Here is a 55247-nt window from a genome sequence, read left to right as displayed (position 1 = left end):
GTTCGGCGGCGCCCAGCCGGCGATCTACCACGGCGACCACAGCAACCCGGCGGCGCCGCGCATCCACACGCTGCAGGAGGAAATCAGCCGCGTGATCCGTGCGCGCGTGGTCAATCCCAAGTGGATCGACGGCGTCAAGCGGCACGGCTACAAAGGGGCGTTCGAGATGGCCGCCACGGTGGACTACCTGTTCGGCTTCGACGCCACCACCCGCGTGGTGGCCGATCACCAGTACGCGCTGGTGACCGATGCCTATGTGAACGACGCCGGCACCCGCGCCTTCCTGCGCCAGCACAATCCGCGCGCGCTGCACGCCATCTGCGAGCGCCTGCTCGAAGCGGCGCAGCGCGGCCTGTGGCAGGAGCCGGGTGAGCGTCGCGCCCAACTGGAACAACACCTGCTCGATAGCGAGCAGGCGCTTGAAGGAATCGAAGGAATCAAAGGAATCGAAGGAATCCCCTCATGAATGCAACCGCCCGGCTCGCCCGCATGCCATTTCCCTTCAGCGCCCTGGTCGGCCAGCAGCGCCTGCAGCAAGCGCTGCTGCTCGCCGCGGTGGATCCCGGCATCGGTGGCGTGCTGGTCAGCGGCCCGCGCGGCACGGCCAAGTCGACCGCGGCGCGAGCCCTTGCGGAATTGCTGCCCGAAGGCCAGTTTGTCACGCTGCCGCTGGGCGCCAGCGAGGAACAACTGATCGGCACGCTCGACCTCGGCCACGTACTGAAGCAGAGCGAGGTCCGCTTTGCCCCCGGCCTGCTGGCGCGCGCGCACCAGGGCGTGCTCTATGTGGACGAAGTCAACCTGCTGCCGGATCACCTCGTCGACCAGTTGCTGGACGTGGCCGCCAGCGGCGTCAACGTGGTGGAGCGCGACGGCGTGTCGCACCAGCACGAGGCGCGCTTCGTGCTGGTGGGCACCATGAACCCGGAAGAGGGCGAGTTGCGCCCGCAGCTGCTGGACCGTTTCGGTCTGTCGCTGGCGCTGGAGAACTGCACGGACGCCGCGCAGCGCCAGGCGATCGTCAAGGCCCGGCTCGCGTTCGACAACGATCCGGTGGCCCTGCGCACGCGCTTTGCCACCGAGCAGGAAACGCTCACGCGGCAGGTGCGGCTGGCGCGCGCCGCGCTGTCCGCGCTTTCGTTCAGCGATGCCGTGCACGAGCGTGTCAGCCACCTGTGCCTGGCCGCCGCCGTCGACGGTGTGCGGGCAGACCTGGTGATGCTGCGCGCGGCGCGCGCGCTGGCTGCCTTGCAGTGCGACGCGGCGGTGGTGCCCGCGCATGTGGACACCGTGGCGGAGCTGGTCCTGCACCACCGGCGCCAGGCGCCGCCCAACGCTGGCGGGCAGGCCGGTGGGCAGGCCGATAGCGCTGGCCATGCGAATGGCAGCGGCGATGGCGATGGCCGCAATGCGGGCGACGCAGCCGCCAACAACCCATGGGGCGCGCTCCCGCCCCCGCCGGCAAGTGCTGCGGCCGGTATCGCCCCGGTCAAGGGCGTGAGGCCGCTGCCCGCAAAAAAAGCCTGAGCCACCGGCAGGCCGCCGCCGAACCCGGGCAAGGCGGCAACCGGTGGCAAGCCTCTCGTTTCGCCCCACGTCTGCCCGCGCCGCACGGCCGCCCGGGCAGCTCGCGCATCCACTGGACACGGACGCTGGCTGCCAAGGGCAGCCAGCCGTTTGCGCCGAGCCACCTGCGCTGGCGCGCACAGCAGGCGCACGCCGGCGTGCTGCACTGCTTCGTGCTCGATTGCTCGGCCTCGATGCTGCATGGCCGCCAGCTCGCGCTGGCCAAGGGCGTGCTGCTGCGCCTGCTGCAACGCGCCTACCAGGCGCGCGCCGAGGTGGCGCTGGTGTGCTTCGCCGCCGGCAGCGCCGAAGTCCGCCTGCGGCCGGCACGCGCTCGCCCATGGAGCGAAGCCTGGATCCGCCCGATCGCCGGCGGCGGCGGCACGCCGCTCGCGCTCGGCATGGAGCGCGCCGCCCAGTTGCTGGCCCACGCCGCGCGACGGCGCCCGGCGCAACAGCGCTGGCTGTGGCTGCTCAGCGACGGCCGCAGCACCGAGCAGCCGCCGCGCCCGCATTGGGCTGATGCGGTGATGGTGGTGGATTTCGAGCGCCAGGCGGTGGCGCTGGGGCGCTGCCGGCAGTTGGCGCTGGGGTGGGAGGGTGAGTATCTGGTGGCGGATGCGTTGATGGGGTGATGTTGCGCAGAGTCGCCATGACCTCGGCTACGGACGATCAGCGCATCGTCCCCCTCGAATCTGAATTATCTCAATGGAAGTCTCGACGACCGGAGCCATCCTTGGTGCACTAAATCGCCGACCAGACCTGCATGGCTTGCTGACAAACTTTGAGCCATCTGTCAACATAGAAACATGGAACCGATTAACTTCCTCGTCCACTTTCACCAGCGTCGCGGTCGCAGCCCCATGCACCGTGGTTCGTTACGCTTACAGTGTTGATTCGGCCCCCTCCAGTCCCGACTGATGCTGATAGTGACCAAGGCGCCAACGGCGCCTTTTTTGTTTTCTAACTCTCAAGGAACCCGATATGACTATGGATTTGAGCGCTGTGACGGTCCGTGCAACCGCAGAAGAAGACTGGGAAGTCCTTAAGACTATTCGTCTCGCCTCCTTGCAGGACAGTCCAACCGCGTTCGGCCTGAGTCTCGGTTGGTCAGCCCATGATTAATCAATGACTGATCCGCACCGATATGCGGACACCTGAGGTCGTGAATTCCGTGAAGCCGATTGCGCCGGCCAGACATGCACGACGGATGGGCAGGCACAGAACTCCTGCCCCGAATGGCGGACCGACGTACGCCAATTATCTAGCATCATGAAAGATGATGCCCAAGGTATGCCGCTGACCCCGATGCAGCCTGCTAACACCATGACGCAGACTCAGGCGATGGAATCCTCGCGCCGAGCGCACGGGTCTGTGATTCACGGCAAAGATTGCTGCATCACCTTGACGCAGGGGCACGACCTGAGCACGTCCCGGCTTTGTCGGGTGCGTTTCGGTTAGCAGCAACTCGCCACCGTCAAAGTCGCGCCCCGGCTCGTTGAGCAAGAAGACCGCCTGGAACGGAAATACGTGGTCGCCATACAGATCTTGGTGGAGGCAACAATAATCGTTGGCGCCATAGCGTAGCAGGAGCGGGGTTGGACGGGTCTGTCCTGCCCGGCGGCAGATTTCGCTGAATTCCGCATGTGTGGCCGGAAACCTCTCCGCAATGCGCATGACCGCATGCCAGCGATTCGCAATTGGCGAGAGACGTGGATAGAGGTCGCGCCGCAGTTCACTGATGAGATCAGGCAGTGGGTCTCGAAAGTATTTGTATTCGCCTCGCCCAAATGCGTATCGCTCCATCACGATCCGGCTTCGGAATCGCTGGTCCTCAGGAAAGTATCCAGTGACTGACTCGCACTGCTCGCATGTCAAGAGCGCCGGAATCACGGCGTATCCATCGCGCGTCAACGCTTCCTCGAATGCGAGCCAGTCAACCATCGCAAGCTTGTCGGCCAGGGACTGCGGTTTCAAGGGTTCTCTTCCCGAGGCCTTCTCCAAGACCGCGTTGAATAGCGTTTCAGCGGTCATGACTGCACTCGATTTCGTGATGTAGGGCGGCTTCCAGTGGCTTGCGTCCTCTTCCAGGCAGCGTATCGAACAGGCATGCAAACCGCACACGGCCGGAAGCAGGCGGCGATAGCGATCGACTCGTCGAGAAAGAAGACCCGCTGTTTGATATAGCCCCCGCGGGCGATGGACTGCAGGGCCGCCCGGCAATCAAATCTGCCGTAGATCCGCCCGCCTCGATGGCCACCAAGTGTGCCTGGCACCGAGCTTTCATAGGGCTTGCCGTCCCGTCCGATCAGCGTCCAGGTTCTCGATTCGGTCATAGTCCGATCCACCATTTAGGCTCACACAAAATGATGGAACGTGAGTTCCACGCCAATACGTTCACCCTGCCGGATGCGACTGATCGCGTGCTTGAGGTTGACCCGATAGTCGCCACGCGTGCCTTTGAACGGGCGCTGAGCTGTCGTGATAATGGCCACATCGCCAAGTTTGAGCGGAACGACCAGTGGCCGTGATTGCATGCGTGGGCGCTGCTCCGTCATGACAAACTCCCCGCCGAGGAAGTCGTCGCCCGGTGTCGTAAGCAAGGCAACGACTTGCATCGGGAATACGTGCTCTGCATCACTGCGTTGGTGCAACGCGACGTAGTCTCCAGCACTCAACCGGCTCAAGTAAGACTGGCCGCGCTTCTGTCCCGCCGCGCTGCATTGCTGGAGGAAAGCGGACAATTCCTCTGGGTAGCGGTAACTTATGTCCAGTCGCTCGTTCCATGAGTTGGCAATTGCCGCGAGCTTGGGATAAAACGCTTCGTGCAGCGACTGCCACGGGTCTGGTAAGTTCTGATCGAAGTAGAACAGATCACCTTGCCCGAGCTCGGTGGTCACCAATGGCATTCGGCGCGTCTTTCCGTCGAAATCGGTCCGCCGCGCCAGCTCGCGCGCCCGATCGGCTGCAAGCAGTCCCGGAATCACGGCGTAGCCGTCTGCATCCAGGTGGCCGTATATGGCAAACCAATCCAGTTGATTGAGCGCATCGGAGAATTGCGTCATGGCAGCATCCTTTCAGGTTTGAGCTTCGCGTTGGAGCAATTCGCGCTTGCGATCCACGCCCCAGCGGTAGCCGGCGATATCGCCATCGCGCCGCACCACGCGGTGGCATGGAATGGCCACGGCAATGTGGTTCGCTGCACAGGCCTGCGCTACGGCACGCACGGCCTTGGGAGCGCCGATGCGCTCGGCGATCTCCGCGTAGCTCACGGTCGTGCCCGGCGGAATCTCGCGCAGAACCCGCCAGACGCGCTCCTGGAAGGCCGTGCCCTGTACGTCCAACGGTAAGTGCAGCCCGATAGCCGGTGCCTCGATGAACCCCACTACCTGGGCGATCAATTGCTCGAACTCAGCATCGCCGCCGATAAGCCGAGCCTTGCGGAACTGGTCCTGCAGGTCACGCACCAGCGCATCCGGGTCATCGCCCAACAGAATGGCGCAAATGCCGCGCTGGCTCTGTGCGACCAGAATGGCACCTAGCGAGCACTGTCCCACCGCGAATCGAATGACCGCCCCGGTGCCGCCTGCCAGGTAGTCTCGCGCCCGCATGCCCAGCAGATGGTCGGAGGCTTCGTAGAACCGGCTATTGGAGTTGAAGCCGGCGCCATAAATCGCGTTGGTGACCGAAGCGTTGGGTGTGCTCAACTCCTCCCTCAACTTGCGGGCACGATAGGCCGAGCTGTAGGCTTTGGGGGTGAGGCCCGTTTCGGCCCTGAACAGACGGTGGAAGTGGAACGGGCTCATGCCGATTTCGGCTGCCAGGTCGTCGAGCTGGGGCGGTGTCTCTGACGCCTCGATCAGGCGACAGGCACACTCCACCAGCGCGGCGCGCTCGGCTGCCGCGCTGGTCTGGTCGCCACGTGCGCGGCGGCTGCGGCGGTAGCCCGCCGCTTCGGCAGCTTTTGCCGAGTCGAAGAACTCCACATTTTCGCGCTTGGGTAACCGTGCCGTAGAGCTAGGCTGACAGTACACACCCGTGGTGCGCACGGCATAGACGAAGTGCCCATCGGCCGCGACATCCCGCGCCTGCACAGCCTCCCAACGGGTATCCTCGGTTTCGTAGACATGGGTCGTATTCATGGCGACAGTCCTGGAATCGTCAATCACAGAGACAGGATAGGCAGGAATTCATTCGCAAGAACTCCGATTCTTGCGAATGAATTTCATCATTTAGGCGGCAGTCGCCACAAGTACCAGGCCGCGACAGTCCGCCAGGGACTCCAGGCCCCGCCGATCTCGCGCAACTGCCGAGGTGTCGGCGCCTCCTCCAAGCCCTTCAGGCGCCGGTAACCCTCGCGCACGCCGAAGTCGTCCACCGGCAGGATGTCTGAGCGCTCCAATGAGTAGATCAGGAACATTTCGACGGTCCAGCGCCCCACGCCACGCAGGCAGACCAAGCGCTCGATCAGCGCGGCGTCAGGAAGGCGCCGAGCTTCATCGAGACTGGGCACAAATCCGTCCACGGCGGCCTGCGCAATGCCACGTATGGTGGCCAGCTTGGCGGCCGAGAAGCCGCACGCGCGCTGTGACTCAGGATCGGTCGACAGGAGTTGTGCCGGCGATGGGAAGGAGGCTCCCGGATAGAGCGCCAGCAGTCGCGCAAGAATCGCATCGCCGGCCTTGGCGTGCAACTGTTGGTAGGCGATGGCGCGCACCAAGGCTTCGTAGGGCTCGCGCGCAGGTTTGGCCTCATGTCGGCATGGGCCAACGATGGCGATATGGCGCGCCCAGTCTGCATCTAGACCGGACAAGTACTGAGAGGCCCGTTCGTACGCGCGCGGAGACAAGTCAGCTGCAATGGTATCGGCCAAGATCAGATCCCCGGCAGCATGGCAGTCTGTGGTTCGGCACGCTCTGGCGCGATCGCCCTCTCGTGTTCCAATAGCCAGCGCTTACGGGGCACCCCCCAGGCGTAACCCTTGAGGTCGCCATTGCTGGCGATGACCCGATGACACGGTACGATGACGGCGATCGGATTGGCGCCATTGGCTGCACCGATGTCGATGGCCGCGCGCGGATCGTCGAAGCCCAGTTCCTTGGCCAGCTTGCCGTAGGTCGTGGTCGTGCCGGCCGGAATGCGGCGCAGCGCGGCCCAGACCCGGCGCTGAAGCTGAGAGCCAGCGGTCTCAGTCCGCAGGGCATCCAGCGCGCCCAATTCACCCGAAAAATAGCGAGCCAAGGCTTCGGCGATCTCGGATGGGGCCGGAACTTCAACCAGCTCGACACTGCCATAGTGCTCGCGCAAGCTGCGATGCTGGCGCGCCTTGTGGTCGGCAAAATCGAGCCCGCGCACAATCTGCCGCGCATCGGTGACGAGCAGTAGGTCGCCCAGCGGCGACTCCAGATAGCTCAAGAACAATTGCATGATGCACTCCTTGTTGAATGAATCGGCGGGCACACTTGGTGTGGTCAGTCTGCTCATCTCAGGCGGGTAACGCCCCATTCTCCAAACAGGTAGGCCTCGCCGCTTTCCATGCGCAGCTCGATGGCACCGGCATCGCCGACCCGCCATTGCGCCGCGCCCATGTCCACCAACGACTGGCAATAGGCCTCAATCTGGCGGCGCGCTTCGGCCCGTTTGTTCGTCGGTTCCATGGATATCGAGTGCATGGGAGCGTCTTGGCAACTGCGGCTACTTTAGGTGTATCGTCTCGGGAAAAAACTCCGACTCTTGCTCTTGAATTCCGATGCTCATCCCGCTTTGCGGAAGGTGAAGTTGATGCGTTGACTTCCGAGCAGCGGATGCGGCTCTTCTTTTAACGGCATCACCCCGTGATAGCGCGGGCGATCGGCCTCTCCCCATACCATCACATCACCGTGGTGCAGAAAAACTTTGAGCGTGGGATCGGAGCGCTCATGTCCACCAAACAGGAAGGTGGCCCTCATGCCTAAAGAGACCGAGACAATAGGTGCTTCGTAGTCCCGCTCGTTCTTGTCCTGGTGCAACGAGAGCCTCGCGCCAGGCAAGTAGCGATTCACCAGACAGGAATCTGGCTCAAAATCGGCGAATCCCGCTGCTGCCGCTGCTTCGTTGGCGAGTCGCGCGAACGCGTCGGGCATGGCAGGCCACCGCTCGCCGGTGTCCGGATCAATTGAGGTGTACCGGTAGCCACGCCGGTCTGTCGTCCATCCCAGTGCCCCGCAGTTCGTCAGCGCAACCGACATGGTGAAACCTCCAGGCGTCACCATGTGTCGAAACGGCGACATGGCCGCGATGTCAGAAATGGCGGGCATCAGTTCGCTCACATACGGCAGTGCGAATCCGCGCAGCACCAAGGCGCCTGAACCCAGGCGCAAGCGTTCGCCACTTGTCTCGAAGCGTTCACACGGCTCCATGTTCACCTCGAGTCGTGGAAGATAAGCCCCACCGTATGCCGCTTGCCGCTGCGGATGCGGCTGACGCCATGCCGCATCGCCACGTTTTTGATGCCACGCAACCCCGTCGCTGGCCGCTTGTTGACGGTGAATACCACTGCATCGCCCTGGCGCAGTGCGACGACATCGGCGCGTTGCCCTTTGGTCGAACACTCCGTCATGACGAACTCGCCACCGGCGAAGTCCCTGCCAGGTTCCGACAAGAGAATTGCCACCTGCAACGGGAAAACGTGCTCGCCGTAGAGATCCTGATGCAGGCAGTTGTAGTCACCTTCGCCATACTGGAGGATTAGCGGCGTCGGCCGCGTCTGCCCGGCCTGGTGACATCGGTCGAGGAATACATCCAGCTCATCCGGGTATCGCGTGTCGATTCCCAACTGCCGGTTCCAGCGATTTGCGATCGGCACGAGTTGGGGATACAGCGCATGCCGCAGCCAATTGAGCAGCGGTGGCAACGGGTATGTGAAGTACTTGTATTCACCCCGCCCGAATCCGTGGCGAGCCATGACGATCCGAGCGCGAAAGCCTTCCTCCTTCGAGTACAGCGCCGCGAGCTCATCGCATTGCTCCGCAGCCAGCAGGCCAGGCAAGACGACATTTCCATGGGCATCAAGCGAACGCTCCATGTCGATCCAGTCGTAGGTCAAGCGTTCCATGGGGCTATAGCGCCCCGCATTGGCCCTCATTGCGCGCGCTCCTCGGCCAACATGGCAAGCTTGCGCTCGACACCCCAGCGATAGCCGGACACAGAGCCATCGCTGCGCACCACACGATGGCAGGGAATGACGATGGCCAACACGTTTGCGGCGCAGGCACCCGCCACGGCGCGAACGGCTGCCGGCCTGCCGAGATCCTGAGCTACTTCCAGCTGGCTTCGTCCAACGAGAACCATACCCTGCAATGTCTGGCCGACGGCGAATCGAATAGGGCCCTCTACCCGGGTTCCCGGGGCACGGAAGTTGTACTTGAACGTGGGAAAAGAACGAATTCTCATGGCAAATCGCTCGCATCGGCTTCAGGGTGTCGTAAGTGTAGAAATTCACGCCCGCTGAGAAACTCCGATCTTTGCGGTTGAATTCTTTGGCGGCGCGACTCACCAGCCGGGGTATCTGGCGATGAGTTGGAGCCAGAGCGTGAGACATCCTGCGTCTTGCATGTAGTGCAGGGCCTCGGACGCCTTCCAGGTACTAGGGACTCGCCGCAGCCAGATCGAATCGGGCCCAGACCGGTAGAGCCAAATGACGGTCGCGGCCATCATCTGCTGTTCAGGGGCCATCGCACGAAAGTCGGTACGCCAGCGCGCCATCTCTTCTGGATGGTGCCCGCCGGTACGTTCGTTGTAAGCCGCAGGGCAAACACTTCGATGATGGTCCCCACCGTGCGTTCTGGCGAACAGCTTGAACAATCGAAGCTGCCGAATTGCCTGCAGCAACGATTCGCAATAGCTCTCAGGACTTCGATGGAATGGCACTTTTGACCCTGACAACGCTTCCAGTTGCGCTGCCTCGCTCTCGTCGAGGTCGAGAAGATCGAGGACGAGGTCTTCCAGCCGCATGTCATCGAGTCTCGATGCAATGAGGTTCTGTGGCAGCAAGGCGACTCTTACTGCGGCTACCCAAGTAGCCAGCGACTGTGCAATGGGCTCTGCACACGAGATTTTATTCATCATGGAGGGCATCGCAAACGCGATGCAAGAAGTGAGGGCTGGGCCATAGGCAGATTACGTGTCCGCGATAGGGCGGCCGTCAGATGGCAAAGATAGCGTCCATCACAAGCTCACATCGGCGCACTCGTACAGCGAGGTCGTCGATGTTTTGCAGGGTCTGGCGAAGCGCACTGCTCGATGTGCGCCTTCCATATGGAAAGTAGAAAACTTCGACACCGAGACCCGCCAAGCTTCGTTCGAGCCGATAGCCTTTTTCGGTTCCGCGCCAATCATCCCCCTTGAACAGGACATTGAACCGCAGGTCCTTCCAGATCTCGACCTTGTCATTGGTGAACGCAGGATTGGCCGCATCGACATAGCGCACATTGCGGACAATCTCCAATCGCTCAGCGAGCGGAATGACAGGCTTCACCCCCTTGTGCTGAATCAGAACCTCGTCGGCCACGACGCCGGCGATGAGAACGTCGCAATGCTCCTTGGCTTGTCGCAGAAGATTGAGGTGCCCGATGTGAAAGAGATCATAGGCACCGGGTGCGTAACCGATTCGAATCATGGCAGTGATGTCCTCTCAAGACTGATCGATCTCACTGTCCAGGAATCTGCGACCTCATCCTATCCGGTGCGCTCGGTTTCTGCTCAGGCATTCTGGAATCACGCAACGTGGATATGAGGTGCGCAATGAATAGGCGTCGCGCGACGCGCATACTCCACGTCGCGCCACTTCTCCTGATTCCTGGAAATCAGCCGTCGCCATTAATGGCGGCCTCCTTGATCAGCCCGAGCTGGGTCAGCGCAGCCACACCGTCGTCCAGGCCGAGTTCTTCCACGATCCTGCCGCCGATCACCTTCAGCACGGTAGTACCGGTGAAATGCATCTTGCGGCCAGTTGCGGCAGGCAGACCGCCACTCAGGAAGTCATCAAATGCCGGGCCCGTGTGGGTGCCGCCACCTTCCCACTGGCCGACGACATAGTCGCCTTCGGCAATCAGCTCTGCCGTGCCCCAGAAGTTGAGATCCGGGAACGCGGCACGAAAGTCGGTCATGAAGGCCTTGATATCCTCGCGACCACGACGAGGTTCGTGCAGCGAATACTTGAGCAGCATGTTCGGGGCGGCAATCTCATCGATCACCGCCAGATTGACGTTCTTGCCCCAGAATTCCGTGAACCAACGACCGACGACGGCCTTGTTCTGCTCTTCTTTGCTCATTGGAAAGGTCCTCACAGTTAGTTTCGGGAAGGTTCATCGAAACCATTCGATGCCCTGAGCAAGAGAATAGGCATCCCCACGTTGTTAAGAACTCCGATTCTTGCTGCGCAAACCAATCCGAAGATCGACGTACCGTCTAGGCCAGTGACGGTACCTCATCGTCTGTGCGAGCGGTGCGCACTAGAGTGGCTAGCCGCTCCAGTGTCGTGTCGTGGATTCCATTGGCGCGCAAGCCTTCGCACGTGCGGAACAGATAGGCGTATTGGATTCAATCGCAAGAAACGGAGAGCGCGGCCAAGACCGGCCGCCTACTCTTCATTGCGAGCCAGTCGCGACATGTCTCGGTTCCACGGGCCCGGTATCCGCCCGGTATGTCTTCAAGCAAGGAGTCCGTCATGCCCATCAATGAAGTGCAGCCAGACGCCTATGCAGACCTTGGCGACATTTGGCTTCGGGATCAGTCGGCGAGACTCAGGCAGAAGCATCTACAGTTTGGACGGCACTATCGGATGGATGTCGAGGCGCTGCTGGCTCGAAACGCTCAAGCGACTCGAATGGACAGAGCCGCCGCAATGGCAGCCCCGAGTCATGGCCTGCCCATCGATCGCATTCGGCGGGCGACGATCGAAGCCATTGAACATTGTTCGCGGTTGAACGATCCTTTGGCGCGCATGGCGCTGCTGCCGGCGGCCACCAAATCGAGTTCGCATCCGATGCCGGCATCGGAGCCGCGCGGCGAATTGGGGTTCGCAACACCTGGTGAGTTTTCGCTCATCAACAGGCTCGGTGCTACGCCGCGCGACGAATGGATGGCGGTGCTCACGGATCTTACGGAAGTTGTCGTCGCCGATTTGCATGGCATGCCGAGCTCACTGGGCATCGCGAAAGCCGCGTCCATCGTGCAGAATCGCGCGTATCTTGAGGCGCGCGCCCGCCAGCTCCTGATTTCTCTAACCAAGGATGAGGGAGATTGGCACCTCGGGGTGATTAATTTCGGTGTCGAGGCCCAACGCCACGACTGCGAGTTTCTGATGTGTTTTGCCTTTCAGGCTGCGAACCCCGATCTCTCCGTCACGAGTCCATTTGCCGAGGTTGGATTCGCGCTGCACAAGCAATCACATGCAGATCCGATCTTCATGCTGACCATCAGAACCGCCCTCGGATATGATGCAGCGTCGGTATCGACCCTCCAGGGTTGATCCATCACATCACATCACATCACATCACATCTTCGCCATGCAACGCATGGTACAGGCCGGCGTCGTGCCGGTGACCTGGCAACAGGTACTGCTCGAATGGCAACGCGACTGGGCCCGCCGCGAGACGCACGACGCCGTAATGCAAGTCGTCAGAGAGCACTCTGGCACATATGGCATGGGTATCGACTACACCTTCACCATGGTGCACAAAGCCCCGCAGCGCATTGCCACACCGCACGAGTTGCTCGCGCCGATCCCGGCCCGGATCAGTGTTTGAGCCAGCCCCTCGTCCGCATATCCAACCTCATGACCACGCGCCACTCACTCCAGCCCGCGCCGCACGACCCGGCACGGGCGCCAACTTCTTTATTCAGGCGCGGGCACAGTGGTGGCGGCAACCGCACCTGATCTCTTGGGGCCGCCAGCACGGCGCAGGCGGCCAGCCCGAATCCGCCCAAACGCGTTCTGGGATTATGGAAATGACCGCCTTATCCTCCGATTCCGCGCTTTTGAGCTTGTAGTCGATGACGGTCGCATATCAGCGCTAAGCGGTTATCCGTCCCACCATACCTTCACCCCATCCTCACCTCGATCTCGTCATAACGCCGGACCCGGTACACCACCATCGAGATCAGCCAGCTCAGCACGAACACGCCGATGATCACATAGCCGAGCATGCCGAAATGCTCGTTCAGCTCCCCGATCACATCCCACAGGCCGCCTTCCAGCCCGAGCTTGTCGGCGATCAGCCCGAGTGCTTCGATGCCGCCGATGACCACTGCGACCACCACCGAGACCAGCGTGATGGTCATGTTGTAGTAGAGCTTGCGGATCGGCTTGGTGAAGGCCCAGCCGTAAGCGCCTAGCATCAGGATGCCGTCGGTGGTGTCCACCAGCGACATGCCGGCGGTGAACAGGGCGGGGAACACCATGATGGTCCAGAACGGCACGCCTTTTGCCGCCTCCGCCGCCGATAGCCCGAACAGCGCCACCTCGGTGGCGGTATCGAAGCCGAGACCGAACAGCAGCCCTATCGGGAACATGTGCCAGCTGCGGCTGGCCAGCCGGAACAGCGGGCGGAACAGCCGCGAGAGCACGCCGCGGTTGTTCAGCAGCAGGTCCAGGTCCTGCTCCTTGAGCGCTTCGCCGCGCTTGACCGCGCGGAAGGCACGCCACACGGAGATCAGGATCAGCAGGTTGAAGAAGGCCAGCAGGAACAGGAACAGCGCGGAGACGCTGGTGCCGATCATGCCGCCCACGGCTTTCATGTCGGCAAAGCGCGTTTGCAGCGCGGCGGCGGCAACCGCGATGCCGATCGACATCAGCGTGACCACGGTGGAGTGGCCGAGCGAGAAGAAGAAGCCGACCGTCACCGGGCGCTTGCCTTCCTGCATCAGCTTGCGCGTGACGTTGTCGATGGCGGCGATATGGTCGGCGTCAACGGCGTGGCGCAGGCCGAGCGTGTAGGCCAGCACGGCGGACGCCAGCAGCATGGGGTGGTCGCGCAACGCTGCCAGTGCCCACAGCCAGGCCCCCACGTTGGCGGCGATCAGGAAGACGTAGAGCGCAATGACCTTGCGGCGCACGTCGGCGTCCTGGTCGTTGAAGATGCTGGCTAGAAAGCGGAACATGAGCGGTCCGTGAAAGATGGGGAATTCTGAATGGATGGACGCCAGGCCGGGACTCAAGCCCGCCGGCGGCGCCCGCGAAACAACCTGCGCCAGCCAATCACCACGCCACTGACCGAGACTACCAGCCCGGCAACCGAAAGTAACCAGACCGTTGCATCCCAGGCCGGGCGATGGCGCACCAGCCAGCCAAAGTCCCAGCTGTGCGCGGCATGGAACAGCCATCGGTAGGCACGGCGGCTGCGGTCGCTGCGGCCCAGCAGGTTGCCGGTGTCCGGGTCGATGTACATCCACGTGGCGCAGTCGTCGTCAAAGCGCACGCGCAGCACCGGCAGCTTGCGCGGCTGGTGGTGGCTGTACCAGTACGCGTCGTCCTCGTGCAGCAGGTCGTGGCTGGCCACGGTGGCGTCCAGCATCAGCCGCGCGGCTGCCTGGGCCAGTGTCCGGGCAGAGAGCGCCAGCGGCGCGCCGGTGTTGGCGTGATAGGCGTGCGTGGTGGCCGCGGTCGCCACCAGCATGACCGGCACGCCGGCCTGCCAGGCCAGCTTGATCTCCCTTGGAGGCAGCGCGGTGTCGGACAGCAGGCTCGCCAGCGCCGCACCATCGCCGGCGGGAAAGCGCGGCAGGGTTTCTCCGGCGTAGCGTTCCAGCGCTGGCTGCGCAAACGCGCGCCCGGGAAACCACTGATTGGGATTGACCGATAGCCAGCCGCTGGCCAGCCACGCCACGAGGAACAGCGATGCGGCCAGCCCGGCGATATGGTGCCAGGCCATCCAGCCGTGATAGGGCGACGTGCCGCCGGCGCTGCCGTGCGCAAACCGGCGGCGCACGCGCAGCCGCAGCCAGCCGATCCAGATGCCGCTGACGGCCACGGCAATGCACGCGCCGGAGGTCCACAGCACTACCTGCCGCCATAGCGGCGGGTCGGCCCGCACCGGCGTGAAGTACAGCCAGTGCGGTACCGAGCCGAGCCAGTTCCAGAACCGTTCGGCGCGGTTCGTGTCGCGCATCACCTCGCCGGTCCGGGCAGACACATACAGCTCGGAGCCGGCCGCATCGTCCAGCACAATGCGATGCAGCGGCCGCCAGGGATTGAGCCCGTTGGGCACGGTCCACTGGTCGCGCTCCGCGGTTTCCACCCAGCGCGCGCCCGCCGCGCCGGAGAAACGTTGGGCGATGGCTTGCGCGGCAACGGCATCCACCTGCTCGATGGGCGCCGCGTCGCGGGCGGAGACGGTGTAAGGCTTGCCGTTCCAGTCGATCATCCGGTAGACCGGGTGCGCGCCCATCATCTCCAGGCGCAGGCTGCGCGGAAAGCGGGTGAGGCCCGCGCTGGCCATCGCGGCATCCGGCGTGATCCTTACCCCGGGCAGGTCCAGCGGCGGGAGCCCCGCGTGGCGCTCGGTGTCGGTCAGCGCGGGAAAGGCCACGTACATCATGACCAGTCCCGAGAGAAACCACATGGCGATCAGCAGGCAGCCCGCGATACCGGCCCAGCGGTGCACCAGGTAGAGCCAGCGGCGCGTGAAGCGCCAGCAGGCTTCACGCCAGGGCAGGGGTGTGCTTGCCATGGCCGGCCTAGAAGTAGAAGTTGGCCGTCAGCTCGGCCGCGCGCGGCCGGCCCAGCAGCCACTGGCTGCCGCTGTTGCCAGAGGATTCGGCGTAGTCGCGGTTGAACAGGTTGTACACGCGCAGCGTCAGCGCCGTCTTGCGCGATACGCGCCATTGCAGCGAGGCATCCACCACCGCGTACGACGGCATGGTGGTGGTATTGGCGTTGTTGGTGTAGCGCTTGCCCACGTAGCGCAGGCCGCTGCCTGCCTGCCACCGCGGTGCGAAGGCCCACGTCAGCCACAGGTTTGCCGCCTGCTGCGCAACGCTGGTGGGCACATTGCCATTGCGCGAGACCAGCGCGCCGTTCACGCTTTCCGCGAAGTTGTCGTAGCGGGCGCGCAGCACGGTGCCGTTGGCATCCAAGCGCAACCCGCGCATGAGTTCCACGCTGACCGAGGCCTCCAGCCCGCGCGAGGATTGCTCGCCCACCTGCACCGACAACGCCGGGTTGCTGGCGTCGCGTGTCAACAGGTTCTTCTTGACGATCTGGTAGGCGGCAAAGGTCCACTCGCCGCGCTGGTTCCAGAACGATTGCTTGACCCCGGCTTCGATCTGCCGCCCGGTGGCCAGCTTGAAATCTTTCTGTGCGTCCGAGGTGGAGATCAGTGCGCCAAGGGGATCGGTGGCGGTGGCGTACTGCGCATACACCGACAAGGCTGGCGTGAATGCGTAGACCGTGCCCGCACGCCACGTGATGTTGTTGAAGCTGCGGGTCCAGTCGTCGCCCGTGACCAGGTTGCCGCGTTCCAGCTGGGCATGGTCCAGCCGCACGCCGCCAATTACCGACCATTGCCGGGTCAGCTTGAGGCGGTCCTCGCCAAACAGCGCGGCTTGCGTGGTGTGGGTGCGAAAGCGCGGCGACGTGACAATGCCCGGCGGGCTGAAGAACTGGCCCGGGTCGAACTGGTAGGCATTGACCGTGGACGCGCCGCCATAGGGCGAGTTGTTGCTGTGAGTGAAGTTGATGCGGTTGACGTCGAACCCCACCATGGCGGTATTGGCCATGCCGAACAGCTGGCCATCGATCTTCAGGTCGGCGCGGTCGCCCACCTGTTCCTGGTCATGCAGGATCTCCAGATAGTCGGTGCGGCGCACCTGGCCCGTCGCGGGCAGGAAGGTATAGGACTCGGCGTCGCGCCAGTGGCGCTGGCTGGTGAGGTAATAGAACTGGTTGCGCACCATGACGCGCTCGTTGGGCTGCCACTGCGCCGCGAGCCGGGTCCAGCGGTCGCGGTAGGTGATGTCGGCATCGCCAACGTTGTAGTTCTTCTTGCGTAGCGAGGTGTCCAGGCTGCCGCCCGCCAGCGGCGTGCCCAGGTACTGCATCGGGTGCTGGTCGGCGTCGTCATAGGACAGCGTCAGGTTGAACTCAGGCGATACGTCTAGCCGCGCCGCGGCCGACACCGCCAGGCTGCGCGAGTCGCCCCGGTCCACCCAGCCGCCGGAGCGGCCGTAGCTGGCGTTGAAGCGGTAGGAGAGGGTCTCGTTGACCGCGCCGCCGCTGTCGAACGCCGCGCGCGCTGTTTTTTGCGTGCCGCCGGTGAGCTGCAGCTCGTTGGCGATCGGCGCGCGCATCGGCTTCTTGGGAATCACGTTGACCACGCCGCCGATCGCGCCCTCGCCAACCATGACCGAGGCCGCGCCGCGCAGCACTTCGATGCGGTCCACGGACCAGGTATCGAAGGGGAAGGTGACGGTGCCGGAGGCCACGTAGAGGCGCGTGCCATCGTACAGCTGCATCACCGAGCCTTGTCCTGCAAAGCCGCGTGCCGCGAGCGCCGTGCCGCCGTTGCCGGGCGCGCCATTGGCGGTGATGCCGGTGGCGCGGGTCACGGCCTCGCGCACCGACAAATCGCCGCGTTCGCGAATGGTGTCGCCGGACAGGACTTCCACGCTAGCGGGCGTTTCCAGCGGGGTCAGGGCAAGGCGGCTGCCGGTGCTGGTGGGCTCGGACAGCGCCAGCCCGGCCGGCTGCGAGGCGCTCCTGACTACCACTGGCGGTAGCACCGTGCTGTCGCCGCGCGACGGCTGCGATTGCGCCCGCTCTGAAGGTTGCGCATCGTCCGCCGCCCAGGCGGCATCGGCGCCCAGGCCGGCGAAGGCCCCCAGCGATAGCGCGAGCGCGCAATGATGCGCGAGCTGGCGCGGCGGCTTGGGCGCATGACGACGTTGGCGTGGCGTGACGGCCGCCGGCGAGGCGGTACAGGCAATGCGAGGGCGCGCGGACATGGACTTTCCATCATTGGCCGCGGGGGCGACCCCGCCCGGCGGCAATAAACGAACCAGCCGCGGACGAGCGCGCAGTGACGGCCGGGCGCGTGGCCAGCCGTCTCACGCCTGGCCGCCCGTCCGCAGCCCCGGTGATCGGTAGAAGGCCGGTATCCGGGCTTGCAGGGGGACGCCTGCCGCTGGGGCGCGTCCGGGGTGCCGCCTTCCCGCGCGATGATGCGCAGTGGCTGCCGCGGCCTGTTGGCGCGGCGTGACACCTTTGTACCTGCTGACCGTTGCGGGGGCAGCACAGGATTAGCCGCGGCATGGCCGGCGGCGCACCTGTTTCCCGTTTAACCCCCGCCGCGCGCTGCGCGCCGGAGGCACCTTCGAACCCTTGGCAGTCCACTAGCCAGGTAATTGCAAGTCAATTGCAATTACCGAGTGGAATGCGAGGCGCATTGTAGCCGTATTTGCGCCGCTTTCGGGGGCGGATGGCAGGTGTTTTTTTGGCACCGTGCGGGTGCGCGAGCGTTTCGGCCTGGCACAACCTGTCGCCATTTTGGTGCTTCATGCGACATTTTCTGCGCTTCGTGGCCTTTCGTGCGGTCCTGTCGCGCCTTTCGCTAAAGAAGGCGAGCCCGGCTCCGATATTCGGAGGTGCCGCATGCCTCCTGCATGACCGGCCATTGCCCCGAGAAGCGAATGCCATGAATCGTCTGACCCTGCGAAAAAAGCTGTGGATTCCCCTTGTGCTGGCCTGGCTCGGCCTGCTGTTGCTGACCGTGATGCACGCCTTCCAGACCCGCCAGCTGCAAATGGCCGATCGCCGCGGCGAGCTGGCTAACATTGTCGACATGTCGCTCTCGCTGGTGCGCGACTATGCCGAGCAGGCGCGCCAGGGCAAGATGTCCGAGGCCGATGCCAAGGCCCAGGCCACGGCCCGCGTTGCCGCGCAGCGTTATGGCAAGGATGGCTACATCACCATCGTCGGCGCGGATTCCGTGCTGTTGATGCATCCCATCAACGCCAAGCTCAACGGCAAGAACATGAGCGACTTCAAGGACGCCAAGGGCAACGCCTTGTATGCCGATATCGCGGCCCGCGGCGCGTCGGCCGAAGGCGCTGGCCACCTGGACTACTGGTGGCCCAAGCCGGGCAGCGACCAGCCGAGCCCCAAGATCGGCTACGTGGCGCGCTTCAAGCCGTGGGGCTGGGACCTGGTCGCCGGCACGTATATGGATGACGTGCAAGCGCAGTTCCGCGCCTCGCTGTATCAATCGCTGGGGCTGCTGGTGCTGCTGGGCATCGTGATTTCCGCGGTGGCCACGCTGCTGATCCGCAGCATCCAGAGCTCGGTGGGCGGCGAGCCCGCTACCGCTGCGGCCCTTGCCTTGCGCATGGCCAGCGGCGACCTCACGGCGCGCGTCGAAACCCACCCGGACGACCGCTCCAGCCTGATGTACGCCATCGGCCATATGCGCGACCAGCTCGCCGGCACGGTGGCGGGCATCCAGCAATCGGCCGATTCCATCACCTCGGCGGCCCAGGAGATCGCCTCGGGCAATAGCGATCTGTCGAGCCGCACCGAGCAGCAGGCGGCCTCGCTGCAGCAGACCGCCGCCAGCATGGAGCAGATCACCGCGACGGTGCGCCAGAACGCCGACAACGCCAAGGAGGCCAGCCAGTATGTGGCTGACGCCTCGCAGATCGCGAAGCAAGGCGGCAGCGTGGTCAGCCAGGTGGTGGACAAGATGCGCGGCATCACCGCCAGCTCGCGCAAGATCAACGACATCATCGGCGTGATCGACGGCATCGCTTTCCAGACCAATATCCTGGCGCTCAACGCCGCGGTGGAAGCCGCGCGCGCCGGCGAGCAAGGACGCGGGTTTGCGGTGGTGGCTGGGGAGGTGCGCAACCTGGCGCAGCGCAGCGCGGGCGCGGCCAAGGAAATCAAGACGCTGATCGTCGAGTCGGTGGGCCAGGTCGACAGCGGCTCGGCACTGGTGGAGCAGGCCGGGCAGACCATGGCCGAGATCGTCAACGCGGTCGGCCGCGTGACGTCGATCATGGATGGCATCGCCTCGGCCACCGCGGAGCAGCGCACCGGCATCGAGGAGGTCAATCGCGCGGTCGCGCAGATGGACCAGATGACGCAGCAGAACGCGGCGCTGGTGGAGCAGGCGAGCGCGGCCGCCACGTCGCTGGAAGACCAGGCCGGCGCGCTGCACCATGCCGTGTCGGCCTTCCGCCTGTCGCCCGCCTGAGCACTGAGCGCTGACCGGGCGCTCAGCGTGCCTGGCCCTACAGCAGCGATTTGCCCTGCGCGAGGATCTTGTCGCAGACCTGCTTGGTGACTTGGTCCTTGAGGCCGCCGCCGCTCAGGTCGAACTGCTTGCCATCGCTGCTGCTCAGGATGCCCTTGGCGCCGCTGGTGTAGCCGGCGTCGGATGTGGGAGAGTCGCCGCCGACCTTGCCCAGCAGCTTGTCTTTGACCGAGGCGGCGCCGCTGGCGCCGCCAAGGTAGTTGTTCTTCACGCAGTACTCCAGGATCCCGGCGACATTGCCGGTGCTGCCCGAACTCAGCGATTGCAGCGAGGGCATTCCACTCATCCCGCCCAGGCTGCTGCCCAGGCCGCTCAGGCCACCGGACGAACTCTCGGTGCCGCCCTGCGTGGCGCCTTTGAGCAGGTCCCCGAGCTGCGCATGCGCGGCTGCCACCGGTAGCAGCGCGGCGATCAGGATTTTCACGGCGGTGGTGCGATAGAGGCTGGCGTTCATGCGGCATCCTTCTGGCGGCGTGGAAACAGTCTTCACTATAGTGCTTGCCGCATCGGCCATCGCCTTTCGCTGCAGTGACGCTTTCTTCTCTCCGCTCTAGCCGATTTGCATGACGCGCGCATTAAGCGAGGCTTCGCGCATGCGATTGATCGTTCTGTAAGTCAGAATGTCGTGTCAGTGATACGGATTTTCCCAATTGAGTGTATCGATTTACCCAAATGCTGGATTTGTCGTCTTTGCGTCACCTCTGTGTCACGAACGCCAATCACTATCTGCGCCCACAAGAGCCTTGCCAGCGCGCCCGGACGAAAGACGCGCGGACCAGCCGGGTCAATACAAAACAGAGTCATCAGGGAAATCGAATCCAATGCGCCACACCAGATCCATCCTCGGCCTAGCGGCCTCCTTGTGCATCGCCGGCGGCTTCTACGGTTGCAACGGCAACGGCGAGCAATCCGCCAACACCGCGCCGGCCGCACCGAGCACGCCCGTCACGCCCGTTACGCCCGTTACGCCGCCGCCGGTTGCCGAAGTCACCGGCAAGTGGACCACCGGCGACCTGCACGTCCACACCATCGAATCGAACGACGCGCAGAGCCCGCTCACCACGGTGCTCGACCAGGCCTTCACTGCTAACAACCTCGACTGGATGGCCTTGTCGAACCACCTGCGCGTGTCGGATCGCGATAATACGGGCACGGCAATCGCAGGCGGCTCGATCCCATTCTCGAAGGGCCTGGCTAACTACGAAGTCCCGGCCGTCAAGCAACTGCAGGCCGATGGCCGCTACCCCGGCAAGTTGATCTTCTCGACCTTCGAGTGGGACATGCCCACCCACGATCACGTCAACGTGGGCATCTTCAGCGGTTCGCCCGCACTCGCAACGGCGGTCAAGGGCGCCAACGAATTCGAGTATTTCTTCACCAGCCGCCCCGACACCATGTTCGATCCGGCGGACGTGGCGGCCTGGAACGCCAAGGCGCCGCGCACCGCCGCCTCCAGCCACGCCGATGCGGTGCAGGCGTTCACCTGGCTCAAGACCAACTTCCCCGATACCAGCTACGCGCTGATCAACCATCCGTCGCGCAATCCAGGCAAGTACACGGCCGCCGACTACCGCGAATTCAATGACCTCGCGCCGAACATCGCGTTCGCGGTGGAAGGCATGGTCGGCAATCAGATGGAGCCCGACCGCGGCGGCTATAACAGCAGCTATGTTGATGCGAACCTCAAGTCGCGCACCTACGGCGGCGTGGACTACGTGGTCGCGCAGGTCGGCGGGATCTGGGACGCGCTGCTGGGCGACGGCCGCCGCTTCTGGAACATCGCGAATTCGGACCACCATTTCAAGACCGCCGGCGGGCTTTTCAGCAGCGGCTACTTCCCCGGCGAGTACGCCCGCAATTACGTCTGGCTGGAGGGGACCGGCATCAAGTCAGTGGTGGATGGATTACGCGCCGGCAAGGCGTTCTCGGTGTTCGGCGATCTCATCAACGCGCTGGACTTCAACGTGGCCGCGAGCGGCACCAAACGCGAGATGGGCGGTGAGCTCAAGGCCCGTGCCGGCGACAGCGTGACGGTGACCATCCGCTTCAAGAGCCCGGAGCGCAACAACTTCGAGTACCCGCTGGACAGCGGCGCCAACGTCAACGTCAAGCCCACGGTGGACCACATCGACCTGATCGCCGGCGACGTCACGCCGCGCGCCTTGCCCGGCACGCCTGGCTACAGCAAGGACACCAATGACTCCACCAAGGTCATCGCCACCTTCACCAAGGCCGACTGGAAGCTGGACAAGGACGGCTACAACACGGTGACCTACACCTTCAACGCGGCCAAGAGCCAGTACTTCCGGCTGCGCGGCACCAATCTTGGCATGAACGTGCCGGGCGAGACCGCCAACGGCAACCCGCTGCCCGACCTGAAGACGGACCTGACGGAGAACACGCCGCGCTTCAACGCCATCAACGCGCGCAACTACAACGACCTGTGGTTCTATTCGAACCCCGTGTTCGTGACTGTCGCTTCCGGCACCTGAGGTAGCTGAGGCAGGGGGCGCGCCCGCTGGCGGGGCAACGCGCCCCGATCTGAAAATTCTCATGCGCGGTATTCGGATCTTTACGCATGGCCCAGCCACGCGGCGCCGCGCCTTGACGATCCGGGGGAAACGGTTTCCACTAGCAGTTCGGCCGGGCGCGCGGCGCGCGCCCGGGAACTCACCTGGAGAGAAGGAAACGGATCGCCATGGCCATTACCACCAGCGTCAGAAAAAAGAAGAAGTACCGCAAGGCAGTGCTGAACCTGCGCGCCGCCATCAAGCGCGGCAACGAGGAAGCCATCAGGATCCGCCGCGAGCAGTTGAAGGCGCTGCCCGTGCCGCGCCAGCGCTACGCGCGTGCGGCCACCACCTGAGCGCCGCGCCGCGTTTTACCCGGAAGCTGCCTAGAACGAACCGAAGGCGCCGCCGAGCGCGATGACCGCCGCCAGCGCCGCGATCGGGCCGATGATGCCAACCACCACGATATCGCGATAGCTTTCGCGATGCGTGGTGCCGCAAACCGCCAGCAGCGTCACCACCGCGCCGTTGTGCGGCAGGCTGTCCAGTGTGCCAGCGCCAATCACGGCGACCCTGTGCATCAGGGCCGGGTCGATGCCTGTCACCTCAGATAGCTGCAGGTAAGTGCCGCCCAGCGCCTGCAGGGCGATGGTCAGCCCGCCCGAAGCCGAGCCAGTCAGCGCGGCGAGCACATTGGTGGCCACCGCCAGCGATACCAGTGGACCGCCCGCGATCGATAACACCCATTCGCGCACCAGTTCAAAGGCCGGCAGGGCGGCCACGACCGAGCCAAAGCCCACCAGGCTGGCCACGCTGATTGCCGGCAGCACGGCGGCATTGGCGCCCGCGTCCATGCTCTCGCGCAGCTTGCCCAGGCGCTTGCGGTGCAATGCCAGCAGGCAGAGGATGGCCGCTGCCAGCGCCACCAGCACCGCCCATACGCCCCCCAGCGCCGCCAGGCTGGTGCCGCCCCAGCGCTCGTTCGCCAGGTAGCTCGCGTCCCAGCGGGGCAACACCAGCAAGCTCATCGCCAGGTTCACGGCCACCACCATCACCAAGGGCAGGAACGCGCTCCACACTGCCGGCCATTCGGCGCTGCGCGCGCCGTGGCGCGCTTCGGCGGGATCGAACGCATTGGCCACCGTGGCGCGCTCGCGTACCAGTTCATCGCCAGCGGCACGGTCGGCGGATTCCAGCGCCTCGTCGCCAAAGCCTTCGCCCGCGCGGCGCGCGCCGCGCTCCATGCGCGCGAGCCACCACAGGCCGAAGGCCAGCATGATGGCGGACGCCAGCACGCCCAGGCCCGGCGCGGCAAACGGCGTGGTGCCGAAGAACGGCATCGGGATCGCGTTCTGGATGGCCGGCGTGCCGGGCAGGGCGGACATGGTGAAGGTGGAGGTGCCCAGCGCAATCGCAGCCGGCATCAGCCGGCGCGGGATCTGCGCGGCGGCGAACAGCGCTTGCGCCATCGGCGCTAGCACGAAGAAGGCCACGAACAGGCTGACGCCGCCGTAGGTGACCAACGCGCCGGCCAGCACCACCGCCAGGATGGCGCGCCGTGGCCCGAGCGTGAGCGTCATCCATGCGGCGATGGCATTGACGCAGCCGCTGTCATCCATCAGTTTGCCGAGCAGCGCGCCAAGCAGGAACAACGGGAAGAATTGGGCAAGGAAGCCCGCGGCGCTACCCATGAAGGTCTGGGTCCAGTGCGCCAGCAGGGGCTCGCCGGCCGTGGCCGCGGCCAGCAGCGACGCCGCCGGCGCCACCAGCAGGATGCTCCAGCCCCGGTAGGCCAGCCAGATCAGCAGGCCAAGGGCCAGCAGGATGCCAAGAAGGCCCATGGTGTCAGTGCTCCCGCAGCAGTTTTCAAACCTATACAGCATAGGTGACGCGGCGGTGCGAGCGGTGCAGCGATGAGTGTTATTGCGCTTGCCGCTCCAGCACCTCCCAGAGTTCCAGCAGGGTAGGGTTGCTGGCATGGGCGGCGCGATACGCACAGATATCGAATGCCGAGCACCACGCGGCGTCTCCTGCCGGCACCAGCGTGCCCGCCGCGAGCGCATCGGCCGCGGTGGTGCGCGGCAGCCAGGCCACGCCGTGGCCTTCGCCGGCCATCTTCATCAACAGGATTGCCATGTCGGCCTCATAGCAACGCGCCAGCGCACGGCGTGGCGGCGCGTCTTCGAGGATCACCTCGACGATGCGCCCAAGCGTGGTGCTGGCCGTATAGGCCAGGTAGGGAATCGGTTTGGCGCCACTGCTGCCTAGCGGGAACAGCGGGGCGCCGCGCGCATTGGGCGCGCACAGCGGCATCAGCACGTCGTGCCCGACCGTGAGGCTGCGGAACTTGTCCGGATCCAGCGAGACCGGCACCCGCGCATGGTTGTAGCCCAGCATCAGGTCGCAGTTGCCTTCCGACAGCGCCACCACGGCTTCGAGCACGTTGGCGGCCACGACCCGGGCATTGAACTGGCCGTAGCGCTTCTGGCATGCCTTGAGCCAGCCCGGCAGGAAGGTCAGCGACAAGGTATGCCCGGCGGCGATCTGGATGGCCTTGCCCGGCATGCGGCTTTCCTGGCGCAGCGTGGCACGTGCCTCCATCAGCAGCGTGAGTGCCTCGCGCCCGCTGGTGCAGAAGGTTTTGCCGGCCGGGGTCAGGTCCATGGGGAAGGTGTTGCGGTCGACCAGCACCGCGCCGGCCCAGTCCTCCAGCGAGCGGATGCGCCGTGACAGTGCCGACTGCGTGATATGCCGCAACTCGGCGGCGCGCGAGAAGCTGCGCGTCTTCTCCAGGACCAGCAGGTCGTCGATCCATTTCAGCTGCATGGGATGTGCCTTCGGAAGCGTCGGAACGGTGAGGGAAAGCCTGCCGCCGGCTTGGCCTGCCAAGGGCGCCAGGCCGTGGCCGCAATGCGTATTCCATTTTCGCATAGCTCTATGGCCGATCCGCATTCCGGTGGCCGCCGGGCGGGCCTAAAATCTGCGCTTCCCGTCAGTCAATCTCGCCCCAAGGCGAAGCCAGATCCAGCATGACAGGGGCGCGCAAACAAGCCGGCAGCCAAAGCGGCTGCGCCCCGGACCGTTCCGACTCTACCTCGGCAGTTAACGTCTTCGACGCTATCCGGAGCTACCCTGATCATGTTTATCCAGTCGCTTTACCGTACCCGCACGTTGCAGGGGCCAGCCCGTCTCTTCCGTGGGGGCAAGCGGGCACAAACTGGCCTGCTGCTGGCGCTGGCCGCGGGCGCCGCTGCCACCGCCACGCCAGCCGCCGCAGCGGACTACCCGGACCACGCGGTCCAGCTGGTGCTGTCCTTCCCGCCGTCCGGCGCCACCGATGTGCTGGCGCGCGCGGTGGGCCAGCGCCTGTCCACCGTGCTCAAGCAGCCAGTGGTGGTGGACAACCGCCCCGGCGCTGGCGGGGCTATCGGCATGAGCTTCGCGGCCAAGGCCGCGCCCGATGGCTATACGCTCTACCTGGCCGCTGTCAGCAATGCCGCCATCGCGGCTGCGACGTATAGCAACCAGCCCGCCAGCCTCGCCCGCGATTTCGTGCCCATTGCCGGCATCGGCACCGTGCCGCATATCCTGGTGGTGCCGGCCTCGTTGCCGGCGCATTCGGTGCCTGAGCTGGTCAGCCTGCTCAAGGCGTCTCCCGGCAAGTACAACTTTGCCTCGCAGGGCTCCGGCACGTTGTCGCACCTGGAGTCGGAGCTGTTCAAGCTGCGTACCGGCGTGGACGTGGTGCACGTGCCGTACAAGGGCAGCGCCTTCGCGCTGCCGGACCTGATGGCAGGCCGGGCGAGCATGATGTTCGACAGCATTCCCTCGGCCCTGCCGCACGTGAAATCCGGCAAGCTGCGGTTGCTGGCGGTGGCGTCCGAGCATCGTCTGAGCTCCTTGCCCGATGCCCAGACGGTGACCGAGGCCGGCATCCGAGACTTCCGTGCCGACAACCTGTTCGGCCTGGTTGCGCCCAAGGGCACGCCGCCCCAGGTGCTCAAGCAACTTTCCGCCGCGATGAAAGAAGTGCTGGCCGCGCCGGAGCTGGCTGCGGCCATGGAAGCACAGGGCGTGCAGATCAAGTACACCGCGCCCGAGCCGTTTGGCCGCATGATCGGCGACGAGATGCGCGCGTGGGAGAAGGTGGCGCGCGCGGCCAACGTCAAGATCGAGTAGCCGCCGCGCAAGAACAAAGCACAAACGCATCTGGCCGGCGCTGCCGTGCAAGCCGCTGGCCAGAACCCCCAACCCTCGGAGCCTCGCAAAGCCATGACCAATTTCTGGAATTTCCCCTATCCTTCGCAACGCGTGCCCGTGCTGGCCGACAACGTGGTGGCCACCTCGCAGCCGCTGGCGGCCGCGGCAGGCCTACGCATGCTGGCCCGCGGCGGCAACGCCGTGGACGCGGCGCTGGCCACGGCGATCGCGCTGACCGTGGTCGAGCCGTGCATGAACGGGATCGGCGGCGATGCCTTTGCGCTGATCTGGGATGGCAAGGAGCTGCATGGCTTGAACGCCAGTGGACGGGCGCCGGCGGCGTGGACGCCCGAGTATTTCTCGCGCTACGGCAGCATGCCGGTCAACGGCTGGGACACCGTGACCGTGCCTGGCGCCGTTTCCGGCTGGCGCGCCACCTGGGAAAAGTTCGGCAGCCTGCCGTTTGCCGAGCTCTTCGAGCCCGCGCTGGAATACGCGCGCAACGGGTTCCTGGTCTCACACACCGTGCACCGCCAGTGGCAGGCGCAGGTGCCCGTGCTGATCGACAAGCCGGGCTTTGCCGACGCCTTCGCGCCGAACGGGCGCGCGCCGCTGCCGGGCGAGCGCTTCATCTGCGCGGGCCAGGCGCAGACGCTGGCGCGCATCGCCCAGACCAAGGGCGACGATTTCTATCACGGTGAGCTGGCCGGCCGTATCGCCGCGCATGCGCGCGCCACTGGCGGGCTGATCACCGAGGCCGACCTGGCCGCCCATCGCGCTGACTGGGTCCAGCCGATCAGCATGTCCTATCGCGACCTGGAGTTGTTCGAGATCGGCCCGAACGGGCAGGGCATCGGCGCGCTGATGGCGCTGGGCATGCTGGAGCATTTCGATGTCGCGGCAATGGGCGTGGACTCCGCCGCCGCTATCCATGTGCAGGTGGAAGCCATGAAGCTGGCGTTTGCCGATCTGCACGCGTATGTGGGCGACCCTACGGCAATGACCGAGGTGCAGGCCGCCCACCTGCTCGATCGCGCCTACCTGGCCAGCCGCGCCAAGGCCATCGACCCGGAGCGCGCGGCGGCAGCCGGCCCGGGCAAGCCCCACAGCGGCGGCACCGTGTACCTGACCACGGCGGACAAGAGCGGCATGATGGTGTCGTACATCCAGTCCAACTTCAAAGGCTTCGGCTCCGGCGTGGTCGTGCCCGGCACCGGCATTGCGCTGCATAACCGTGGCTGGGGCTTCAATCTCAAGCCGGGCCACCCCAACCAGGTGAGCCCTGGCAAGCGGCCGTTCCACACCATCATCCCTGGCTTCCTGATGCGCAAGGGCGCGCCGCTGGCCAGCTTCGGCGTGATGGGCGGCTCGATGCAGGCGCAAGGCCACCTGCAAATGGCCAGCCGGCTCGCGGATTTCGGACAGAACCCGCAAGCCGCGTGCGATGCGCCTCGCTGGCGCGTGCTGGACGACAACGCCACCATCGCGGTGGAGTGGAATTGCCCGGCCGCCACCGTGGAAGGCTTGCGCGCGCGCGGCCACAAGGTGGACGTGGCGCCGCAGGGCAACCTCGAATTCGGCGGCGCGCAGATCGCGATGCGCCTGGAGGATGGCTACGCGGCGGCTTCGGACCACCGCAAGGACGGCTATCCGCTGGGGTTCTGAGCACGTTTCCTGCCTGCCGGCTGGCGGCACCGGAGTGGCTCGCGCGCCAGCCACGGCGCAAAAAATGCTCCGGTGCGTGGTCCAGGGCACATTAAACGGCCGTGCCACGGGCCTACACTGGCGCCATCCCTTCGAGGAAGGCCGCCATGAACAAGCTAAGGTCCAGCCGTCTGCTCGATCGCATCTCGCCGTCTGTGCTGGCCGACCTGCGCCGCATGCGTGCCGCCGCCGAGGCCGAGCGTGCGCTGGCCGCGCAGGCTGCAGCAAGTGGCGCGGGTGCCATGGAATGCGATAACAACCCGCTAAACGATGCTAATTACATCGAAATAGCGCGCTACGATCCAAGGCGCGGCAGGTTCGTGATGGAGCGCCGCCGCGCCAGCCAGCGCGTTAAATAGGCGCTCGCCAGCCAATCTGAACGCGGTGCCGCGCGCGCCAGGCCAGCGCCAGCCCCGGTGGCGCTGGCGGTGGCCTGCACGGCACACCCTCCTCCAACCCCCTTCTTCGGCTGGTGCCTGAGCCCATGGCCGGAGTTGGTATAATCGCCCACTACCCCAAACATGCCGCCTGGCGCTGCGTGCCGGGCTGTGGCGACAAGCCAGGCCCAGGCAGCAAAGCAGCACGGCGGTCCAACGCGTGACGAGGAGTTACGTGGCCGGAACAGAAATCGCAGTGCAAACCGTCCCGCAAGCGGGCCATGCCGTATCGTCCGGCAGCTCATTCCATACCGCCCTCAAGATCCTGCCCGCCGCGCAACGCGAGGCGATGTTCGAGATCTATGGCTTTTGCCGTGCGGTGGACGATATTGCCGATGGCGATGGCCCGCGCGCCACGCGCCTTGCCGGGCTTGACGCCTGGCGCGCCGATCTTGCCGCGTGCTATGCCGGCACGCCGCCGGCGGCATTGCGCGGGCTGGCTGCCCAGATTCAGCGCTTCGGCTTGCAGCAGGAGGATTTCCTCGCCGTCATCGATGGCATGGCCATGGACGTGCACGCGGATATCCGCGCCCCCGACAACGCTACGCTGGATCTCTATTGCGACCGCGTGGCCAGTGCGGTGGGGCGCCTTGCCGTGCGTGTGTTCGGTATGGAGCGCGATGCCGGCGTAGCGCTGGCGCATCACCTTGGCCGCGCGTTGCAATTGACCAATATCCTGCGCGATATCGACGAAGACGCGGAGCTGGGCCGTGTGTACCTGCCGGCCGAAGCGCTGCTGGGCGCGGGCGTGCCGATCGGCGCGCCGCATGCCATCGTCGGGCATCCCGCCGTTGGCCGCGCGTGCCTGGACGTCGCGCAGCAGGCGCAGGCGTACTACGACCAGGCATTCGCCATCATGAACGCGGCGCCGCGCCGCACGGTCCGTTCGCCGCGCATCATGGGCGAGGTCTACCACGTGATCCTGCAGGGTTTGCTGGCACGCGGCTGGGCTGCTCCGCGTGCGCGGGTGCGCGTGCCGCGGCCGCGATTGTTATGGATTTTGCTGCGGCATGGCCTCGTCTGAGGTGGTCCCGCCGATTGACTGCCGCACAAGGCCGCTGACGGCCGCGTGCGGCATTGCCGTAATTGCGTTGTTGAAAAGAGGACATCGAAACCGATGAGCCAAGTTGCACTATCCCCCAATTCGAATGAGCCCGCGCAAGATGAGCTGGAGGGCACGCTTGACCGCGCGCTTGACGCCTTGCTGGCGAGCCAGCGGCCGGATGGCCACTGGGTGTTCGAGCTGGAGGCCGACGCCACGATTCCGGCGGAATATGTACTGCTGGTGCACTACCTGGGCGAGACCCCGGATACCGTGCTGGAAGCCCGTATCGCGCGTTACCTGCGCCGCATCCAGAACGCCGATGGCGGCTGGCCGCTGTTCCATCAGGGCCGCTCGGACATCAGCGCCAGCGTGAAGGCGTATTTCGCGCTCAAGATGATTGGCGACGACACCGAGTCGGAGCCTATGCGCCGTGCCCGCGCCGCCATCCACGGGATGGGCGGCGCCGAGGCCAGCAATGTCTTCACCCGCACGCTGCTCGCGCTGTACGGCGTGATGCCGTGGCAGGCGGTGCCGATGATGCCGGTGGAGATCATGTTGCTGCCGCTGTGGTTCCCGTTCCACCTGTCCAAGGTCGCGTACTGGGCCCGCACGGTGATCGTGCCGCTGCTGGTGCTCAACAGCCTGCGTCCCCAGGCCAGGAATCCGCGTGGCGTGGGCATCGACGAATTGTTTATCCGTCCATGCCAGGCAGCCCGGCTGGCCCCGCGCGCGCCGCACCAGAAGCGCGTGTGGTTCGGCTTGTTCCGTGTGCTCGACGCCGGCTTGCGCGTGGCGGAGCCATTGTTCCCCCGCAGCCTGCGCGCGCGCGCCATCGCCCGCGCCGAGAAGTTCGTGCGCGAACGCCTGAACGGCGAGGATGGCCTGGGTGCGATCTTTCCGGCCATGGCGAATGCCGTGATGATGTTCGACGTGCTCGGCGTGCCGCGCACCGATCCCGATGTGGTGGTGGCCCGCGCCTCCATCGAGAAGCTGCTGGTGGTGCATGGCGACGAGGCCTATTGCCAGCCGTGCCTGTCGCCGGTGTGGGACACCTCGCTGGCCAGCCACGCCTTGCTGGAAGTGGGCGGCCCGCGCGCCGAGGCGGCCGTTGAGCGCGGCTTGCAATGGCTGCGCCCGCTGCAGGTGCTGGACGTGCGCGGCGACTGGATCGTGCGGCGCCCCGACGTGCGTCCCGGCGGCTGGGCTTTCCAGTACGCCAACCCGCATTACCCGGACGTGGACGACACCGCCGTGGTGGCGATGGCCATGGACCGCGCGGCGCGCACCGGCGCAGCCGCGCCGGCTGTGGCACCGGCCAGCCATCGTTCACGCTACGAAGAGGCTGTCAGCCGCGCGCGCGAGTGGGTGGCGGGCATGCAGAGCGGCAACGGCGGCTGGGGCGCGTTCGAGCCCGAGAACACGCATGAGTACCTGAACAATATCCCGTTCGCGGATCATGGTGCCTTGCTCGATCCGCCCACCGCCGACGTGTCGGCGCGCTGTCTGTCGATGCTCGCCCAACTGGGCGAGACCGCGGCCAGCAGCGAAGCCTTCCGGCGTGCCCAGCGTTACCTGCTCGACGAGCAGATGGCCGACGGCAGCTGGTATGGCCGCTGGGGCACGAACTATGTCTACGGCACGTGGAGCGCGCTGTGTGCGCTCAATGCGGCCGGCATGGCGCCCGAAGCGCCGGAAATGCGCCGCGCCGCCGACTGGCTGATCTCGATCCAGAACGCTGACGGCGGCTGGGGCGAGGACGGCAGCAGCTACCGCCTCGACTACCAGGGCTACGAGACCGCGCCGAGCGTGCCGTCGCAAACCGCCTGGGCGGTGCTGGGCCTGATGGCCGCGGGCCAGGTCGATCATCCGGCCGTGGCGCGTGGTGTGGACTACCTCATGCGCATGCAGCAGGCCGACGGCCTGTGGAGCGAGGCGCGCTTCACCGCGGTGGGCTTCCCCCGCGTGTTCTACCTGCGCTACCACGGCTACGCGCGCTTCTTCCCGCTGTGGGCACTGGCGCGCTACCGCAACCTGCGCCGCGACGGCACGCGGGCAGTGGCGTGGGGGATGTGACGGCGCCAAGCTTGCCGCAACGCCATGCCGGTCCCACGCTGGTGGTGACTGGCATGCGCTTCGAGGCCGGCATCGCCGCCGGCCCCGGCGTTGAAACCCTGCACGGCCTGCGCGCCGAAGCCTTGGCGCAAGGCCTGCGGCAACGCCTGGCGCATCCCTGCGCCGGCGTGATCAGCTTTGGCGTGGCCGGCGGGCTGGATCCCGCGCTGTTGCCCGGCCGGGTGATCGTTGCCTCTGCCATCCATGATGGGAATCGATTGCGGCCCGTTGACGCCAGTTGGTCGCGCTCGCTTTCGCTTGCCTTGCCCGAGGCCATTTCCGGCGTGCTTGCCGGCGCTGACCAGGCTGTGACCTCGGTGGCGGCCAAGACGGCGTTGCATGCGGCCACCGGTGCGCTGGCGGTCGACATGGAATCGCATATCGCAGCGCGTGTCGCCGAGGAATTCGGGCTGCCGTTCGCCGCCTGCCGGGTGGTGATCGATCCCGCGCAGCGGGAAGTGCCGCCCGCCGCGGTGGCCGGCATGGGTCCCGATGGCAGCACCGACATCTGGGCATTGCTCAAGGCGCTGCTGGCGGGGCCGGGACAGGTGCCGGACCTGATCCGGCTGGGCAGGGATGCGAGGCTGGCCAGGCTTGCGCTGCTGGCCGCCAGGGGCAGGGTGGGGATGGGGTTTGGCTTAGGCCTGGACTAAGGCCTGGATTAAGGCCCGGATTAAGGCCAGGGCCAGCCAGACAGGGTCAAGCCAGGCTCAGGGCTTCTTCGCTTCGCCTTCGGGCGTTTTGTCTTCCGCGCCGACAGGCGCCCCCGGTGCGCCAGGCGCAGGCGCCGCGCTTTCGGCCGGCGCTTCGGTATCCTCATAGTCCGGCAGCTTCCCTCCACCGCCCTGGATCAGGTACTGCCTGCGCTGGCGGTATGCATCGCGCACAAAGCTGTACTTATCCAGCGCCGCCAGCGACAGCAGATCGGTCGCGCCAAGCGCATTGGTCCGTGCGTCCAGGAAGCCCAGGCCCCACAGGCCCCACTTCACGCCTTCATCGTTCACCCACGTGGTCGGGGACAGCTGGAAGTTCACATACAGCCCAACGCCGTCGCGGACCGAGCTGGGGCCGAACAGCGGCAGGACCAGGTACGGGCCGGCCGGCACGCCCCAAACGCCGAGCGTCAGCCCGAAGTCCTGGGAGTGCTTGCCGATGCCGGCGGGCGTGGCGATATCGATCAGGCCGCCAATGCCCAGCACGGAGTTCACTGCCACCCGCATGAAGCTTTCCGCCGCATCCACGCCCTTGCCTTGCAGCAGGTTGTTGACCGTATTGCCGACGTCGGCGAGGTTCGAATAGAAATTGGTGACCGCCGTGCGCACCGGTTGCGGCGTGACGGCGCGGTAGCCCTTGGCCAGCGGCGTCGCGACGTACTCGTCGGCCTTGTCGTTGACCTTGAAGACAACGCGGTTGAGCGGCTCCAGGGGGTCGTCAGGGCTGGCTTGCGGGCCGCTGGCGCAGGCTGTGACCAACAGCGAGAAAGAGAGCGCCGGCAGGAGGCGAGAGAGGCGAGAGTCGGGGTGAGTCATTGTTCTATGGAGACGAGACATCAATGGGCCGGACCGGTGGCGGGGGCCGACCGCTCGCGCGGCCGCCCCATCAGGATCGGCTGAAAGAATACGGCACCGACCAGCGTGCATGCTAGCGCGAGTGCCAGCAATTTGCCCATGCTGGCCGTGCCCGGATGCTGGGACAGCCACAGGCTGCCGAAGGCGGCGGCGGTGGTGGCGGCGCTGAACAGCACGGCGTGCGTCAGCGGGGATTGCAGCAGTTGGGTCTTGCCCTCGCGCCACGCGATCACGTAGTAGATCTTGAAGGCCACGCCGATGCCGAACAGCAGTGGCAGCGCGATCACGTTGGCGAAATTGAGCGGAATACCGAACACCACGCACAGCTCCAGCGTCACCAGCGCGGACACCAGCAGCGGCACCAGCGTGCGCAGCACATCACCCACGCGGCGCAGCGTGATCCACAGCAGCAGCGTGATCGACAGCACGGCCCACACGCCGGCCTGGGCAAAGGCTGTCATGATGGTGTCGGCAGAGCCTCGGATCGAGATCGGGCCGCCAACCGCGGTGGGCTCGACGCGCTGGACGGCGTCGATAAAGCGCGTGAGCGCGGCGTCGCGCGCATCGCTGTCGCCGGTGCTGGAGGCGTCTCCTGGCGTGGCCGCGACGGGAAGCTTGGGGCTCACGCTGACGAGCGCCTGGCCATCCGGGGCAACCCAGTCGCGCACCAGTGCCGGCGGCAGGGTTTCGCGGGCGATCGGCTGTGGCGCTAGCGCGCGCTGCAGCCGCGCCAGCGCCAGGCGCAGCGGCTGGGCGATGGCTTGCTCGGCGCGCTCGCGCGTGGCCGCGTCCGCGGCGGCCAGTTTTCGCAGCGAGGCTGCCAGGCGCGCCGCCTCGGCGGCGCCCGGGCCGGGGTGCTCGTCCGCGGCAAGCGCGAGCTGGCGTGCCGCGTTCTTGAGCGAATTGACTAGCCTGGCATCGTTGGCAGGGGTGGCCGTTGCCTGCGTCAACACCGGCATCAGGCTGGCCGAAGCGGCGGCGATCAAGGCGAGCCGCGCTGGCTGGTCGTCGGGGATGAAGGTCTGCAGCGTGACGGCGCGCGAGACTTCCGGCAGCGCTGCCAGGCGGGCGGCGGCGTCCTGCGCGGCGGCCAGCGAGGGCGCCAGCACGCTGACGTTGTCGGTGCCTGCCTGGGGCGCGTCCTTGAGCGAGAGCAAGGTGGCCATCGACTCGGAATGCGGATCCTTGAGGTGCAGCGGATCGAAGTCGAAGCGCAGGTGCATCAGCAGCGGCGACCCCGCCAGAATCAGGGCGCCGGTTGCAAGCAGTACGCGCTTGCGATTGCGCTCGAAGAAATCGTCGGCGGGCGCCAGCCATTTAAAGCCAGGCACTTCGACCCGTCCCACTTCGTCCTTCGGGCGGAACACGGTGATCAGGGCGGGCAACAGCGTGATGGTGGTGAGGAACGCCACCAGCATGCCCACGCCGGCGATCTGGCCCAGCTCGGCCACGCCGCGATAGTTGGTGGGCAGGAAGCAGAAGAAGGCCGCCGCGGTGGAAGCCGCGGCCAGCGCCAGCGGCACGCCGACTGCCCGCGCCGTGCTGGCCAGCGCGTCCGGGATATCGGTATGCACATGGCGCTCGGCGCGGTAGCGCACGCCAAACTGGATGCCGAAATCCACGCCCAGGCCGACAAACAGCACGGCAAAGGCCACGGAGATCATGTTGAGCGCGCCCACCATGGCCAGCCCGAGGGCCGCGGTGATGGCCAGTCCGACCGCCAGGCTGGCCAGCACGGCCAGGATCAGGCGCTTGGAGCGCAACGCCAGCCACAGGATCAGGATCACCACCAGCACCGTCAGCGCGCCATTGAAGGCCGCGCCTTCCTTGACCGAGGCAAACTCGTCGTCGGCCAGCGCCTGCGAGCCGGTCAGGCGTACCTGGGCGCCGTAGCGCTGTGCCAGGCCCAGCTTGGTGGCCGTGGCGCGGATGGCATCGGCGGCATCCGCGCCGGCCTGCAGGCCAGCGTAGTCAAGCACGGGGCTGAGCGCGACGAACGCCGTGGCGGGGTGGCCCGGGGCGGGCTCCTGGCTCGAATCCACCAGCCCGGTCCAGGACAAGGCGCCCGGCTTGCCAGCGAGTACCCGGTCGACCGTATCCGCGCTCTTGCCGAGCAGCTTGGCCATGTCGCCCAGTTTGACCTGGCCCAGTTGCAGCGGCAGCGACAGCGTGGTCGATAGCGTATCGGAAAGGCCGCGCAGGGTCGGGTCGTGCGCCAGCGCGTTCAGGAGCGGCCGCGCCTGGGTCAGCTCCGACGTAACGTCGCGCAGCTTGGCGGTATCGACGAAGAGCAGGCCGTTGCGTTCGAAGAATTCGCCGCCACCGGGCTGGCTGACGGCGCGAAAGAGCTTGCCTTGCTTGGCGAGCGCGTCAGCCAGCTCATTGGCGGCGGCGTTCGCCAGCTCGGGCGCCGGCGCCTGTACCACCGCCAGGATCATCTGGTCGCGTTGGGGAAACGCGGCGCTTACGGCGGCATCGCGGCGCGCCCAGGGCTGGTCCGACTCGAGCAGGCGGCTGATATCGGTATTGATGGCGAAATGGCCGGCCACATAGGCGCCGCTGACGAGGGTCAGCAGCAACGCCAGCGCGATGACGGGCCATGCGCGGCGGGTGGAAAACTGGACAATGCGGATGACCAACGACGTCAACATGGGCGATATAGGGAGCAGTAACGGTGTGGTGCGCAATGACGCGCGTAGTCAAAGGCGCAAAGCAGGGCGCAAAGTGGCAGCCGCGAGTATAACGGGACGGCGCGGTGTGGCGCTGCGCGGAGCGCGCGCGCCGGTGCGCTATACTGCCCCGGCACGTGCGCGCGGACCGGGCTGCAGCCCTGCAGCGGCGCAGCGCGGCGCATTTCCTGTTTGATTTTCCTGGCAAGTCTGCCGGGCGTTGCCGGCGGCGAACCGACTGGCATTTTCAGGTCCAAATTCGCATGAAGAAACACGGTATTGCTTTCCAGGCCCTCGTTCCCCTCATCCCCCTCGTTCCGCTTGCCGCAGTGGCCATGGTTTGCCCCGCGCAAGCGCAAACGGTTGACAGGTCCTCGCCGGACCGCCTGGTACGTGCGGCGGTCGAGGGCGTGATCGGCACCATCCAGTCCAGCCCCGACACCCGCAACGGCGACCTCGCCAAGATCACCGCGGTCGTGCAGCGCCAGTTCCTGCCGTACGCCGATTTTGAGCGCACCACCCGGCTGGCGGTCGGCAGCGCCTGGCGCAATGCCACGCCCGAGCAGCAAAAGCAGCTGTACGAGCAGTTCCAGACCTTGCTGGTGCGCAGCTACGCGGTCTCGCTGTCGCAACTGCGCGAGCAGAACGTGAAGTTCAGCTACAAGCCGACGCTGGCCGCCAGCGGCGCCACGGATGTCGTGGTGGAGACACGCGTGCTGAACAACGGCGATGAAATGCAGATCGATTACCGCCTGCAGCGCAGCGGCAACGGCTGGAAGATCTACGACATCAATATGATGGGCGCCTGGCTGATCGAGGTGTACCGCCGCCAGTTCGCCGATATCGTCGCGCGCAACGGCATCGACGGCCTGCTCAAGTACCTGGCCAACCACAACGCACGCCAGTCCGCCGACGCCTGAGCGCCGGGCCTGAGCCAGCGCGTCAGCGACAACGCCAGACACAAAAGGCTCGCCCCCCGGGTACGCGCGGTACCCGGGGGGCGAGCCTTTTTGCTGGCCGGCCTTCGGCTTAGTGCGCAGCGGCCTTGCGTGCCGCGGCGTCGTTGGCTGCTTTGGAAGGCTTCGCGCGGCCGATCTCTTCGAGCTTGATCTCCACGTGCTTCGAGAACACGTACTCGGCCGGGCGCTGCTGGGTCAGGTCGATATCCGGTGCCATCGGGCCCGACGTACGCACGCCGCGCAGGCTCACGCCCAACGCCTTGAGCGGGTGCGCGATGGTGTCCGCTACCGCGGTGGCCTCAAAGCCGCTATGGACCATGCAGTCGGCACACTTCTCGTAGTGGCCCACGCCATAGGCGTCCCAGTCGGTGCCTTCCATCAGTTCCTTGAAGGTGTCGACGTAGCCTTCGCCCAGCAGGTAGCACGGACGCTGCCAGCCGAACACGGTGCGCGCCGGATTGCCCCAGGGCGTGCACTTGTAGGTCTGGTTGCCGGCCAGGAAATCCAGGAACAGCGTGGACTGGCTGAACGCCCAGTTCTTGCCGGCGCGGCCGCGCGACAGGATGTCGCGGAACAGCTGGCGGGTCTTGCCGCGGTTCAGGAAGTGCTGCTGGTCGGGCGCGCGCTCGTAGGCGTAGCCCGGCGAGACGGTGATGCCGTCCACGCCCATGGCCTTCACGGAGTCGAAGAAGCGGGCGACCTTTTCCGGCTCGGCATCGTTGAACAGCGTGCAGTTGATGTTGACGCGGAAGCCGCGCTTCTTGGCCGCGGCGATGGCTTCGACGCAACGGTCGTACACGCCTTCCTGGCTCACCGAGCGGTCGTGCATCTCGCGGTCGCCGTCCAGGTGCACCGACCAGACGAAGTACGGGCTCGGCTCGTACTGGTCCAGTTTCTTTTCCATCAGCAGCGCATTGGTGCACAGGTACACAAACTTGCGGCGCGCAATGATGCCCTTGACGATGGTGGGCATGTCCTTGTGCAGCAGCGGCTCGCCACCGGCAATGGACACCACCGGTGCGCCGCATTCGTCGACCGCGCCCAGGCACTGCTCGATGGACAGGCGCTGGTTCAGGATGGGATCCGGATAGTCGATCTTGCCGCAGCCGTTACAGGCCAGGTTGCAGCGGAACAGTGGCTCGAGCATCAGCGCGAGCGGATAGCGCTTGTTGCCCGAGAGGTGCTGCTTGACGACATAGGCGCCCACGCGGGCAACCTGCAAAAAGGGAATGGCCAAAATGTACTTCCTTGTTATAGGGGCGCCCGGGCGTTAGCCAGCGGCGGTTTGCGGGTCCGGCTGCGACGCGGCTTCGGCGGTGGCCGTGCCGGCTGCCTGCCTGCGCGGCGACGGATCGGCCAGCTCGGCTGGCAAGCGGAATTCGGCGTGTTCCTCGCGGCCATCCATGACCGATACGTCCACCGGGCCGAGCTGGCGCAACGTGGCGATCACGTCCTTGACCATTTCCTCGGGGGCGGAGGCGCCGGCCGTGATCCCAACGACTTCGACGCCGCGCACCCACTCGGGGTTCAGTTCGCTGCCATCGGCAATCAAATAGCTGGGCACACCGCTCTCCGTGCCGATTTCACGCAGGCGGTTGGAGTTGGAACTATTGGTGGCGCCGATCACAAGGATCACTTCCACCTGCTTGGAGAGCTCGCGCACGGCGCTTTGGCGGTTTTGCGTGGCGTAGCAGATGTCACGCGTATCCGGCCCGACCAGATTGGCAAAACGCCGGCTCAGGGCGGCAATTATATTACGTGTGTCGTCCACGCTGAGCGTAGTCTGGGTCACGTAGGCAACCGGGGTGTCTGCGGGCAGGTCGAGCAGTGCGACTTCCGCCTCGCTCTGCACCAGGATTACCTTGCCGGGAATTTGCCCCATCGTGCCCTCGACCTCCGGATGGCCGGCATGGCCGATCAGGATCACGGTGCGGCCACTGGCGGCGTACTGACGCCCCTGGGTGTGGACCTTGATCACCAGCGGGCAGGTCGCGTCGATCGAGTGCAGCTGGCGGGTCCTGGCATCGCTCTCGACATCCTTGGAGACACCATGCGCGCTGAAGATGGTGACGGCGCCGGTCGGCACTTCGTCCAGTTCTTCCACAAATTGCGCGCCCTTGCGTCTCAACCCTTCGACCACGTGCTTGTTGTGCACGATTTCGTGTCGCACGAACACCGGGGCTCCGTGTTTGACGAGGGCACGGTCTACAATCTCGATCGCGCGCACCACACCAGCACAAAAACCGCGGGGTTGAGCAAGAATCACCTGCATAAAGATAGGCCCCCCGACCCAGTCAACGGGTTCAGCATAAGTTGATATTCCGGAATCACTTTCCCGTCATACGGTGGTTACTATATACCGGTGCGGCAACCTTTGCCTGGCACCTGGCTACAGCCAGCAACACTTTGAGGGTTTTTCGGTGGGTGAAATGAGTTCAGGGGACTACGTCCTGGTAACGGGCGCATCCGGCTTTCTCGGCTCGGCAGTGGCGCGGCAGGCACTGGCGCGCGGTTTTCGCGTACGGGCGATGGTACGCGCCGGCAGCCCGCGCCGCAACCTGGAGGGCCTGCCCGTGGAGATCGCCGAGGGCGACATGCGCGACGCGCGCGCCATGGAAAGCGCGCTCCGAGGGGTGCGCTATCTCTTCCACGTGGCGGCGGACTACCGGCTGTGGGCGCCGGATCCCGAGGAAATCGTGCGCACCAATGTGGCTGGCACCGAGACGGTGATGGGTGCGGCACTAGCTTGCGGGGTCGAGCGCATCGTCTACACCAGCAGCGTGGCTACCTTGCGCGTCGCGGGCGCCACCGCGCCGGTGACCGAAGAGGCCGCCATGGCCGGCCATGAGGCGATTGGCGCCTACAAGCGCAGCAAGGTGCTGGCCGAACGCGTGGTGGAGCGCATGGTGGCCCGCGACGGGCTTCCTGCCGTGATCGTCAACCCCTCCACGCCGATCGGCCCGCGTGACGTGCGGCCCACGCCCACGGGCCGCATCATCGTAGAGGCCGCCACCGGCAAGATTCCCGCCTTCGTCGATACCGGCCTCAACCTGGTGCATGTGGACGACGTGGCCGAAGGCCATATGCAGGCGCTGGCGCGCGGCGTGACCGGCGAACGCTACATCCTCGGCGGGCAGGACGTGGGCCTGCAACAGATGCTGGCCGATATTGCTGCCATGACGGGGCGGCGCGCCCCAACCATGCGCTTGCCGCGCTGGCCGCTTTACCCGCTCGCCTACGCGGCGGAGGCGGTGGCGCGCATGACCGGCAAGGAGCCTTTCCTGACAGCGGACGGCCTGTCGATGTCGAAGTACCGGATGTTCTTCAGCTCGGAGAAAGCCCGCCTGGCGCTAGGCTACCAGGCGCGGCCATATCAACAAGGGCTGAGCGAGGCGCTCGACTGGTTCCGTAGCGCTGGCTACCTGGGTTAATGGGTTAAGCCCCGACGGTCAGCCCCGTTGGGGCGCCTGCGCGCGTCCCTTCCACTGGCCGCCTTTGCGCAGCCAGTAGCGGCGCGCGGAGTCGACCGTGGCGCCGAGGTAGAACAACGCCGTCACCGGCAGCAGGGGGGCCAGCCAGAGCGGCTGGCGGTATTCACGCAGCATGGGCACGTAGGCCAGCGCCATGGCCAGCCAGGCGGCCCATGCCGGCCACAGCCGCAGGCCGCCGCCGAGCGCCAGCAAGGGCGGCGCCAGGTAGGTGAGGACCATGCCGGCCACGGCGCCGGCCAGCAGCAGCGGCGAGTAATGCAATTGGGTGTAGGCGCTGCGGGCAATCATGTCCCACAGGCTGCGCCAGTCATCGTAGGGGCGCACGGAAATGCTGTCGTCGGCCAGGTCAAGGCGGATCGAGCCGCCTTGCTTGATGCAGGCGGCCAGGCTGCAGTCATCGATCAGTTCGCCCCGGATCGCGGCAAATCCGCCAATGCGGGCCAGCGCGGTACGGCGCGCCAGCATGCAGCCGCCGGCGGCCGCCGCCACGCCGCTGCGCGGATTGTTCACTCGCGCAAATGGGTAGAGCTTGGCAAAGAAGAACACAAAGGCCGGGACGATCAGCCGTTCCCACCACGATGCGCAGCGCAGCCGCACCATCAACGACACCAGGTCCCGCTGCTCGTGCGCGGCACGCGCCACCAATTGGGCCAGCACGCCATTGCCGTGGTGGATGTCGGCGTCCGTCAGCCATACCCAGCCGGCTCCGGGCGCTGCCTTGTCGGCGGCTGCGAGGCCTTCGGACTGCGCCCAGACCTTGCCGCTCCAGCCGGCCGGCAGGTCGCGCGCTGTGATCACGGTCAGCGCATCCGCCTTGCCCAGCGCTGCCGCGGCGCTGCGCGCGAGGTCGGCGGTGCCGTCGGTACTATGGTCATCCACCACCACCAGCCGCAGCGCTGCCGGATAGTCCTGGCCCAGCACGCTGGCCACGGCGCCGCCAATCACGTCCGCTTCGTTGCGAGCCGGGATGATGGCAACCACCTCAGGCCATTGCGCGGGCGCGGGCGCGGGGCCGGGCTTGCGCACTCGCCAGAAGCCGGCACGGCCGGCAAGCAGCACGCACCAGATGGCGAGCGAGATCAGGGACAACACAAACATCTCAAAAAACTCCAGGACAGGATGGGTAGGGCAGCGACGGCATCAGCGCATCACGCATCAGCGCAACAGGCGCCGGGCAAGCCGGGCAACTTTGGGCACGGTTTCAGGGCGCAGCAGGCGCGGATCGTAGCCGGCCATGCGGCGGTCGTTCTCGGCCAGGCAAAGCTCGATCATCGCCCGCGGCGACAGGGCTTCGGCTAGCGAGGACGTGCTGTTCATGGGGAAATTGGCGTCCTTGGCCACGCCGTCGGCATCGATGCCGCGCGCAATGCCGACGCGCTCCCAGATCAGGAAGGCCCACACCCGCATCACCTTGAGCGTGTAAAGCGGGCGCCGCCACCAGGGCAGGTTGCGGCGATACCATGCCGCCCAGTTGACGAAGAACAGGATATGGCGGCCTTCCTCCTGGATGACCGGCTCGAACGTTTCCACCAGTTCCACGGGGAAGAAGCCTGAGCGCTTGGCCGCGGCAAACAGGCCAAAGGCAAAAAAACTATCGATGCACTCGCTGTAGCCTGTGACCAGCCAGCCCCACTCCACGTCAGCCGGCGGGCGGTACTCAGGCTCGGGTGCCAGGGCGATGCCGTAGGCTTCTACCAGTTTCGACAGCACCACCTTGTGGCGTGCCTCCTCGCCACCATCCATTTCCAGCGCGCTGCGCAGCAGGGGGGCGGTCACGGTATCGGCGAAGGCCTGCACCCGCACGGAGGCACGGCCTTCGGTCTGTACCGCGATATCCCATATCGGCAGCGAGGTCACCCGGTGCAAGGCATCCGGGTCAAGCCTGGGCCAATCGATGACGGCGGGTTTGTAGGGGTTGTGGGTTTGCAGCAGCATATTGCAGAACATGCGCAAATGCTGCGGCGAGCCGATGCGGATCGGCCCGGGCTCGGGGTCGGTCCAGTTGCGCATGGCATGGTCGGCCTGGTCGATCTCGGCCTTGGCGAGGGCAGCGACCACGGCGGCGGCCTTGGCCTCGGTGCTCGCCTCGCTGGTCCTGCTGGGTGTGGCAAGCGCGTCTGACATCCTGCTCCCCTGGCGGTTGATGGTCCGGGGGTAATTCTAGCGTGGCCGGCGCGCTTGCGCGTGCCACACCCGCATCACGGCACGCGCAGGGTACTGCATGGAAAGGCAACGCAGGGGGGACTTAGCCCTGGTGCTGGACCGCCGCTCGCGCGCTAGCGCGATGCCGGCAAGGCGATGTTCGCCAGCCCGAGGCCCGCGCGCCATGCCCCCGGTGGCATGCCGAAGCGCTGGGTGAAGCTGCGCGTAAAGGTGGTCTGGTCGGGAAAGCCTAGGGCCAGCGAGATATCCGCCAGCGGCTGGGCCCGGTCCGCCAGCAGGCGCGCGGCCTGGTCCAGCCGCAGGCGTGTCTGGTAGCGATGCGGCGTATCGCCAAAGGCGTCGCAGAACAGGGTATGGAAGCGCCGCACGCTCCAGCCGAACTGCGCCGCGAGCTGGTCGGCCCGCAGTGGCGCGTCCAGGTGCTGGCGCAGGTAGGCGTCGATTTGCGCCAGCGGAAAATGCGTGGGCTGGGCTTGGCCGCCCACGCCCAACGCCTGCGCCAGGTCGGCGGCAAGAGTAGCGGCCAGTTGCCAGTGATGTTGCCGGGAGCTGGTTGCCTGAGGCAGCGTAGCCAGGCGCCGCACGCGTTCGCTCCAGCCGTCCGTGATGGCAAACGCTTTGGGCCGGTCCATCAGCGCGGCCGGCAACGCGAGCGAGCCCGGCGGAATGTCCAGCACCAACTGCCGGTTGTCGGCCAGCCCAAGGAAGTCGTGACGCTCCCCGGCGGGCACGATCAGCCCGCCGCAGGGATCGAGCCGGTGCAGGTGGCCGCCGATTTCCAGCTCGCAGGCACCGTCCAGTCCGAACAGGACCTGATGGTAGTCATGGCGATGCCACTCCCGTTCTGGCTGGTAGACGCGGGTCTCCACCAGCGGCGCCGGCCGGCCCGCCTGGGCTAGCAGCACAGCATCGTCATCGTGCGGCGGCATGGCGGGTTTTGCGAGGGATCCCGGCGCCCTGGGCGGCCTGGCATAGCCAGACCCCAATGCCGGCAACGAGCAGGCCAAGTAACTGCAGGACCCCGAGCTTGTCGCCAAACAGCAGCCAGGCCTGCAGCGCCGCCAGCGGCGGCGCCAGGAACATCAGCGACGCGGCGGTGGCAGCCTGCCCGCGCCTGACGATGCGCACCAGCAGATAGGTGCCCAGGCCCGACAGCACCAGCGTGGCCCAGGCCAGTGCGGACCAAAGCGCCATGCCCGGCTGCCAGTGCGACTCGCCCAGCAGCCATGCCAGCGCGCCGGCCACCAGGGCACCGCCCACGTTCTGCCAGGCCATGCTGGCGCGCAGGTCGGCCGCGGCAATCGAGGTTTTCTGCAGGATCGTGCCCATGGTGATGGAGAGGATGGAGATGACCGCCACCAGTACCACCCACGGCGAAACGGGGCTGGGTGCGCTGGCCAGGGTGGCGGGTGCCACCACCAATACTACGCCCAGGGAGCCCAGTGCAAGCCCGCCCCAGCCCTGCCGGGACGGAAACTCCCCCAGCAGCGGGATTGCCAGCAGCGCGGTCAGCAGCGGTTGCAATGCACCGAGCAAGGCCATGGCCGACGGCGCAAGGCCATGCGCGATGGCCCAGTAACCGCCGCCCAGGTAGCTGCCGTGCAGGAGCGCGCCCGCCAGCAAGTGCCGCGGCACTTCGCGCAGCGCTGGCCAGCGCGCTGCGCCGGCCACGGCCACAGCTGCGAACAGTACGGCCGCCAGGGAGAAGCGGGCCAGCAGGAACAGGCTGGGCTGGGCCACGGGCACGATGGCCCGGCCCACGATGAATCCGGTCGACCAGATCAGGACAAAAGCCAGGCTGGACAACCAGGCGGCCGAAGCGGGGACGCTGAAGCGGGATGAGGGCATGGTGTTTCAGCGCGCCGGCGGCGCGCGGGCGCGGCAATGATCGACAATGGGCTGCAGGCTAGTCGCCCGATGCCGTCCTGTCTTGGCAAATCCGGCAACGCGTGGCCGAACCGTCACGGCTTCGGTTTATAGTCTGGCGTTAGCCCCGGCTGCCATGCCGCACGCAGCGTGCCGCGCAAGGCAGCGCAGCATTCGTCAACCTACGGTCCTCTATCACCATGTCCGAACCCTTATTGGAACGCGTACTCCTCACCAACGATGACGGCATCGACGCCCCCGGGCTGGCCGTGCTCGAAGCCGTGGCGGCAACGCTGGCGCGCGAGGTCTGGGTAGTCGCGCCCGAGCATGACCAGAGCGGCACCTCGCACTCACTGAGCCTGCACGCGCCGCTGCGCATCAGCCAGCAGGGCGAGCGCCGCTTTGGCGTGAGCGGCACCCCGGGCGACTGCGTCGTCATGGCCGCCCGGCACCTGATGGCCGACACCCCGCCGAGCCTGGTCCTGTCGGGCATCAACCGTGGCGCCAACCTCGGCCTCGAAACCGTGTTCTCTGGCACCGTGGGCGCCGCCATGACCGGCGTGCTGCTGGGCATCCCGGCCATTGCGCTGAGCCAGGCCTTCACCGATCGCAACGCGGTGCGCTGGGAAACGGCGCGCGCGCTGGCCCCCGGCGTGATCCGCCGCCTGCTTGCCGCCGGCTGGAACCAGCAGGCCTGCCTGAACGTCAACTTCCCCGATGTGGAGCCCGGGTCCGCCGGCCCGCTCACCGTCACCCGCCAGGGCGTTGGCCTTGTCAAGGATCTTGCCGTGCGGGCCCATGTCGACCCGCGCGGCATCCCGTATCACTGGCTGCAGTTCTCGCGCGGCCCGCAGCCGGACACCGACGACAGCGAGGCGGTGGTGGTCGGCCGTGGCGCCGTTTCGGTGACGCCGCTGCGCTTCGAGCGCACCGACGAGGAAGCGGCCGCGGAGCTGGCGGGGCGCCTTTGAGGTGATGCGCGCCTCAAGCGCTCGTCCACCAATGCCTCCGATATCGATTTCGATCCTGTCGCCCGGTTTCATGGATACCGGCGGCATGCCCATGGCGATCACGTCGCCCTGCATGATGACTCTCAGCAATGCGTACCTGATGCGCGCGTGTTGGCATCGTCCCTGTCAAACCTGAAATCGGGCGGCAGGCGCCCCCGGAACTGCCGGAGCTTGGCCAGATGGGCGGCCCTGCCAGGCTTGTTCAGTACCAGGAGCACATCACGGTTGCGAACGACGACTTCGAAGTCGTCGCCTTCATGCAGATCAAGCACGTCCGCCAATTCATTGGGCAAGCGGATAGCCAGGCTGTCGCCCCATTTGAAGACTTGCATAGTTGGATCCTCCGGAAGCACTCGTGGATCATATGGGGGCTACCGGAGCGAGACGCCCCCCTCGCGAATGCACACTTGCTACTGTGCTAGTGCAGTTTGATAATCATGTCACAAGAACTATGGTTATCAAACCTGCTTTGAATGTACTCCCTAGACGACCTGAAACTCTTTGTCCGCACGGCCGAGCTTGAAAACCTCTCCGCGGCCGCGCGCGAACTGGACCGGACCGCCGCCACCGCCAGCGCGGCCCTGATTCGCCTGGAGCAACGCCTGAGCGCACGCCTGTTCGCTCGCACCACCCGCCGCATGCGCCTGACCGAGGAGGGGCGGGTGTTCCTGGAGGCAGCGCGCAAGGCATTGGCGGCGCTGGAGGAGGGCGAGGGCGCACTGGCGGAGCAGCGCGAGGAACTGGCCGGGCCGCTACGGCTGTCGGCGCCCGCCGACCTGGGGCGCGCCTTGTTGCGTGGCTGGCTGGACGATTTCCTGGTGGCGCATCCGCAGCTTTCGCTTGAGCTGTCCATCGGCGATACGCTTGCCGACCTGTATCGCAGCAATGTCGACCTGGCGGTGCGGCTGGGCTGGCTGGAGGATTCGGGACTGGTGCGCCGGCAGCTTGCGCTGACGCGCCGCGTGGCGGTGGCCGCGCCGGCGTACCTGGCGCGTTGCGGCACGCCCGCGTCGCCCGAGGCGCTGGCGCAGCACCAGATGCTATGCCTGGCGCCGGGCGGGCAGGCGCGCATGCGCTGGCCGTTTCGCTCGCGCCAGTCCCGGCTGGAAGTGGAGGCGAACGGACGGCGCACCAGCGATGATGGCGCGGTGGTGCGCGACTGGGCGCTGGCGGGCCATGGCATCGCTTTCAAAAGCTGGTTCGATGTCGCGGCCGACGTCAGCGCCGCCCGCCTGGTGCTGCTGTTTCCCGAGTGGTACCAGGACAGCGTGCCGCTGCAGCTGGTGTTCCTGCAGAGCCGATTTCCGTCTTACCGGCAGCGCCGCCTGATCGAGTTCCTGCAGGCGCGTTTCGCGGCGTTCGACGCGGACTATCCTTTCCCGGGCTAGCCGCGTCGGTGCAGGCTTGCGTCGTGGCTACTCGTTGACGGCAAGCTCGCCGCCGGCAAGCACGGTCCCTTTGCCTGCGCCGCGGCTGGCTCGCCACGCGGAGTAGGTGACCCCGGTCAGCAGCAGGGCTGACAGCACGACGAAGACGCAGCTGATCGGGCGATGCACGAACACCATCATGTCGCCGCGCGACAGCAGCAGCGAGCGGCGGAAGTTCTCTTCCACCATCGGCCCGAGCACGAAGCCCAGCAGGATGGGCGCCACCGAGAACCCGAGCCACATGAGCACTGCCCCGATGACACCGAACGCCAGTACTTCCCAGATCTCGAACAGGCTGTTCTGCGTGCTGAACACGCCGACCACGATGAAGAACATGGCTGAGGGGAACAGGTAGCGGTAGGGCACCTGCAGCAGCTTGACCCACACGCCGATCAGCGGGACGTTCAGCACGATCAGCAGCAGGTTGCCAATCCAGAAGCTGGCGATCAGGCCCCAGAAGATGTCGGGGTGATCGCTGATCAGCTGCGGCCCCGGGGCGATGCCCTGGATCATCAGCGCGCCCAGGATCAGCGCCATCACGGCGTCGCCCGGAATGCCGAGGCTCATGGTGGGGATGAAATCGACCTGCGTCTTGGAGTGCGCGGAGGCTTCCGGCCCGGCGACACCTGCGATCATGCCCGTGCCGAACTTCTCCGGCGTCTTGGAGATCTTGCGCTCCAGGGCATAGGCGACGAAGGTCGTGATGGTGGGGCCGGTCCCGGGCATGGCGCCGAACACAGTGCCTACCGCGGTGCCTCGCACCATGGGCCAGAAGGCGGTCTTGAGCTCGGCCAGGCTGGGCCGCATGTCGCGGATGCGCAGCTTGGCCTTGCTGGCGATCACGCTCATCCGGTTGACATTGAGCAGGAAGTCCGCCACGCCGAACAGGCCCATGGCGATGGCGACCAGTTCCAGCCCGTCGCTAAGCTCGGGGATGTTCATCGCCAGGCGGAAGGTGCCGCTGTTCACGTCGGTGCCGACACAGCCGCAGATCAGGCCGAACAGGGTCATTGCCACGCCTTTCAGCGGTGAGCCGCGCGACATGGTGGAGCCTGCCAGCAAGCCCAGCAGCATGATCGAGAAGATCTCGGTTGGGCCAAACTTGAAGGAAATCTCGGTGAGCAGCGGCGAGGCGAAGATCATCACGATGATGCCCACCGACGCGGCGAAGAATGAGCAGATCATGGTGATGCCCAGCGCCGTGCCGCCCTTGCCGGCGCGCGTCATCGGATAGCCGTCCAGGCAGGTGACCGCATGCGGCGGGTGCGAGGGCAGGTTGAGCAGGATCGCGCCGATGGCGCCGCCATATTGCGAGCCATAGAAGATCCCCGCCAGCATCAGGATGGCGGGTACCGGGTGCATGGCATAGGTCAGCGGCAGCAGGATGGAAATGGCCGACAGCGCGCCCATGCCGGGCAGCACGCCAATCAGGTTTCCCATCAGCACGCCGAAGAAGGACCACATCAGGTTGGAGCCCTGGAAGGCAACGCCAAAGCCGAACCAGAGATCATGCAGAGCGTTCGCGGTCATGATGTTCAGACCCCCCAGGCAAACAGCGGCAGCTGCAACTGCAGCGCCCACCAGAACACGACCGTGGCGATGACGCACATCGCCAGTGCCAGGATGGCGGCTTGCTTCACGGTATTGCTCCGGTCGCCCAGCGCCGAGATGAACACGATGGCGAAGGTGGCGGGGATCAGGCCGCCATATTTGCCCAGCAGCAAGAAGGCGAGCACGCCCAGGATGATGCAGGCACATCCGCGCAGATCCGGCAGGCCGGCGCCATGCCCGTGTCCGGATGCCTGGGCTTGCGCCGGTGGCTCCTTGCGCGCCGAGATGGCGATGAGCACGCCGACGATCGCCAGTAGCGCCCCTACCGCTGCCGGGAAGAACCCAGGCCCCATGTGGCTCAGGGTGCCGGTGCGATATTGCAGGCCGGCCACTAGCGTGGCGAGCCCGATCAGCGTCATCAGCCCACCGCCGTAGTAGTCCTTCTTGAAACGCGAGGGGGTGTTCATTGCAGATCCCCTCTGGTCCGGCTACCCGAACGGTAGCGTGCGTTGGTGTGTCGATGCATGAGGTGGTCTCTCCGTCTCCTGTTTTTACGCCCTTGCCTTACCGCGACTTCATCGCGGGCGTGAGCGGGTGTCGAGACTGTAGGAACGGCATCTTCCAAACGGCTTTCCGACGGCTTGCAATCGGCTTTCGGGGCAGCGATGTTGAAGAGAATTTCTCGTGGCTACGCGTAATCCCTAGCGCCGGAAATCCATGGAGCAGGGAACTTCTGCGGCGGATCTCAAGCCATGCAGCAGCCAAGTGGTGCACTGCTCACCCGCTGCCGGCGACTCGCGGAAATCCATTTGCATCACGTTGTGCTATATCCCGCCGGATCGCTGCAGCGTGGGGCGTGCCTGGATGATTGCAATTGCAGTCATGCAGACATGTAGCCATGCAAAGCGACATCAAGCTTTCACATAAGGCATCGACAATGCGGTCTGCCGCCACGGGTGCGGTTCATGGCGTCTATCGCATGGTTGCCCGCGGCTGGCGGAAGACTGCCTCATCCATCCATAAGACAGAGAAAATCAGTGAAGAAAGCTCTCCTTGCAATGACTGCCGCGGCTGCTGCCGCAGCCTCCGGCGCAGCGTTCGCCCAAACCTCCTCGTCCAGCGTCACGCTGTACGGCATCGCCGACGTTGGCATCGAAGTCATCAACCACATGCCGGCCACCGGCTCCGCGGGTGGCACCGTTACCCGCATGAACTCCGGCAACCTGTCGGGCTCGCGCTGGGGCCTGCGCGGCAGCGAAGACCTGGGCGGTGGCCTGAAGGGTATCTTCGTGCTGGAAAGCGGCTTCGATATCGATACCGGCGCCTCGGGCCAGGGCAACCGCCTGTTCGGCCGCCAGTCGTACGTTGGCTTGCAGGGCAATTTCGGCGCAGTGACGCTGGGTCGCCAGCAAAACGCGCTGTACGACCTGTTCGGCGCCTATGACCCGATGGCCGTTGGCCCGCGCTACTCGCTCAATAGTGTCGACTCGCTGTTCAACGGCCGTGCCGACAACGCCTTCAAGTACACGGGCAAGTTCGGCGGCCTGACGGCTACCGGCTTCTACAGCACCGGGCGCGATGCCACGGTGACCAACGGCAGCGAAGTGCCGGGCGAAAGCAAGGTGGGCCGCAACTACGGCGCGGGCCTGGCCTACGCTGTTGGCAGCTTCTCGGTCGGCGCGGCGTATGACCAGTTCCAGGGCTCGTCGGTGGCACTGAAGGACCGCAGCGCCAAGCGCGCGGCCATCGGCGCGTCCTATGCCTTCGGCGATGCCAAGGTGTTTGCCGGCTATCGCTGGCTGCGCGACGACGGCACGGCCAGCGCCACGGCCACCGTCACCCGCAGCAATGTGTACTGGGCAGGCGCGCAGTACAAGTTCACGCCTGCGTTCCAGCTGACCGGCGCGGCATACTACACCGACCTGAAGAACAGCGGCGCGGATTCGTGGATGTACGTGCTGTCGGGCGACTACTCGCTGTCCAAGCGCACCGATGCCTATGTGAACATTGGCTACGTGAAGAACAAGTCGGGCTCCACCCTGGGCCTGAACGGTGCCGGCACGGCTCTGCCGGGCGCGAACCAGACCGGCGCCACCGTCGGCGTGCGTCACCGCTTCTAAACCACACCTGAGCCACACCTGAGCAGCACCTGGGCGGCATCCTGCGCACGGAGGATGCCGCCAACAATCATATCGACCTTGCTTTGCGCGAGGATCGCTTGGCCGGTCAGATCGACCGGCCTTTTTTCTCTTCTTCGCCGAACCGCGTGAAGTGAGCAAGGCTGCCGTCGCCATAGACGCGCTCCACCTTTGACACCACGACGTGATAGCCGTCATACCACTTGCGGTACTGGCGCTTGGCGTCAAGGTGCCGTGGATGGGCAGCGAAGGCCCGCAGGGCTTCCTGATCCCGCCAGTAGTAGCTGGCGTTGGCCAGCTTTCCGTCGGGCGAGCGCCAGGATTCGGCCCCCAGGAAGCCCGCAATGCTGGCCGCCACGTCGTCAATGACCGCGCTTAGCCGCTGGAACTCTTCGTCGATCTTGCCGGGCTTGTAGATAAAGGCTGCGATGTACATCTCGTGTTGTCCTTCTTGTATTGTCTTTTCAGGATCTGGATGGAAGTGCCCGCCATCTTCGCCGGCTAGGACACCCTCGGCATGGCAAGCAGCCTCAGCGCCAGCAGCGCCAGCACCACGGCAAGCCCGTATTTCTGGAACACGGCGGCACGCGGGTTGCGGCTCAGGAACCGCCGTGCCGACCCGCCAGCCGCGCCCAGCAGGCCGTGGAACACCGTGCTGATCGCCGTCAGCACGCAGCCCAGGACAATCAGCTGCCGGGCCACGTTGCCTTTTCCCGGATCCACGAACTGCGGCAGGAAGACCATGAAGAACAGCAACGCTTTCGGATTCAGCAAGCTGTTCAGCGTAGAGCGGAAAAACACCGATTTCAACGAGGCCTGCCGGGTCACCGTGCCCAGCGGCAGCAGCGGGCGGCGCAGCGCTTTCCAGGCCATCCACAGCAGGTACAGGGCCCCCGCATAGCGGATCAGGTCGAAAGCCGGAGGCCACGCAGCAATCACGGCGGTGATGCCGGTTGCCGTCAGGACGGTCAGCACGAGGTCTGCCGCGGCAATGCCGAGCGCGGCCGCCGCGCCGCCGCCGAGGCCGTAGGTGACGCCGTGTGCCATGACGAAGGCCATGTTTGGCCCGGGTGACAGCAGCAGCACCATCACGGCCGCGGCGAACACCGACAAGGTAGCGAATTCGATCATGCCCAGGTTTCCAGATAGCTCCGCGGAGCCCTTTACGTTGTCGAGGCTGGTAGCGTAATCTTTGTGTCTGATACAAACAAAAAATTGTTCTAGATACAAAGAACAATCCTATGAAGGCGCGCAGGCCAAGGCATGATCCCAGCCCGGTACAAAACCATCATGGACGAGATTGCGGGGCGCATCCGCGAGGGGGCGCTGCCGCCAGGCACGCAATTGCCGACCGTTCGCGCCTTGATGAAGCAGCATGGCATCGCCCTGGCCACCGCATCGCGCGTCTACCGGGAGCTGGAGTCCATCGGGCTTGTCGTCGGCGAGACCGGCCGGGGCACCTTTGTGCGCGACACCTCGCTGCCGCGCGGCCTGGGCCTGGAGCAGCACCCGGTGCGTTTCGGCACGGTCGATCTCACCTTCAACTATCCGTCCTTGCCCGGCCAGGCCGACATGCTGCGCGATGGCCTGCGTACCATCGCGGCCTCGGGGGACCTCGATGCGCTGCTGCATTCGGCGCCCCAGGGCGGGCGGGCGCACGAGCGGCAGACCGCGGCCAGGCATCTGCGCAACCGGGGCATCCGGGTGAGCGGCGAGCAGGTGCTCATCGTCAATGGCGCGCAGCAGGGCCTGGCCGTGACGGTCATGGGGCTGCTCAAGCCGGGCGATGTCCTGGCCGTGGATGCGCTGACCTATCCCGGCATGAAACGGCTCGCGCAGACGTACCGTCTTGACCTGGAGGCGGTGCCGCACACGGTAGACGGCATGGACCTGGAGCACCTGGCAGCGTTATGCAAACGGCGTCCGGTGCGCGCCGTCTACGCCATGCCAACGATGCACAATCCGCTGGGCACGGTGATGGCTGAGCCGTCCCGGGTCCGGCTTGCCGAGCTTGCCGAGAAGCATGATTTCCTGCTCATCGAGGATGGCGCCTATGCCTTCCTGGCCGAGCCGGCACCCAAGCCGGTGTTTACCTACGCGCCCGAACGCACTGTGTATGTCTCGGGGCTGTCCAAGAGCGTCGCGTCCGGCTTGCGCGTGGGCTTTGTCGCCGCGCCCCTTGCGCTGGTGCCCGCGCTGGAGGGCGCGATCCGCGTCTCGACCTGGAACACGCCCACGCTGACCGTGGCGCTGGGCTGCTATTGGATCGAGGCCGGACTGGTCGACGAGCTCGAGGACCGCAAGCGCAAGGACGCGCGGTTGCGGCAAAGCCTGGCGCGCCGCGTGCTGCGCGGTTGCGATGTCAAAGCGCATCGCGCTTCCTACTATCTCTGGCTGACCTTGCCGGAGGACCTGCGCGCGGACCGCGTCGCCGCTGGCCTGGAGCACGAAGGCGTCCTGGTGACGACGGCCCAGCCGTTTGCCGCCACGCCAAGCGCGCCGCATGCGCTGCGCCTGGCGATCGGCTCCATCTCGCATGACGCACTGGAGGACGCGCTGGTCAAAGTGCGCCGGGCGGTGCTCGGCTAGCGGGCTTCACACTCGGGCTTCATGCCCGGGTTTCATACTCACTCGATGACGTCGCCTACGCATACGCGGTCGAAGCTTGCCGCCGCCTCGTGCTGGATCTTGCGCAATGCTTCCGCGTCAGCGGCTTAAGTTCTCTCCAGCTTTCTCCAACCGTGATTCCAACGGTGCCGGTCTATAGTGCAACTGGGGGGCGACGCGGTGGCGTGGCCCCTCAAAAAAGTAGCGCATGGGTGGGGCGGGGGTGCTAGCCGCCGCGTGCAGCGGGGCGGTCCGCCCTCGCGACACCTGCGGCCAATGTTCAATGCCCAATGTTCAAGGAGCAGCATCATGTTGATAGCCAGGTGGCAGATCGATGCCCGTTTCGGGCACAAGCAAGAAGTCATCGAGCGCCTGCAGGCATGGGCGCGCGAGATCGCCCCGCAAGTCGGCCTGGTCACCGGGCGCTTGCTGACCGGCTCGATTGGCGTGCTCGAGGCCACGGTGGTCCACGACTGGGAGGTGAGCAACCTCGGCGAACTGGATAGCGCCTGGGCTCGGCTCGCGTCGATACCTGCCCACGCGCAATGGGGCAAGGAGCTGGAACCGTTCGTCGTCTCCGGCACCGCGCGCTGGGAAATCTATCGCGTGGTCTGACATCGCAAGTGATGCTGGCTTCGCATGTTTGCCGCCGCGCTGGCCGGCGCGCCTGCGTGATTGTTCCCATTGTCGGCTCACGGGCTTTCCATTAGGCTTTGCAACCACCTTCGAGGCCTCCGGCGCGTTCCCTGCATGTTCCCCGCATGTAGCCCAGACACCGCCGGCTACTGGAGATGTCCTGATGCCCGCAGCGCAGCACCTGCAGCAGACGCCGGCGCGGTTGACCACCGTGACCTTCGATCAATGGCGCGAAGCCATCGACACCAGTTTCCTGCCGCTCGATTATTCGCGCCAGACGCGCGGGGGCTTTCATTGCCACGTCAGCTATGCGCGTTTCGGCGCCTGCGCGGTGGCGGACATGGATGTCGACGCGCACCGTGTCGCGCGCGAGTCCCGGCACGTGGCGGCATCCGACGCGGGCTTCTTCAAGATCTTCTGGCAGCTAAGCGGGCGCAGCCGCGTGGCGCAGCGCGGCAACGAGGCCTCGCTGGAGCCAGGCATGTGGTCGATCTACGATACCGCGCAGCCCTATAGCATCGAGATGGCGGACCGCTGCCGGGTGCTGGTGCTGCTGGTGCCGCAGGAACGCGCCTTCGGCTGGCGCCAGGCGGCGACCAGCCTGGGCGGCCGGGCGCTGCGCGGGGAGGGCGCGGCGCGCATCGCGCTGTCGGCGCTGGGCGCCATGCTGCATGACACTTGCGCGGGGCACCTGCTGGATCATCAAGGGCAGATCGTGCTGCAGGATTCCGTGGTGTCGTTGATGGAGACGGCGCTGCAAGGCGCCGGCACGCCGCCGCCGGCCCTTGGCGATGGCGGGGACGCTGCCGTGGCGCGGCATCTTGGCGAAGCGCGCATGCGCCGGCTGGCCGAGTTCATCGATGCGCATCTGCATGATCCGGAGCTTTCGGCGCATCGGCTGGCGGCAGTGCTGAACGTGTCGCGCCGTACTTTGTACAACCTGTTTCGTGAGTCCGGGCGGACCCCGCATGCCTATATCCTGTCGCGCCGGTTGCGGCAGGCGGCGGCGCGGCTGGCGGGCAGTGGCGACGCCGGGCGCAGCATTACCGAGATTGCTTTTGCGCTGGGGTTTGGCGATGCGGCGCATTTCAGCCGGGTTTTCCATGAGCGGTTCGGGATGAGTCCGACGCAGTGGCGGCAGCAGAATGCGGGGGGAAGGGGGGGCTTTGCTGCGACTGCAATTGCAACTGATTGACTTCAACGTCAAAGGCAACTTCAACTGCCGTTTCACCACCCCTGCGGGGCGGCGACCTACTTTCTTGTCTTGCCAAGAAAGTAGGCAAAGAAGGCGCGCCGGATGG

At 65.9% G+C, this 55247-nt stretch carries 53 protein-coding genes, 1 pseudogene and 1 riboswitch (1 of these 55 running past the window's edge); of the genes and pseudogenes, 22 read left to right on the top strand and 32 right to left on the bottom strand.

Annotated features, from left to right (window positions below):
- The 3 genes in view from cobN to AC1RQK_RS35875 are tightly spaced (each overlapping or abutting the next) and all read left to right on the top strand, a layout consistent with a single transcriptional unit that may run on beyond the window.
- Nucleotides 1–466, top strand: partial view of a cobaltochelatase subunit CobN gene (gene cobN / locus AC1RQK_RS35885; RefSeq protein WP_492373040.1) — the 3' portion only. It extends 3365 nt beyond the left edge of the window; the window shows 466 of its 3831 coding nt (coding positions 3366–3831); its start codon lies beyond the left edge, outside the window; the stop codon is at nt 464–466.
- On the top strand, nt 463–1527 hold the full coding sequence (locus AC1RQK_RS35880; protein ID WP_492373039.1) for a magnesium chelatase ATPase subunit I: 1065 nt from the start codon (nt 463–465) through the stop codon (nt 1525–1527). The genes cobN and AC1RQK_RS35880 overlap by 4 nt, the downstream gene beginning before the upstream one ends.
- Nucleotides 1437–2201 (top strand): vWA domain-containing protein, encoded by a 765-nt coding sequence (locus AC1RQK_RS35875; protein WP_492814145.1) that lies wholly within the window; start codon nt 1437–1439, stop codon nt 2199–2201. Before AC1RQK_RS35880 ends, AC1RQK_RS35875 begins: the two co-directional genes overlap by 91 nt.
- Nucleotides 2202–2826: 625 nt before the next feature.
- Here AC1RQK_RS35875 and AC1RQK_RS35870 read toward each other — a convergent pair.
- The 13 genes from AC1RQK_RS35870 to AC1RQK_RS35810 all read right to left on the bottom strand — a co-directional run bounded on the left by AC1RQK_RS35870 (nt 2827) and on the right by AC1RQK_RS35810 (nt 10877).
- Complete coding sequence (locus AC1RQK_RS35870) at nt 2827–3600, bottom strand: 2OG-Fe(II) oxygenase (RefSeq protein ID WP_492373037.1); 774 nt, start codon at nt 3598–3600, stop codon at nt 2827–2829.
- Complete coding sequence (locus tag AC1RQK_RS35865; protein WP_492373036.1) at nt 3597–3902, bottom strand: metal-binding protein; 306 nt, start codon at nt 3900–3902, stop codon at nt 3597–3599. Before AC1RQK_RS35865 ends, AC1RQK_RS35870 begins: the two co-directional genes overlap by 4 nt.
- Before the next feature lie 21 nt (nt 3903–3923).
- A complete protein-coding gene (locus AC1RQK_RS35860) occupies nt 3924–4631 on the bottom strand; it encodes a 2OG-Fe(II) oxygenase (protein ID WP_492373035.1) in 708 nt (235 codons plus the stop codon).
- A 12-nt stretch (nt 4632–4643) separates the two neighbouring features.
- Nucleotides 4644–5708, bottom strand: a complete 1065-nt coding sequence (gene ada / locus AC1RQK_RS35855) for a bifunctional DNA-binding transcriptional regulator/O6-methylguanine-DNA methyltransferase Ada (protein WP_492373034.1) — start codon at nt 5706–5708, stop codon at nt 4644–4646.
- An 86-nt stretch (nt 5709–5794) separates the two neighbouring features.
- A complete protein-coding gene (locus AC1RQK_RS35850; RefSeq protein WP_492373033.1) occupies nt 5795–6439 on the bottom strand; it encodes a DNA-3-methyladenine glycosylase family protein in 645 nt (214 codons plus the stop codon).
- 2 nt (nt 6440–6441) lie between these two features.
- On the bottom strand, nt 6442–6993 hold the full coding sequence (locus AC1RQK_RS35845) for a methylated-DNA--[protein]-cysteine S-methyltransferase (RefSeq protein WP_492373032.1): 552 nt from the start codon (nt 6991–6993) through the stop codon (nt 6442–6444).
- 53 nt (nt 6994–7046) lie between these two features.
- Nucleotides 7047–7223 carry a hypothetical protein gene (locus AC1RQK_RS35840; RefSeq protein WP_492373031.1) on the bottom strand — a complete coding sequence of 59 codons (177 nt, stop codon included), beginning with the start codon at nt 7221–7223 and terminating at the stop codon, nt 7047–7049.
- A gap of 96 nt (nt 7224–7319) precedes the next feature.
- Nucleotides 7320–7964 carry a DNA oxidative demethylase AlkB gene (alkB, locus tag AC1RQK_RS35835; RefSeq protein ID WP_492373030.1) on the bottom strand — a complete coding sequence of 215 codons (645 nt, stop codon included), beginning with the start codon at nt 7962–7964 and terminating at the stop codon, nt 7320–7322.
- Between the two features lie 2 nt (nt 7965–7966).
- Entirely contained in the window at nt 7967–8659 is a 693-nt protein-coding gene (locus tag AC1RQK_RS35830) for a 2OG-Fe(II) oxygenase (protein ID WP_492373029.1), read from the bottom strand.
- 26 nt (nt 8660–8685) lie between these two features.
- Nucleotides 8686–8997 carry a methylated-DNA--[protein]-cysteine S-methyltransferase gene (locus tag AC1RQK_RS35825; RefSeq protein ID WP_492814140.1) on the bottom strand — a complete coding sequence of 104 codons (312 nt, stop codon included), beginning with the start codon at nt 8995–8997 and terminating at the stop codon, nt 8686–8688.
- A gap of 99 nt (nt 8998–9096) precedes the next feature.
- Nucleotides 9097–9672: a hypothetical protein gene (locus AC1RQK_RS35820; protein ID WP_492814138.1), complete on the bottom strand. Its 576-nt coding sequence runs from the start codon at nt 9670–9672 to the stop codon at nt 9097–9099.
- A gap of 76 nt (nt 9673–9748) precedes the next feature.
- Nucleotides 9749–10222: an FAD synthase family protein gene (locus AC1RQK_RS35815; protein ID WP_492373026.1), complete on the bottom strand. Its 474-nt coding sequence runs from the start codon at nt 10220–10222 to the stop codon at nt 9749–9751.
- 187 nt (nt 10223–10409) lie between these two features.
- Nucleotides 10410–10877 carry an ester cyclase gene (locus tag AC1RQK_RS35810; RefSeq protein ID WP_492373025.1) on the bottom strand — a complete coding sequence of 156 codons (468 nt, stop codon included), beginning with the start codon at nt 10875–10877 and terminating at the stop codon, nt 10410–10412.
- A gap of 395 nt (nt 10878–11272) precedes the next feature.
- Between AC1RQK_RS35810 and AC1RQK_RS35805 the strand changes: the two genes are divergently transcribed.
- Both AC1RQK_RS35805 and AC1RQK_RS35800 read left to right on the top strand, forming a co-directional pair.
- Nucleotides 11273–12076 carry a hypothetical protein gene (locus tag AC1RQK_RS35805; RefSeq protein ID WP_492814136.1) on the top strand — a complete coding sequence of 268 codons (804 nt, stop codon included), beginning with the start codon at nt 11273–11275 and terminating at the stop codon, nt 12074–12076.
- A 25-nt stretch (nt 12077–12101) separates the two neighbouring features.
- Nucleotides 12102–12353 (top strand): annotated as a pseudogene (locus AC1RQK_RS35800) (hydrolase); the annotation flags it as partial.
- A gap of 295 nt (nt 12354–12648) precedes the next feature.
- Here AC1RQK_RS35800 and AC1RQK_RS35795 read toward each other — a convergent pair.
- From AC1RQK_RS35795 to AC1RQK_RS35785, 3 genes are read right to left on the bottom strand one after another with little or no spacing between them, the layout of a single operon-like run.
- Nucleotides 12649–13707 (bottom strand): HoxN/HupN/NixA family nickel/cobalt transporter, encoded by a 1059-nt coding sequence (locus AC1RQK_RS35795; protein WP_492814134.1) that lies wholly within the window; start codon nt 13705–13707, stop codon nt 12649–12651.
- A gap of 53 nt (nt 13708–13760) precedes the next feature.
- Entirely contained in the window at nt 13761–15275 is a 1515-nt protein-coding gene (locus tag AC1RQK_RS35790; protein ID WP_492814132.1) for a PepSY domain-containing protein, read from the bottom strand.
- A 7-nt stretch (nt 15276–15282) separates the two neighbouring features.
- Nucleotides 15283–17547 carry a TonB-dependent receptor gene (locus AC1RQK_RS35785; RefSeq protein ID WP_492814130.1) on the bottom strand — a complete coding sequence of 755 codons (2265 nt, stop codon included), beginning with the start codon at nt 17545–17547 and terminating at the stop codon, nt 15283–15285.
- Between the two features lie 127 nt (nt 17548–17674).
- A riboswitch (cobalamin riboswitch) is annotated at nt 17675–17932 on the bottom strand.
- Between the two features lie 304 nt (nt 17933–18236).
- On the opposite strand from AC1RQK_RS35785, the gene AC1RQK_RS35780 reads away from it, so the two are divergent.
- Nucleotides 18237–19793: a methyl-accepting chemotaxis protein gene (locus AC1RQK_RS35780; RefSeq protein ID WP_492814128.1), complete on the top strand. Its 1557-nt coding sequence runs from the start codon at nt 18237–18239 to the stop codon at nt 19791–19793.
- A 37-nt stretch (nt 19794–19830) separates the two neighbouring features.
- Here the strand turns inward: AC1RQK_RS35780 and AC1RQK_RS35775 are convergent, their stop codons facing one another.
- Nucleotides 19831–20307 (bottom strand): YjjA family protein, encoded by a 477-nt coding sequence (locus AC1RQK_RS35775; RefSeq protein WP_174428084.1) that lies wholly within the window; start codon nt 20305–20307, stop codon nt 19831–19833.
- Nucleotides 20308–20674: 367 nt separating this feature from the next.
- Here AC1RQK_RS35775 and AC1RQK_RS35770 point away from each other — a divergent pair, with 367 nt between their 5' ends.
- Both AC1RQK_RS35770 and AC1RQK_RS35765 read left to right on the top strand, forming a co-directional pair.
- Entirely contained in the window at nt 20675–22345 is a 1671-nt protein-coding gene (locus AC1RQK_RS35770) for an S-layer protein (protein ID WP_492814126.1), read from the top strand.
- A gap of 206 nt (nt 22346–22551) precedes the next feature.
- Complete coding sequence (locus tag AC1RQK_RS35765) at nt 22552–22719, top strand: hypothetical protein (RefSeq protein ID WP_318235508.1); 168 nt, start codon at nt 22552–22554, stop codon at nt 22717–22719.
- Between the two features lie 30 nt (nt 22720–22749).
- Here the strand turns inward: AC1RQK_RS35765 and AC1RQK_RS35760 are convergent, their stop codons facing one another.
- Both AC1RQK_RS35760 and AC1RQK_RS35755 read right to left on the bottom strand, forming a co-directional pair.
- On the bottom strand, nt 22750–24204 hold the full coding sequence (locus tag AC1RQK_RS35760) for a GntP family permease (protein WP_492814124.1): 1455 nt from the start codon (nt 24202–24204) through the stop codon (nt 22750–22752).
- A 79-nt stretch (nt 24205–24283) separates the two neighbouring features.
- Entirely contained in the window at nt 24284–25189 is a 906-nt protein-coding gene (locus AC1RQK_RS35755) for a LysR substrate-binding domain-containing protein (RefSeq protein ID WP_492373017.1), read from the bottom strand.
- Between the two features lie 312 nt (nt 25190–25501).
- Between AC1RQK_RS35755 and AC1RQK_RS35750 the strand changes: the two genes are divergently transcribed.
- The 6 genes from AC1RQK_RS35750 to AC1RQK_RS35725 all read left to right on the top strand — a co-directional run bounded on the left by AC1RQK_RS35750 (nt 25502) and on the right by AC1RQK_RS35725 (nt 32514).
- Nucleotides 25502–26542 carry a Bug family tripartite tricarboxylate transporter substrate binding protein gene (locus tag AC1RQK_RS35750; RefSeq protein WP_492814122.1) on the top strand — a complete coding sequence of 347 codons (1041 nt, stop codon included), beginning with the start codon at nt 25502–25504 and terminating at the stop codon, nt 26540–26542.
- Between the two features lie 93 nt (nt 26543–26635).
- Nucleotides 26636–28228 (top strand): gamma-glutamyltransferase family protein, encoded by a 1593-nt coding sequence (locus AC1RQK_RS35745; RefSeq protein WP_492814120.1) that lies wholly within the window; start codon nt 26636–26638, stop codon nt 28226–28228.
- 146 nt (nt 28229–28374) lie between these two features.
- Entirely contained in the window at nt 28375–28626 is a 252-nt protein-coding gene (locus AC1RQK_RS35740; protein ID WP_492814118.1) for a hypothetical protein, read from the top strand.
- Nucleotides 28627–28879: 253 nt separating this feature from the next.
- Entirely contained in the window at nt 28880–29728 is an 849-nt protein-coding gene (gene hpnD / locus AC1RQK_RS35735) for a presqualene diphosphate synthase HpnD (RefSeq protein ID WP_492373013.1), read from the top strand.
- A gap of 93 nt (nt 29729–29821) precedes the next feature.
- On the top strand, nt 29822–31822 hold the full coding sequence (gene shc, locus AC1RQK_RS35730) for a squalene--hopene cyclase (RefSeq protein ID WP_492814116.1): 2001 nt from the start codon (nt 29822–29824) through the stop codon (nt 31820–31822).
- 11 nt (nt 31823–31833) lie between these two features.
- Complete coding sequence (locus tag AC1RQK_RS35725; protein ID WP_492373011.1) at nt 31834–32514, top strand: phosphorylase; 681 nt, start codon at nt 31834–31836, stop codon at nt 32512–32514.
- Nucleotides 32515–32571: 57 nt separating this feature from the next.
- Here AC1RQK_RS35725 and AC1RQK_RS35720 read toward each other — a convergent pair whose 3' ends face one another.
- Nucleotides 32572–33390, bottom strand: a complete 819-nt coding sequence (locus tag AC1RQK_RS35720) for an MlaA family lipoprotein (protein ID WP_492373010.1) — start codon at nt 33388–33390, stop codon at nt 32572–32574.
- A 20-nt stretch (nt 33391–33410) separates the two neighbouring features.
- Nucleotides 33411–36080, bottom strand: coding sequence for a hopanoid transporter HpnN (gene hpnN / locus AC1RQK_RS35715; RefSeq protein ID WP_492814113.1), 2670 nt, complete (start codon nt 36078–36080; stop codon nt 33411–33413).
- A gap of 281 nt (nt 36081–36361) precedes the next feature.
- Here hpnN and AC1RQK_RS35710 point away from each other — a divergent pair, with 281 nt between their 5' ends.
- Nucleotides 36362–37018, top strand: coding sequence for an MlaC/ttg2D family ABC transporter substrate-binding protein (locus AC1RQK_RS35710; RefSeq protein ID WP_492373008.1), 657 nt, complete (start codon nt 36362–36364; stop codon nt 37016–37018).
- 109 nt (nt 37019–37127) lie between these two features.
- Here AC1RQK_RS35710 and hpnH read toward each other — a convergent pair whose 3' ends face one another.
- Both hpnH and ispH read right to left on the bottom strand, forming a co-directional pair.
- Nucleotides 37128–38294 carry an adenosyl-hopene transferase HpnH gene (hpnH, locus tag AC1RQK_RS35705; protein WP_492373007.1) on the bottom strand — a complete coding sequence of 389 codons (1167 nt, stop codon included), beginning with the start codon at nt 38292–38294 and terminating at the stop codon, nt 37128–37130.
- Between the two features lie 33 nt (nt 38295–38327).
- Complete coding sequence (gene ispH / locus AC1RQK_RS35700; RefSeq protein ID WP_492814110.1) at nt 38328–39329, bottom strand: 4-hydroxy-3-methylbut-2-enyl diphosphate reductase; 1002 nt, start codon at nt 39327–39329, stop codon at nt 38328–38330.
- Nucleotides 39330–39486: 157 nt separating this feature from the next.
- On the opposite strand from ispH, the gene hpnA reads away from it, so the two are divergent.
- A complete protein-coding gene (hpnA, locus tag AC1RQK_RS35695; protein ID WP_492373005.1) occupies nt 39487–40488 on the top strand; it encodes a hopanoid-associated sugar epimerase in 1002 nt (333 codons plus the stop codon).
- A gap of 18 nt (nt 40489–40506) precedes the next feature.
- Here hpnA and AC1RQK_RS35690 read toward each other — a convergent pair whose 3' ends face one another.
- From AC1RQK_RS35690 to AC1RQK_RS35675, 4 genes are all read right to left on the bottom strand, one after another.
- Nucleotides 40507–41646 (bottom strand): glycosyltransferase, encoded by a 1140-nt coding sequence (locus AC1RQK_RS35690; protein ID WP_492814108.1) that lies wholly within the window; start codon nt 41644–41646, stop codon nt 40507–40509.
- Between the two features lie 57 nt (nt 41647–41703).
- Entirely contained in the window at nt 41704–42672 is a 969-nt protein-coding gene (locus AC1RQK_RS35685) for a ferritin-like domain-containing protein (protein WP_492373003.1), read from the bottom strand.
- A gap of 152 nt (nt 42673–42824) precedes the next feature.
- A complete protein-coding gene (locus AC1RQK_RS35680; RefSeq protein WP_492373002.1) occupies nt 42825–43640 on the bottom strand; it encodes a helix-turn-helix transcriptional regulator in 816 nt (271 codons plus the stop codon).
- On the bottom strand, nt 43624–44559 hold the full coding sequence (locus AC1RQK_RS35675; protein WP_492373001.1) for a DMT family transporter: 936 nt from the start codon (nt 44557–44559) through the stop codon (nt 43624–43626). Before AC1RQK_RS35675 ends, AC1RQK_RS35680 begins: the two co-directional genes overlap by 17 nt.
- A gap of 218 nt (nt 44560–44777) precedes the next feature.
- Here AC1RQK_RS35675 and surE point away from each other — a divergent pair, with 218 nt between their 5' ends.
- Nucleotides 44778–45548, top strand: coding sequence for a 5'/3'-nucleotidase SurE (gene surE / locus AC1RQK_RS35670; RefSeq protein WP_492373000.1), 771 nt, complete (start codon nt 44778–44780; stop codon nt 45546–45548).
- 122 nt (nt 45549–45670) lie between these two features.
- Here the strand turns inward: surE and AC1RQK_RS35665 are convergent, their stop codons facing one another.
- Nucleotides 45671–45919, bottom strand: coding sequence for an AbrB/MazE/SpoVT family DNA-binding domain-containing protein (locus tag AC1RQK_RS35665; RefSeq protein ID WP_492372999.1), 249 nt, complete (start codon nt 45917–45919; stop codon nt 45671–45673).
- A gap of 141 nt (nt 45920–46060) precedes the next feature.
- Here AC1RQK_RS35665 and AC1RQK_RS35660 point away from each other — a divergent pair, with 141 nt between their 5' ends.
- The gene (locus AC1RQK_RS35660) at nt 46061–46975 is read left to right on the top strand and encodes a LysR family transcriptional regulator (RefSeq protein WP_492814105.1); all 915 of its coding nucleotides are present in this window, start codon (nt 46061–46063) and stop codon (nt 46973–46975) included.
- A gap of 27 nt (nt 46976–47002) precedes the next feature.
- On the opposite strand, the gene AC1RQK_RS35655 is transcribed toward AC1RQK_RS35660, so the two are convergent.
- A complete protein-coding gene (locus AC1RQK_RS35655) occupies nt 47003–48544 on the bottom strand; it encodes a tripartite tricarboxylate transporter permease (RefSeq protein WP_492372997.1) in 1542 nt (513 codons plus the stop codon).
- Between the two features lie 5 nt (nt 48545–48549).
- Nucleotides 48550–49032: a tripartite tricarboxylate transporter TctB family protein gene (locus AC1RQK_RS35650; RefSeq protein WP_253931946.1), complete on the bottom strand. Its 483-nt coding sequence runs from the start codon at nt 49030–49032 to the stop codon at nt 48550–48552.
- 570 nt (nt 49033–49602) lie between these two features.
- Between AC1RQK_RS35650 and AC1RQK_RS35645 the strand changes: the two genes are divergently transcribed.
- Nucleotides 49603–50685 carry a porin gene (locus AC1RQK_RS35645; RefSeq protein ID WP_492372996.1) on the top strand — a complete coding sequence of 361 codons (1083 nt, stop codon included), beginning with the start codon at nt 49603–49605 and terminating at the stop codon, nt 50683–50685.
- Nucleotides 50686–50791: 106 nt separating this feature from the next.
- Here AC1RQK_RS35645 and AC1RQK_RS35640 read toward each other — a convergent pair whose 3' ends face one another.
- Together AC1RQK_RS35640 and AC1RQK_RS35635 are read right to left on the bottom strand one after the other, a co-directional pair.
- Nucleotides 50792–51139: an antibiotic biosynthesis monooxygenase family protein gene (locus tag AC1RQK_RS35640; RefSeq protein ID WP_492372995.1), complete on the bottom strand. Its 348-nt coding sequence runs from the start codon at nt 51137–51139 to the stop codon at nt 50792–50794.
- 65 nt (nt 51140–51204) lie between these two features.
- A complete protein-coding gene (locus tag AC1RQK_RS35635; protein WP_492372994.1) occupies nt 51205–51834 on the bottom strand; it encodes a LysE family translocator in 630 nt (209 codons plus the stop codon).
- Between the two features lie 132 nt (nt 51835–51966).
- Between AC1RQK_RS35635 and AC1RQK_RS35630 the strand changes: the two genes are divergently transcribed.
- From AC1RQK_RS35630 to AC1RQK_RS35620, 3 genes are all read left to right on the top strand, one after another.
- Nucleotides 51967–53292, top strand: a complete 1326-nt coding sequence (locus AC1RQK_RS35630; RefSeq protein ID WP_492814102.1) for an aminotransferase-like domain-containing protein — start codon at nt 51967–51969, stop codon at nt 53290–53292.
- Nucleotides 53293–53619: 327 nt separating this feature from the next.
- On the top strand, nt 53620–53925 hold the full coding sequence (locus AC1RQK_RS35625; RefSeq protein ID WP_492814100.1) for a hypothetical protein: 306 nt from the start codon (nt 53620–53622) through the stop codon (nt 53923–53925).
- Between the two features lie 184 nt (nt 53926–54109).
- Entirely contained in the window at nt 54110–55141 is a 1032-nt protein-coding gene (locus tag AC1RQK_RS35620) for a helix-turn-helix domain-containing protein (RefSeq protein ID WP_492814098.1), read from the top strand.
- Nucleotides 55142–55247: the final 106 nt, after the last annotated feature.

Source organism: Cupriavidus sp. GW822-FHT02D05 (genome assembly GCF_058802485.1).
Note: the sequence above shows the minus strand (reverse complement) of the source record. Positions and strands in the feature narration are given on the sequence as shown.

What these genes read in the sequence shown, in the direction of transcription:
- AC1RQK_RS35880 (WP_492373039.1), top strand. Translation starts at nt 463, where the DNA reads ATGAATGCAACCGCCCGGCTCGCCCGCATGCCATTTCCCTTCAGCGCC.
- AC1RQK_RS35875 (WP_492814145.1), top strand. Translation starts at nt 1,437, where the DNA reads ATGGGGCGCGCTCCCGCCCCCGCCGGCAAGTGCTGCGGCCGGTATCGC.
- AC1RQK_RS35870 (WP_492373037.1), bottom strand. Translation starts at nt 3,600, where the DNA reads ATGACCGCTGAAACGCTATTCAACGCGGTCTTGGAGAAGGCCTCGGGA.
- AC1RQK_RS35865 (WP_492373036.1), bottom strand. Translation starts at nt 3,902, where the DNA reads ATGACCGAATCGAGAACCTGGACGCTGATCGGACGGGACGGCAAGCCC.
- AC1RQK_RS35860 (WP_492373035.1), bottom strand. Translation starts at nt 4,631, where the DNA reads ATGACGCAATTCTCCGATGCGCTCAATCAACTGGATTGGTTTGCCATA.
- ada (WP_492373034.1), bottom strand. Translation starts at nt 5,708, where the DNA reads ATGAATACGACCCATGTCTACGAAACCGAGGATACCCGTTGGGAGGCT.
- AC1RQK_RS35845 (WP_492373032.1), bottom strand. Translation starts at nt 6,993, where the DNA reads ATGCAATTGTTCTTGAGCTATCTGGAGTCGCCGCTGGGCGACCTACTG.
- AC1RQK_RS35840 (WP_492373031.1), bottom strand. Translation starts at nt 7,223, where the DNA reads ATGGAACCGACGAACAAACGGGCCGAAGCGCGCCGCCAGATTGAGGCC.
- alkB (WP_492373030.1), bottom strand. Translation starts at nt 7,964, where the DNA reads ATGGAGCCGTGTGAACGCTTCGAGACAAGTGGCGAACGCTTGCGCCTG.
- AC1RQK_RS35830 (WP_492373029.1), bottom strand. Translation starts at nt 8,659, where the DNA reads ATGGAACGCTTGACCTACGACTGGATCGACATGGAGCGTTCGCTTGAT.
- AC1RQK_RS35825 (WP_492814140.1), bottom strand. Translation starts at nt 8,997, where the DNA reads ATGAGAATTCGTTCTTTTCCCACGTTCAAGTACAACTTCCGTGCCCCG.
- AC1RQK_RS35820 (WP_492814138.1), bottom strand. Translation starts at nt 9,672, where the DNA reads ATGATGAATAAAATCTCGTGTGCAGAGCCCATTGCACAGTCGCTGGCT.
- AC1RQK_RS35815 (WP_492373026.1), bottom strand. Translation starts at nt 10,222, where the DNA reads ATGATTCGAATCGGTTACGCACCCGGTGCCTATGATCTCTTTCACATC.
- AC1RQK_RS35810 (WP_492373025.1), bottom strand. Translation starts at nt 10,877, where the DNA reads ATGAGCAAAGAAGAGCAGAACAAGGCCGTCGTCGGTCGTTGGTTCACG.
- AC1RQK_RS35805 (WP_492814136.1), top strand. Translation starts at nt 11,273, where the DNA reads ATGCCCATCAATGAAGTGCAGCCAGACGCCTATGCAGACCTTGGCGAC.
- AC1RQK_RS35795 (WP_492814134.1), bottom strand. Translation starts at nt 13,707, where the DNA reads ATGTTCCGCTTTCTAGCCAGCATCTTCAACGACCAGGACGCCGACGTG.
- AC1RQK_RS35790 (WP_492814132.1), bottom strand. Translation starts at nt 15,275, where the DNA reads ATGGCAAGCACACCCCTGCCCTGGCGTGAAGCCTGCTGGCGCTTCACG.
- AC1RQK_RS35785 (WP_492814130.1), bottom strand. Translation starts at nt 17,547, where the DNA reads ATGTCCGCGCGCCCTCGCATTGCCTGTACCGCCTCGCCGGCGGCCGTC.
- AC1RQK_RS35780 (WP_492814128.1), top strand. Translation starts at nt 18,237, where the DNA reads ATGAATCGTCTGACCCTGCGAAAAAAGCTGTGGATTCCCCTTGTGCTG.
- AC1RQK_RS35775 (WP_174428084.1), bottom strand. Translation starts at nt 20,307, where the DNA reads ATGAACGCCAGCCTCTATCGCACCACCGCCGTGAAAATCCTGATCGCC.
- AC1RQK_RS35770 (WP_492814126.1), top strand. Translation starts at nt 20,675, where the DNA reads ATGCGCCACACCAGATCCATCCTCGGCCTAGCGGCCTCCTTGTGCATC.
- AC1RQK_RS35765 (WP_318235508.1), top strand. Translation starts at nt 22,552, where the DNA reads ATGGCCATTACCACCAGCGTCAGAAAAAAGAAGAAGTACCGCAAGGCA.
- AC1RQK_RS35760 (WP_492814124.1), bottom strand. Translation starts at nt 24,204, where the DNA reads ATGGGCCTTCTTGGCATCCTGCTGGCCCTTGGCCTGCTGATCTGGCTG.
- AC1RQK_RS35755 (WP_492373017.1), bottom strand. Translation starts at nt 25,189, where the DNA reads ATGCAGCTGAAATGGATCGACGACCTGCTGGTCCTGGAGAAGACGCGC.
- AC1RQK_RS35750 (WP_492814122.1), top strand. Translation starts at nt 25,502, where the DNA reads ATGTTTATCCAGTCGCTTTACCGTACCCGCACGTTGCAGGGGCCAGCC.
- AC1RQK_RS35745 (WP_492814120.1), top strand. Translation starts at nt 26,636, where the DNA reads ATGACCAATTTCTGGAATTTCCCCTATCCTTCGCAACGCGTGCCCGTG.
- AC1RQK_RS35740 (WP_492814118.1), top strand. Translation starts at nt 28,375, where the DNA reads ATGAACAAGCTAAGGTCCAGCCGTCTGCTCGATCGCATCTCGCCGTCT.
- shc (WP_492814116.1), top strand. Translation starts at nt 29,822, where the DNA reads ATGAGCCAAGTTGCACTATCCCCCAATTCGAATGAGCCCGCGCAAGAT.
- AC1RQK_RS35720 (WP_492373010.1), bottom strand. Translation starts at nt 33,390, where the DNA reads ATGACTCACCCCGACTCTCGCCTCTCTCGCCTCCTGCCGGCGCTCTCT.
- hpnN (WP_492814113.1), bottom strand. Translation starts at nt 36,080, where the DNA reads ATGTTGACGTCGTTGGTCATCCGCATTGTCCAGTTTTCCACCCGCCGC.
- AC1RQK_RS35710 (WP_492373008.1), top strand. Translation starts at nt 36,362, where the DNA reads ATGAAGAAACACGGTATTGCTTTCCAGGCCCTCGTTCCCCTCATCCCC.
- ispH (WP_492814110.1), bottom strand. Translation starts at nt 39,329, where the DNA reads ATGCAGGTGATTCTTGCTCAACCCCGCGGTTTTTGTGCTGGTGTGGTG.
- hpnA (WP_492373005.1), top strand. Translation starts at nt 39,487, where the DNA reads ATGAGTTCAGGGGACTACGTCCTGGTAACGGGCGCATCCGGCTTTCTC.
- AC1RQK_RS35690 (WP_492814108.1), bottom strand. Translation starts at nt 41,646, where the DNA reads ATGTTTGTGTTGTCCCTGATCTCGCTCGCCATCTGGTGCGTGCTGCTT.
- AC1RQK_RS35685 (WP_492373003.1), bottom strand. Translation starts at nt 42,672, where the DNA reads ATGTCAGACGCGCTTGCCACACCCAGCAGGACCAGCGAGGCGAGCACC.
- AC1RQK_RS35680 (WP_492373002.1), bottom strand. Translation starts at nt 43,640, where the DNA reads ATGCCGCCGCACGATGACGATGCTGTGCTGCTAGCCCAGGCGGGCCGG.
- AC1RQK_RS35675 (WP_492373001.1), bottom strand. Translation starts at nt 44,559, where the DNA reads ATGCCCTCATCCCGCTTCAGCGTCCCCGCTTCGGCCGCCTGGTTGTCC.
- surE (WP_492373000.1), top strand. Translation starts at nt 44,778, where the DNA reads ATGTCCGAACCCTTATTGGAACGCGTACTCCTCACCAACGATGACGGC.
- AC1RQK_RS35665 (WP_492372999.1), bottom strand. Translation starts at nt 45,919, where the DNA reads ATGCAAGTCTTCAAATGGGGCGACAGCCTGGCTATCCGCTTGCCCAAT.
- AC1RQK_RS35660 (WP_492814105.1), top strand. Translation starts at nt 46,061, where the DNA reads ATGTACTCCCTAGACGACCTGAAACTCTTTGTCCGCACGGCCGAGCTT.
- AC1RQK_RS35655 (WP_492372997.1), bottom strand. Translation starts at nt 48,544, where the DNA reads ATGACCGCGAACGCTCTGCATGATCTCTGGTTCGGCTTTGGCGTTGCC.
- AC1RQK_RS35650 (WP_253931946.1), bottom strand. Translation starts at nt 49,032, where the DNA reads ATGAACACCCCCTCGCGTTTCAAGAAGGACTACTACGGCGGTGGGCTG.
- AC1RQK_RS35640 (WP_492372995.1), bottom strand. Translation starts at nt 51,139, where the DNA reads ATGTACATCGCAGCCTTTATCTACAAGCCCGGCAAGATCGACGAAGAG.
- AC1RQK_RS35635 (WP_492372994.1), bottom strand. Translation starts at nt 51,834, where the DNA reads ATGATCGAATTCGCTACCTTGTCGGTGTTCGCCGCGGCCGTGATGGTG.
- AC1RQK_RS35630 (WP_492814102.1), top strand. Translation starts at nt 51,967, where the DNA reads ATGATCCCAGCCCGGTACAAAACCATCATGGACGAGATTGCGGGGCGC.
- AC1RQK_RS35625 (WP_492814100.1), top strand. Translation starts at nt 53,620, where the DNA reads ATGTTGATAGCCAGGTGGCAGATCGATGCCCGTTTCGGGCACAAGCAA.
- AC1RQK_RS35620 (WP_492814098.1), top strand. Translation starts at nt 54,110, where the DNA reads ATGCCCGCAGCGCAGCACCTGCAGCAGACGCCGGCGCGGTTGACCACC.